At 34.1% G+C, this 57,671-nt stretch carries 57 protein-coding genes and 3 pseudogenes (1 of these 60 running past the window's edge); 52 read left to right on the top strand and 8 right to left on the bottom strand.

Features of this window, described 5'->3' with window-relative positions; translation table 11 throughout:
- The 6 genes and pseudogenes from CP370_RS03860 to CP370_RS03835 all read left to right on the top strand — a co-directional run.
- Positions 1-92 carry the 3' end of a histidine phosphatase family protein gene (locus CP370_RS03860; RefSeq protein WP_012846726.1) on the top strand. 508 nt of this gene lie to the left of the window's left edge, so 92 of the gene's 600 nt are visible here — the last part of the coding sequence; its start codon lies beyond the left edge, outside the window; its stop codon occupies positions 90-92.
- 131 nt (positions 93-223) lie between these two features.
- A complete protein-coding gene (locus tag CP370_RS03855; protein WP_087712602.1) occupies positions 224-745 on the top strand; it encodes a TetR/AcrR family transcriptional regulator in 522 nt (173 codons plus the stop codon).
- 6 nt (positions 746-751) lie between these two features.
- Entirely contained in the window at positions 752-1,804 is a 1,053-nt protein-coding gene (locus tag CP370_RS03850) for an ABC transporter permease (RefSeq protein WP_012846724.1), read from the top strand.
- 14 nt (positions 1,805-1,818) lie between these two features.
- Positions 1,819-2,499, top strand: a complete 681-nt coding sequence (locus tag CP370_RS03845) for an ABC transporter ATP-binding protein (protein ID WP_087712603.1) — start codon at positions 1,819-1,821, stop codon at positions 2,497-2,499.
- Between the two features lie 139 nt (positions 2,500-2,638).
- A pseudogene (locus tag CP370_RS03840) lies at positions 2,639-2,890 on the top strand (CAT RNA binding domain-containing protein); the annotation flags it as partial.
- Positions 2,891-2,944: 54 nt separating this feature from the next.
- Positions 2,945-3,420 (top strand): annotated as a pseudogene (locus CP370_RS03835) (family 1 glycosylhydrolase); the annotation flags it as partial.
- Between the two features lie 61 nt (positions 3,421-3,481).
- Here the strand turns inward: CP370_RS03835 and CP370_RS03830 are convergent.
- Positions 3,482-4,894: a C69 family dipeptidase gene (locus CP370_RS03830; protein ID WP_087712604.1), complete on the bottom strand. Its 1,413-nt coding sequence runs from the start codon at positions 4,892-4,894 to the stop codon at positions 3,482-3,484.
- Positions 4,895-4,971: 77 nt separating this feature from the next.
- Here CP370_RS03830 and CP370_RS03825 point away from each other — a divergent pair, with 77 nt between their 5' ends.
- The 7 genes from CP370_RS03825 (at position 4,972) to CP370_RS03795 (ending at position 10,124) form a co-directional block, all read left to right on the top strand.
- The gene (locus CP370_RS03825; protein WP_012846717.1) at positions 4,972-5,214 is read left to right on the top strand and encodes a hypothetical protein; all 243 of its coding nucleotides are present in this window, start codon (positions 4,972-4,974) and stop codon (positions 5,212-5,214) included.
- A 144-nt stretch (positions 5,215-5,358) separates the two neighbouring features.
- On the top strand, positions 5,359-5,982 hold the full coding sequence (locus CP370_RS03820) for a TetR/AcrR family transcriptional regulator (protein WP_012846716.1): 624 nt from the start codon (positions 5,359-5,361) through the stop codon (positions 5,980-5,982).
- Positions 5,983-6,115: 133 nt separating this feature from the next.
- Positions 6,116-6,652 carry an NADH-dependent flavin reductase subunit 1 gene (nfr1, locus tag CP370_RS03815; RefSeq protein WP_087712605.1) on the top strand — a complete coding sequence of 179 codons (537 nt, stop codon included), beginning with the start codon at positions 6,116-6,118 and terminating at the stop codon, positions 6,650-6,652.
- A gap of 12 nt (positions 6,653-6,664) precedes the next feature.
- Positions 6,665-7,219: an NADH-dependent flavin reductase subunit 2 gene (nfr2, locus tag CP370_RS03810; RefSeq protein ID WP_004896517.1), complete on the top strand. Its 555-nt coding sequence runs from the start codon at positions 6,665-6,667 to the stop codon at positions 7,217-7,219.
- Positions 7,220-7,349: 130 nt separating this feature from the next.
- A complete protein-coding gene (locus CP370_RS03805; RefSeq protein ID WP_087284157.1) occupies positions 7,350-8,387 on the top strand; it encodes a MupG family TIM beta-alpha barrel fold protein in 1,038 nt (345 codons plus the stop codon).
- Positions 8,388-8,397: 10 nt separating this feature from the next.
- Positions 8,398-9,201: a tyrosine-protein phosphatase gene (locus CP370_RS03800; protein ID WP_087284161.1), complete on the top strand. Its 804-nt coding sequence runs from the start codon at positions 8,398-8,400 to the stop codon at positions 9,199-9,201.
- Entirely contained in the window at positions 9,198-10,124 is a 927-nt protein-coding gene (locus tag CP370_RS03795; protein ID WP_012846711.1) for an FAD:protein FMN transferase, read from the top strand. The genes CP370_RS03800 and CP370_RS03795 overlap by 4 nt, the downstream gene beginning before the upstream one ends.
- Positions 10,125-10,168: 44 nt before the next feature.
- Here the strand turns inward: CP370_RS03795 and CP370_RS03790 are convergent, their stop codons facing one another.
- On the bottom strand, positions 10,169-10,705 hold the full coding sequence (locus CP370_RS03790; protein ID WP_087284164.1) for a CvpA family protein: 537 nt from the start codon (positions 10,703-10,705) through the stop codon (positions 10,169-10,171).
- A 198-nt stretch (positions 10,706-10,903) separates the two neighbouring features.
- Here CP370_RS03790 and rsmG point away from each other — a divergent pair, with 198 nt between their 5' ends.
- The 27 genes and pseudogenes from rsmG to CP370_RS03660 all read left to right on the top strand — a co-directional run bounded on the left by rsmG (position 10,904) and on the right by CP370_RS03660 (position 41,818).
- Complete coding sequence (gene rsmG, locus CP370_RS03785; protein ID WP_011162527.1) at positions 10,904-11,623, top strand: 16S rRNA (guanine(527)-N(7))-methyltransferase RsmG; 720 nt, start codon at positions 10,904-10,906, stop codon at positions 11,621-11,623.
- A gap of 21 nt (positions 11,624-11,644) precedes the next feature.
- Positions 11,645-12,526, top strand: coding sequence for a nucleoid occlusion protein (gene noc, locus CP370_RS03780; protein ID WP_012846710.1), 882 nt, complete (start codon positions 11,645-11,647; stop codon positions 12,524-12,526).
- A gap of 15 nt (positions 12,527-12,541) precedes the next feature.
- On the top strand, positions 12,542-13,315 hold the full coding sequence (locus CP370_RS03775; RefSeq protein ID WP_004896524.1) for a ParA family protein: 774 nt from the start codon (positions 12,542-12,544) through the stop codon (positions 13,313-13,315).
- Positions 13,299-14,180 carry a ParB/RepB/Spo0J family partition protein gene (locus tag CP370_RS03770; RefSeq protein WP_012846708.1) on the top strand — a complete coding sequence of 294 codons (882 nt, stop codon included), beginning with the start codon at positions 13,299-13,301 and terminating at the stop codon, positions 14,178-14,180. The genes CP370_RS03775 and CP370_RS03770 overlap by 17 nt, the downstream gene beginning before the upstream one ends.
- A 19-nt stretch (positions 14,181-14,199) precedes the next feature.
- On the top strand, positions 14,200-14,448 hold the full coding sequence (locus CP370_RS03765; RefSeq protein WP_012846707.1) for a DUF951 domain-containing protein: 249 nt from the start codon (positions 14,200-14,202) through the stop codon (positions 14,446-14,448).
- 22 nt (positions 14,449-14,470) lie between these two features.
- The gene (ychF, locus tag CP370_RS03760) at positions 14,471-15,571 is read left to right on the top strand and encodes a redox-regulated ATPase YchF (RefSeq protein ID WP_004898030.1); all 1,101 of its coding nucleotides are present in this window, start codon (positions 14,471-14,473) and stop codon (positions 15,569-15,571) included.
- 11 nt (positions 15,572-15,582) lie between these two features.
- The gene (locus CP370_RS03755; RefSeq protein WP_087712606.1) at positions 15,583-16,416 is read left to right on the top strand and encodes a DUF1129 domain-containing protein; all 834 of its coding nucleotides are present in this window, start codon (positions 15,583-15,585) and stop codon (positions 16,414-16,416) included.
- 136 nt (positions 16,417-16,552) lie between these two features.
- Positions 16,553-18,283 carry an ABC transporter ATP-binding protein gene (locus CP370_RS03750; RefSeq protein WP_087284174.1) on the top strand — a complete coding sequence of 577 codons (1,731 nt, stop codon included), beginning with the start codon at positions 16,553-16,555 and terminating at the stop codon, positions 18,281-18,283.
- A 13-nt stretch (positions 18,284-18,296) separates the two neighbouring features.
- Complete coding sequence (locus CP370_RS03745) at positions 18,297-20,153, top strand: ABC transporter ATP-binding protein (protein WP_087712607.1); 1,857 nt, start codon at positions 18,297-18,299, stop codon at positions 20,151-20,153.
- 150 nt (positions 20,154-20,303) lie between these two features.
- The gene (locus CP370_RS03740) at positions 20,304-20,990 is read left to right on the top strand and encodes a response regulator transcription factor (protein ID WP_087712608.1); all 687 of its coding nucleotides are present in this window, start codon (positions 20,304-20,306) and stop codon (positions 20,988-20,990) included.
- A gap of 5 nt (positions 20,991-20,995) precedes the next feature.
- On the top strand, positions 20,996-22,153 hold the full coding sequence (locus tag CP370_RS03735; protein WP_012846704.1) for a cell wall metabolism sensor histidine kinase WalK: 1,158 nt from the start codon (positions 20,996-20,998) through the stop codon (positions 22,151-22,153).
- A 36-nt stretch (positions 22,154-22,189) separates the two neighbouring features.
- Positions 22,190-23,761: a UDP-N-acetylmuramoyl-L-alanyl-D-glutamate--2,6-diaminopimelate ligase gene (locus tag CP370_RS03730; protein WP_012846703.1), complete on the top strand. Its 1,572-nt coding sequence runs from the start codon at positions 22,190-22,192 to the stop codon at positions 23,759-23,761.
- 2 nt (positions 23,762-23,763) lie between these two features.
- Positions 23,764-24,513 (top strand): aspartate/glutamate racemase family protein, encoded by a 750-nt coding sequence (locus CP370_RS03725; protein ID WP_087712609.1) that lies wholly within the window; start codon positions 23,764-23,766, stop codon positions 24,511-24,513.
- Between the two features lie 122 nt (positions 24,514-24,635).
- Positions 24,636-25,532 (top strand): ABC transporter ATP-binding protein, encoded by an 897-nt coding sequence (locus CP370_RS03720; RefSeq protein ID WP_087712610.1) that lies wholly within the window; start codon positions 24,636-24,638, stop codon positions 25,530-25,532.
- The gene (locus CP370_RS03715) at positions 25,525-26,751 is read left to right on the top strand and encodes an ABC transporter permease (RefSeq protein WP_087712611.1); all 1,227 of its coding nucleotides are present in this window, start codon (positions 25,525-25,527) and stop codon (positions 26,749-26,751) included. Before CP370_RS03720 ends, CP370_RS03715 begins: the two co-directional genes overlap by 8 nt.
- A gap of 86 nt (positions 26,752-26,837) precedes the next feature.
- Positions 26,838-29,144 carry a glycoside hydrolase family 31 protein gene (locus CP370_RS03710; protein WP_087712612.1) on the top strand — a complete coding sequence of 769 codons (2,307 nt, stop codon included), beginning with the start codon at positions 26,838-26,840 and terminating at the stop codon, positions 29,142-29,144.
- Positions 29,145-29,319: 175 nt separating this feature from the next.
- Entirely contained in the window at positions 29,320-30,078 is a 759-nt protein-coding gene (locus CP370_RS03705) for a DeoR/GlpR family DNA-binding transcription regulator (RefSeq protein WP_087712613.1), read from the top strand.
- Positions 30,075-30,989 carry a 1-phosphofructokinase gene (gene pfkB / locus CP370_RS03700; protein WP_087712614.1) on the top strand — a complete coding sequence of 305 codons (915 nt, stop codon included), beginning with the start codon at positions 30,075-30,077 and terminating at the stop codon, positions 30,987-30,989. The genes CP370_RS03705 and pfkB overlap by 4 nt, the downstream gene beginning before the upstream one ends.
- Positions 30,990-31,029: 40 nt before the next feature.
- Positions 31,030-33,015 (top strand): fructose-specific PTS transporter subunit EIIC, encoded by a 1,986-nt coding sequence (locus tag CP370_RS03695; RefSeq protein ID WP_087712615.1) that lies wholly within the window; start codon positions 31,030-31,032, stop codon positions 33,013-33,015.
- Positions 33,016-33,355: 340 nt separating this feature from the next.
- A pseudogene (locus tag CP370_RS10275) lies at positions 33,356-35,783 on the top strand (YSIRK-type signal peptide-containing protein); the annotation flags it as partial.
- Positions 35,784-35,836: 53 nt separating this feature from the next.
- Positions 35,837-36,304 carry an LPXTG cell wall anchor domain-containing protein gene (locus CP370_RS10270; protein ID WP_335621996.1) on the top strand — a complete coding sequence of 156 codons (468 nt, stop codon included), beginning with the start codon at positions 35,837-35,839 and terminating at the stop codon, positions 36,302-36,304.
- A gap of 99 nt (positions 36,305-36,403) precedes the next feature.
- Complete coding sequence (locus tag CP370_RS03685) at positions 36,404-37,189, top strand: Cof-type HAD-IIB family hydrolase (RefSeq protein ID WP_087712616.1); 786 nt, start codon at positions 36,404-36,406, stop codon at positions 37,187-37,189.
- A gap of 29 nt (positions 37,190-37,218) precedes the next feature.
- Positions 37,219-37,497, top strand: coding sequence for a helix-turn-helix transcriptional regulator (locus CP370_RS03680; protein ID WP_011162513.1), 279 nt, complete (start codon positions 37,219-37,221; stop codon positions 37,495-37,497).
- A 301-nt stretch (positions 37,498-37,798) separates the two neighbouring features.
- The gene (locus tag CP370_RS03675) at positions 37,799-38,698 is read left to right on the top strand and encodes a metal ABC transporter solute-binding protein, Zn/Mn family (RefSeq protein WP_087712617.1); all 900 of its coding nucleotides are present in this window, start codon (positions 37,799-37,801) and stop codon (positions 38,696-38,698) included.
- 36 nt (positions 38,699-38,734) lie between these two features.
- Positions 38,735-39,394, top strand: coding sequence for a metal ABC transporter ATP-binding protein (locus CP370_RS03670; protein WP_087712618.1), 660 nt, complete (start codon positions 38,735-38,737; stop codon positions 39,392-39,394).
- Positions 39,394-40,185 carry a metal ABC transporter permease gene (locus CP370_RS03665; RefSeq protein WP_012846690.1) on the top strand — a complete coding sequence of 264 codons (792 nt, stop codon included), beginning with the start codon at positions 39,394-39,396 and terminating at the stop codon, positions 40,183-40,185. Before CP370_RS03670 ends, CP370_RS03665 begins: the two co-directional genes overlap by 1 nt.
- Before the next feature lie 121 nt (positions 40,186-40,306).
- The gene (locus CP370_RS03660; RefSeq protein ID WP_180707151.1) at positions 40,307-41,818 is read left to right on the top strand and encodes an L-lactate permease; all 1,512 of its coding nucleotides are present in this window, start codon (positions 40,307-40,309) and stop codon (positions 41,816-41,818) included.
- A gap of 68 nt (positions 41,819-41,886) precedes the next feature.
- On the opposite strand, the gene pepF is transcribed toward CP370_RS03660, so the two are convergent.
- A complete protein-coding gene (gene pepF, locus CP370_RS03655) occupies positions 41,887-43,695 on the bottom strand; it encodes an oligoendopeptidase F (protein WP_087712620.1) in 1,809 nt (602 codons plus the stop codon).
- Between the two features lie 163 nt (positions 43,696-43,858).
- Between pepF and CP370_RS03650 the strand changes: the two genes are divergently transcribed.
- Positions 43,859-44,983 carry an LCP family protein gene (locus CP370_RS03650; RefSeq protein WP_087712621.1) on the top strand — a complete coding sequence of 375 codons (1,125 nt, stop codon included), beginning with the start codon at positions 43,859-43,861 and terminating at the stop codon, positions 44,981-44,983.
- A gap of 104 nt (positions 44,984-45,087) precedes the next feature.
- On the opposite strand, the gene CP370_RS03645 is transcribed toward CP370_RS03650, so the two are convergent.
- A complete protein-coding gene (locus CP370_RS03645; protein ID WP_087712622.1) occupies positions 45,088-45,360 on the bottom strand; it encodes a hypothetical protein in 273 nt (90 codons plus the stop codon).
- A 224-nt stretch (positions 45,361-45,584) separates the two neighbouring features.
- Between CP370_RS03645 and CP370_RS03640 the strand changes: the two genes are divergently transcribed.
- The 7 genes from CP370_RS03640 (at position 45,585) to CP370_RS03610 (ending at position 50,165) form a co-directional block, all read left to right on the top strand.
- Positions 45,585-45,968, top strand: coding sequence for a hypothetical protein (locus tag CP370_RS03640; RefSeq protein WP_012846685.1), 384 nt, complete (start codon positions 45,585-45,587; stop codon positions 45,966-45,968).
- Positions 45,968-47,515: an ABC-F family ATP-binding cassette domain-containing protein gene (locus CP370_RS03635; RefSeq protein WP_012846684.1), complete on the top strand. Its 1,548-nt coding sequence runs from the start codon at positions 45,968-45,970 to the stop codon at positions 47,513-47,515. The genes CP370_RS03640 and CP370_RS03635 overlap by 1 nt, the downstream gene beginning before the upstream one ends.
- 16 nt (positions 47,516-47,531) lie before the next feature.
- Complete coding sequence (locus CP370_RS03630; RefSeq protein WP_087712623.1) at positions 47,532-48,314, top strand: threonine/serine exporter family protein; 783 nt, start codon at positions 47,532-47,534, stop codon at positions 48,312-48,314.
- Complete coding sequence (locus CP370_RS03625) at positions 48,314-48,784, top strand: threonine/serine exporter family protein (protein ID WP_087712624.1); 471 nt, start codon at positions 48,314-48,316, stop codon at positions 48,782-48,784. Before CP370_RS03630 ends, CP370_RS03625 begins: the two co-directional genes overlap by 1 nt.
- A 230-nt stretch (positions 48,785-49,014) precedes the next feature.
- Entirely contained in the window at positions 49,015-49,266 is a 252-nt protein-coding gene (gene mazE, locus CP370_RS03620; RefSeq protein WP_012846681.1) for a type II toxin-antitoxin system PemI/MazE family antitoxin, read from the top strand.
- On the top strand, positions 49,259-49,594 hold the full coding sequence (locus CP370_RS03615) for a type II toxin-antitoxin system PemK/MazF family toxin (RefSeq protein WP_223658502.1): 336 nt from the start codon (positions 49,259-49,261) through the stop codon (positions 49,592-49,594). Before mazE ends, CP370_RS03615 begins: the two co-directional genes overlap by 8 nt.
- An 85-nt stretch (positions 49,595-49,679) precedes the next feature.
- Positions 49,680-50,165, top strand: coding sequence for a hypothetical protein (locus tag CP370_RS03610; RefSeq protein WP_004896558.1), 486 nt, complete (start codon positions 49,680-49,682; stop codon positions 50,163-50,165).
- 24 nt (positions 50,166-50,189) lie between these two features.
- Here the strand turns inward: CP370_RS03610 and CP370_RS03605 are convergent, their stop codons facing one another.
- The gene (locus tag CP370_RS03605) at positions 50,190-51,131 is read right to left on the bottom strand and encodes a ribonucleotide-diphosphate reductase subunit beta (protein ID WP_087712626.1); all 942 of its coding nucleotides are present in this window, start codon (positions 51,129-51,131) and stop codon (positions 50,190-50,192) included.
- Positions 51,124-51,585 (bottom strand): class Ib ribonucleoside-diphosphate reductase assembly flavoprotein NrdI, encoded by a 462-nt coding sequence (gene nrdI, locus CP370_RS03600; RefSeq protein ID WP_087712627.1) that lies wholly within the window; start codon positions 51,583-51,585, stop codon positions 51,124-51,126. Before nrdI ends, CP370_RS03605 begins: the two co-directional genes overlap by 8 nt.
- A gap of 142 nt (positions 51,586-51,727) precedes the next feature.
- Between nrdI and CP370_RS03595 the strand changes: the two genes are divergently transcribed.
- A complete protein-coding gene (locus tag CP370_RS03595) occupies positions 51,728-52,354 on the top strand; it encodes an LVIS_2131 family protein (protein WP_087285318.1) in 627 nt (208 codons plus the stop codon).
- Positions 52,355-52,423: 69 nt separating this feature from the next.
- On the opposite strand, the gene CP370_RS03590 is transcribed toward CP370_RS03595, so the two are convergent.
- Positions 52,424-53,953, bottom strand: coding sequence for an O-antigen ligase family protein (locus CP370_RS03590; protein ID WP_087712628.1), 1,530 nt, complete (start codon positions 53,951-53,953; stop codon positions 52,424-52,426).
- Between the two features lie 43 nt (positions 53,954-53,996).
- On the bottom strand, positions 53,997-54,290 hold the full coding sequence (locus CP370_RS03585; RefSeq protein WP_004896564.1) for a hypothetical protein: 294 nt from the start codon (positions 54,288-54,290) through the stop codon (positions 53,997-53,999).
- A 90-nt stretch (positions 54,291-54,380) separates the two neighbouring features.
- Between CP370_RS03585 and CP370_RS03580 the strand changes: the two genes are divergently transcribed.
- The 3 genes from CP370_RS03580 to CP370_RS03570 all read left to right on the top strand — a co-directional run bounded on the left by CP370_RS03580 (position 54,381) and on the right by CP370_RS03570 (position 57,607).
- Complete coding sequence (locus tag CP370_RS03580) at positions 54,381-54,938, top strand: guanylate kinase (RefSeq protein ID WP_087712629.1); 558 nt, start codon at positions 54,381-54,383, stop codon at positions 54,936-54,938.
- A 193-nt stretch (positions 54,939-55,131) separates the two neighbouring features.
- On the top strand, positions 55,132-56,295 hold the full coding sequence (locus tag CP370_RS03575; protein WP_087712630.1) for a C40 family peptidase: 1,164 nt from the start codon (positions 55,132-55,134) through the stop codon (positions 56,293-56,295).
- A gap of 103 nt (positions 56,296-56,398) precedes the next feature.
- Positions 56,399-57,607, top strand: coding sequence for a L,D-transpeptidase/peptidoglycan binding protein (locus CP370_RS03570; RefSeq protein WP_087712631.1), 1,209 nt, complete (start codon positions 56,399-56,401; stop codon positions 57,605-57,607).
- The last annotated feature ends 64 nt before the right edge of the window (positions 57,608-57,671 follow it).

Genomic DNA, 57,671 nt, shown 5'->3' with positions numbered 1-57,671 from the left:
ATTTTGACCAAATGCAGAATTGCGGTCTAGCTGAATTAGACATTAATAAAGAATATGGAACTTTGGTTTACTATAACCGCGTCTTAGCATAATAATTTTAAGGCTTGTTTTTGATATCTTATCGAAATTAAGCTTTTTTTATTTCTAAGTATTGACACGATGTCACTTTGAGGATAGACTTAAGGCGTATCGAAAGTGACATGGTGTCACAGGAGGGGAAGATATGGTTAGTGAAACTTTTATAAATCTTTCAGATGAAAAGAAGCAAAAGATTGTAGGAGCGCTTTTAAAAGAATTTAGTACTTATCCCTTAGCTAAAGCGCAAGTAGCACGCATTGTAAAGGATGCAGGGATTGCTAGAGGAGCATTTTATAAGTATTTTGGTGACTTGAAAGATTCATATACTTATCTCTATGATCTTGCAATGAAAGATGTCCATATGGGACTTCCAACAAGGTTGAGAGATTTTGACCCTGAAGCTTTTTATAAGATGACAGTTGATTTTATTAATCAGACTGAGAATAGTATCTATTTTGATCTAATCAAACTACATCTTAGTCAGAATCAAGCTTTTATTGGAGATGATAAAAGGCAGAAGGAAGCTTTTCTTAATCTCGGCTCTCAAGTTTGGGCTGCTATGGTTTTAACTCATGAAGCAATAGATTTAGCCCTATTTGATAAAAAGAATAAAGAAAAAATTCTAAAAAGATACCATGAAAGTTTATGTTTATTACAAAGGAAGTAGACAAAAATGTTTTTAGCTCTAAAAGAAATAAAATACGAGAAGCTGCGTTACGGATTAATTACATTGATGATTTTTTTAATTGCATATTTAATTTTTATGCTGTCATCATTGGCAGTAGGTCTAGCTTCAGAAAATACACAAGCAGTTAATAGCTGGCAAACTCAATCGGTTGTTTTGAATGATAATTCGAATGTAAGTTTGAGTCAATCTCTGTTAACGAAGGAAAATCTAAAAGATTTTAAAAAGACAAAGAATGATAGCTACATCGGGATAGTTCCGATTGTAATGAAAGAAAAGAAAAATCAAACAGTTTCAGCTCAATTTATTGGGTTAAATAAAGATGAATATATCTATAAAGATCTGGAGGTAGTTTCTGGTCGTAAAGCAAAGCATAATGATGAAATAGCTGTTGATCAAATTCTTTGGAATAGAGGTTACCGCTTAGGAGATAAAGTAACCCTAAATGGTAGCGATCAAAAGTATAAAATTGTTGGTTTCTTAAAAAATGCCAAGATTAATATTGCGCCAATTGCTTATGGTACGATGGAAACGTGGAAGAAGTTAAGACTAATGGCTCCGAATGTTGAAGCTTCTGGAATTATCTCTAAGAATAACTTAGATTTTAAAGCTAAGAATGTTAAATCTTATGATAAGCAGACTTTCATTAATAAATTACCAGGTTATACAGCTCAAAATTCAACTTTTGAATTAATGATTGGTTTTCTATTTGTAATTTCGTTAATTGTGATTGCAGTATTTTTATACATTTTAACTATCCAAAAAATGCCAAATTATGCTGTTTTAAGAGCACAAGGTATCCCAAGCAAGACTTTAATTGGTGCTACTATTAGTCAATCATTAATTTTAGTAATTTTAGGTACGGTCTTAGCATATCTTTTGATGTTGCTTACTGTTAGCATAATGCCAGCTACTGTACCGATTGATTTTGCCCCATGGATCATGATTTCAACATTTGTAGGGATGATTTTAATGGGAGCAATCGGTGGATTAATTCCAATTCGTTCAATTCTTAAAGTTGACCCTTCAAAGGCTGTGTAAGGGAGGAAATTTATATGTCAGTAATTGAATTAAAAAATGTAAGCAAATCATATGGCCAAGGAAGTGCCAAAGTTGATGCCCTTAAAGATGTTGACTTTGAAGCTCAAAAAGGAGAGGTAGTTCTAATAGAAGGTCCTTCTGGTGCTGGTAAGAGTACATTTTTAACTATCGCCGGTGCTTTGCAAAAGCCTACTTCTGGTGAAGTATTTATTGGAGGAGATAACGTAACTAACTATTCTCCTAAACAAGCTGATGCACTACGTCTAGATAAAATCGGCTTTGTCTTACAGGCTTATAATTTAGTTCCTTATTTGACTGTTAGGGAACAATTTATCTTAGTAGATAAGGTTAAAAAGAGCGGCAATCTAAGTAAAGAAGCGCTTGATGGATTGCTAGATGAATTAGGAATTTCTCAACTGGTAAATAAATATCCTAAGGAATTGTCAGGTGGTCAGCAGCAAAGAGTTGCCATTGCAAGAGCTTTATATGCGGATCCAGCAATTATTTTGGCAGATGAGCCCACTGCTTCCTTAGACAGTGAAAAAGTTGAAGAAGTAGGGAAACTATTTAAGTCTTTAGCTAAGCAAAAAGAAAAAGCAATTATTTTAGTTACTCATGACTTAAGGCTTAATAAGTATTCGGATAAGATTTATGAAATGTTAGATGGACATTTGAGCTTGAAAAAAGATAATTAAGTATTGAATAATAAAGAAAGCGATATCATATATTTGAAAAGTGAATAAAGTGAGATTGTAACAATATTTTGCACAAACCCCACTTGTCTCTAGTTTAAGAAGGGATAAGTGGGCTTTTTTGTATGTTTAAGGAGGCACGATGAAAATAATAAGAGTTTTAAATAATAGTGCTGTTATTAGTGAAAACCAAGATCATGAGGAGATAATTGCACTTGGTAAAGGAATTGCTTATGGAAAAAAAGTGGGGGATGAGTTTGATAAACAAAAAATATATAAAATTTTCACACCCTTGTCTGACAATCAAAGAAAACTGCTATTAGAAACAATTCATGAAACAGATCCTATTTTCTTTCAAATTGCACAAAAAATTGTTGATAGATTGAAATTTGAATAAAATATCGAATTAGCTGATAGTGTATATATTACTTTGACAGATCACTTAGCTACAAAGGAAGACTTAGACTTAATTAGTGAAAATACAGCAGATTTTATTGCATTTTCATATTACTCTTCTGTTTGCACTGCTTTTGATACAAAAGGATTAAAAGTAACAAAAGCAAATCGTATGGAAGGGGTTTATAACAAATATTTACCTACCAGCGATTGGGGATGGCAAATTGATCCTATTGGTCTAAGAACTATATTAATTAATTTATACGATAGATATCAAAAGCCACTATTTATTGTTGAAAATGGATTAGGTGCTAAGGATAGTCTGACTACAAGTGGAAAAATTCACGATGATTATAGAATTGATTATTTACGACAACACAAATTTCTAAGCAATACGGTTTAATGTATGTTGATTTAGATGATTTTGGAGATGGAACTTATAAACGATACTTGAAAGATTCATATTTTTGGTATCAGAAACTTTTATCTTTTAAAAATAAAATTCCCAAAGATTTTTTAGACAAATAAAAAAGAATTCAGGTGCCTGTAGCAGGTACTTGAATTCTTTTCATTTAGTAATGCTTCAATTCTACAAATTAGGATCAATCTTAAACCGAAGTGGTGAATCTGCGGTCTGAGCAGTAATCAATTTGGCATTCAATTTTTGATAATTCTTAATAGCAACATTAGCTAATTTCTTATTAGCTTCGTTTACGAGCTCTACTTTTTTATCCTTATCTTTTTCTTGAGCCAATTTCTTATCATATTCAACTCGTAGTTTATTCAAAGATAGATTCGTTGCTTTCTGTGTATTAACTAAATTAGTTGCATATTTATTCCAATTTCGGTCTACTAAAACGCTAGCCATTTTAAATACCCAGTAAGCAGAATTAGTTGAAAATTCTTCTTTACCATATTTGAACATAGTTGGTACTTTAGTTCCTTGCGGGTAAAAAGGAATGTAAACACTTTGTGCGGCAATTCCCATTGCTAGCCAATGAGTCATATCTTCTTCTCTAAGTTGCAGGAGGTGAGATTCTTGAGTAGTAGCTACAGCAATTGGACGATAGGCAGGTTGACCTTCGTTTTTAGAATTAGTTAGATCATACTGTGTCCCATTAAAGTGATCGCTTAAAACGCGTTGAGCGTCTTGAATAGATACAGGATGATCAGGCTTTCTAATAAATGGTAAATCAAAACTTTCTGGATCTTGATTTACGGAAGGCGTTAGAAGCTTTTGGCCACTCCAAACACGTGGAGTATTATAAGTTAAATCCGAATCATCATGTGTACCAAAAATTAATCTGAAATTAAATGGTTTATTTTTTGGCCAAAGATTATTTTGGTAAACAAATTCTTGAATTCCAGGAGAAGTTATAAAATTGTCTTTATCATTAAAATCAATGATTTGAATAGCTAGTTGATTAGCAACTACTGCGTATGAATCGTCAGGGATGCGTTGAGCAACATAATGGTGGCCCGAACCAATTTCCATATACCAAGCTTCATCTCTATCTGCGAATAAAATCCCATCCGCTTCTGCTGCACCGTGCTTTTGAACGATCTTACCTAAACGTTCTACACCTTCTCGAGCAGATTTAATATATGGTAAAACAACTGTTACCATTGCTTCTTCTAAGATACCTTTTTCTTCGTCAAAAGGATCCATAGCCATTACACGATCATTAGCATAGGCACTTTCAGTAGCGCTCATTGCAACGTGATATTCATTGATTCCATCTTCTTCAAATACTCCATATTTATCTGTCCATTCAGGAGTAGAAGAGTAAGAAAAACGTTTGTTAGGTAATTCCATCTGAAACTTATTGTCTTTTGACTTAAAAATGCTATTTTTAATTGTTTGATGTGAATTAAAAGCAAGATGCTTAGGCCAAGCAGTCTTAGCATCTTCATTTCGGCCGATAATAACACTACCATCTACAGTAGCGTTTTTACCGATTAAAATAGATGTACAAGATGAACGTCCAACGGGAGAAGTCATAGGTTTCACACTTTCTATTGATATAATATAATCTATATTGTAACGTATAAAACTTAAAAATAAGTGAGGGCATTGAAATGGCAGACTTACCAGAAGATAAAAAAATTATTCTTACAACTGATTACAAAAATAATACCATTAATATGGAATTTTCTGATAATTTAGTTGATAATCGTGAAAAAGGATACATTCTTTCAGCTGCATTTTTAGCATTTGCTGCAAATGAAGGACTAGATAAACAACAAGTTATTGAAATGATTAATTCCCATTATGATCAATTTACTGGAGATGATGATTCAAGTTTGTTTAAAAGATTATAGAATTTGATGTAAAATTCTCCACATTTTCATATTTTTGTTATACTATAATCACGGAGAAAATAACAGATGTTAGGCAATTCTGCTATTTTTAGATAATCTCGATGTGTTGATGTTGATGAATATGAATTAAGTGAGGTAATTAAAGTGGCTAGAAAAAAGGAAATAGATAAGCAAAGAATCCTGGATGCTGCTTATAAATTAGCAGTTCGTGGTGGAATTGAAAGTTTAACTGCAAGAAATGTTGCTAAAGCAGTTAACTGCTCAACTCAACCAATTTATCTTGAATTTGAAAACATGCAAGATTTACGTAATCAAGTTTTAGCAAAAATTTCTGATGAATTGAAGTCTAACACTCTTCAACAGAACTTTACAGGTGAACCTTTGATCGATTTAGATCTTTCATACTTGTACTTTGCTAAAGAACATGTTGATTTGTTTAGAGCAATGTTTGTAGACGGTAAATTTGGAAATCAAATGATTGTTGATACTTTAATGGGACTTGGACTTGAAAAATTCAAGCAACAATTTGACGCAGAACAATTTTCTGAAGAAAGACTCAATCATATTGTGATTTCTAACTGGATTGCTGCTACAGGTTTAGCAACTCTTCTCATTAATAAGATGGCAAACTTTACACAAGCTCAAATGATTAGTGTTTTAAAGGCACAAATTCATGAAGCAATGTTAAATGACCGTCTTACTAATGTTGAAGAAAATCCACTATTTGCTGCCGACAGTGACGCTTCTCTTGAAGAACGTCTAGGTTAGTTTTAAAAATAATCAAGCACCACATTCACTGAAAGTGGTGCTTTTTTATTAAAATTAAAATATGCCTTTTAAAATAGTGAGATTAAAAAGTATAATTTAATAGAAAGATAATTAAAAGAAAGGTGACGTAGAAATGAAACTCTTTGCCATTGTAGGTAGCAACGCCAATCATTCTTATAATCGCGATCTACTAAATTTTATTAAAAAGCATTTTACTGATAGATATGATATTGAATTGGGAGAGGTTAAAGATCTTCCAATGTTTAAAGAAGGAGTTGAAGAACCTGCTGCAGTAGCTAGCTTTGCTAAAAAGGTAGCTGATGCAGATGCAGTGTTAATCTCTACGCCAGAACAACAACACTCAGTTCCTTCATCCTTAAAGAGTGCACTAGAATGGCTTTCATCAGCTGAACACCCTTTTAAAGATAAGCCGGTAGTTATTGTGGGTACTTCAGTTTTACCACAAGGATCAGCTCGTGGCCAAAGTCATTTAAAGCTGGTGCTTTCCTCTCCTGGTTTTGGTGCCAAAGTCTTTAATGGTGATGAATTTATGATGGGAACAGCTCCAGAACAATTTGACGAAAACGGAAACTTACCAGCTGGAACTGTTAAGTTTTTAGATCATTTCTTTGATGAATTTGATAGTTTTTATGCTGAAGTAAGTAAGTAGGAGGAACGACCCATGAAATTACTAGCAATTGTTGGTACGAATGCAGATTTTTCATATAATCGTTTTTTAGATCAATTTATGGCTAAGCGGTATAAAGATCAGGCTGAAATTGAAGTATATGAAATTGCTGATTTACCTCGTTTTAAAAAAGAAGCACAACCAGATAGTAAAGTTGAAGAATTTAAAAATAAGATCCGTGAAGCAGATGGTGTGATTTTTGCTACTCCAGAATATGACCATGGTATTCCTTCTGCATTGAAGAGTGCAATGGAGTGGACGGGAAGCCATGCTCAAGGAAATGCAGATGTAATGAAGATGAAACCAGTAATGGTTTTAGGTACATCTTACGGAATTCAGGGAGCTTCAAGAGCGCAAGAAGAAATGCGTGAGATTTTGCTTTCTCCTGATCAAAGTGCAAATGTTTTGCCAGGAAATGAAGTTTTAATTGGTCATGCTGCAGATAAGTTTGACAAGAATACTGGAGACTTATTAGACCAAGAGACTATTCATGCTATTGATTTAGCATTTAATAATTTTGTTAAATTTGTTGAACAAGCTCAAAAATAAGTTAAAACCTTATTTTCCTATAGTACAAAAGAAACTAGGTAGAATTTTCTATCTAGCTTTTTTTGTCATTAAAGTTTATTATTTTAATGAAAGAAAGCATTTTCACAAAGCTTAGAAAAGAGAGATTTATATGCTCGGTTTTTCAGTTTACTTAGATAAAGATTTGACTGCAGATGATCATAATTATTTGCTTGGAATGAGGAATGCAGGTTTTAAGGAAGTCTTTACTTCATTAACCGGCTTAAAAGATGAAGCAGACATAGTACTAAAAAGATTAGATCAGTTAACTAGCTGGTGTAAGGATTTAGAATTAAAGGTCATGGCAGATGTTTCACAAGATGATTTACATTATTTAGGCTATGATTTAGCGGATGCAGAAGAAATAAAGAAGCTTAATGTTACTGGGTTAAGAATTAACGATCAAGTATTAATGCGCTTTGTATCAAAATTGTCTAAAACTATGTGGGTATCTTTAAATGCAATTTACTTACAACCAGAAGATATTACTCATTTAAAAGAAGAGGCGGCTAACTTTGATCATATTAGAGCTCTATTTGATTTTTATTCCCAGCCAGAAACAGGAATGGATGAAAAGTGGTTTGAAGAAAAAAATCAATGGCTTCACAATTGTAATTTAGAAACAGCAGCTTTTATATCTGGAGATGGAGTTAAAAGAGGACCATTTTTTGCTGGAGAAACTACTCTTGAGTCACAAAGAGGCGTATATCCATTAGCAGCAGCTCTCAACTTAAAAGATTTGGCATGCAATAACGTCATTGTTGGCGATCGTCTAACTAGTGAAACGATTAAGTCTTTTGCGCGCTATACGAAGGATCATGCAATCACGCTTCATGTAGATGAAAAAAATACTTTTCTCAATGAAAATCAATGGCATAATTATTTGTATCTTGCTCAAGATATCGTTAGACTTCGTAGTGAAGGCGAACTTCCAAAATTTGAAGCGCAGGATTTACCTTTGGATCGACCTGTGGGAACAATTAGTATCAATAGCAATGGCTTAAATAGTAACGAAATTCATATTGCTAAGAGAAATTTACCTGTTAATAAAGATGGAAGGATTCTTGGAAGAGTCTGCGATGAAGAGTGTAGCTTGCTTCCTCATATCGAGCCAGGACAAAAAGTTATTTTTAAAAATTTAGAAAAGTAGGGATTACAAAATGATTAGGCCAAACATTTTACCACTGCAACATGTGCCAAATGCACGTGATTTGGGCGGTTATGTAGGTTTTGATGGTCGAAAAATTAAGATGCATCGACTTTTAAGAACAGGAAAGTTATGCCAAATGACTAAAGAAGATGAAACTTTTTTACTTAATTATGGCTTAACTAAAATTGTTGATTTACGCTCACCTAAAGAAATTGAATTAGCTCCTGATGTTGTGCCAGCAGGAGTTGAACATATTGATAATCCAATTCATGGAAATCAAAGTGCAGAAACAGATCAAAAGATATTGCAATTAAAAAAGACCTATACTAAAGATCAATATGCTGGTTTTAAGACGATGTGTCACCAATACCATTCTTCTGTTAGTAAGGAATATTCTCAAAAAGCCTTTAATAGTTTACTTAACATCTTTGCTAATACTAAAGATGGAGCTATTATTTTTCATTGCTCTGAAGGAAAAGATCGTACAGGATTGGCTACAGTTCTGATCCTATATATTTTGGGCGTTGATATGGAAACTATCAGACAAGATTATCTATTTTCTAACTTAATGCTAGGAAATTATCAGGTTAAGATGAACCAAAAGATAATCGATGAAGGGGGAAGTGTAATTTTGCGTGCTAACGTTAGAAGTTTAGCAAGTGTCGCAAACGAATATTTGGATACAGCTCTCTTATTAATTGATGAAAAGTATGATGGAATAGATAGTTACATTAAAAATGTTCTTAAAGTTGATGATGAGATGATTCAAAGTTTGAGAGAATTATACTTAGAGCCAAAGAAGGCATCAAAATGATAGAAAATTATGCTTCAACTCCAATTTCAAAAGTTGGTCGCGGATTAGGAACTGTTATTACGCTACAGGTTTATGGTGACCAGAATAAAAAGATTTTGGATCAGAGTTTTGATTTGATTGCCGGATATGAAGATCGATTAACGGTAAATCGAGACCATTCTGAGGTAATGGACGTTAATCATGCAGCTGGTATTCATCCCGTACAAGTTTCTGCAAGTACATATAATCTAATTAAGCTGGCTGTTTATGAAAGTAAACAAAATTTTGGCTTTAATGCTCTGATTGGACCAGTTGTAAAATTATGGCATATTGGTTTTAAAGGAGCCCATGTTCCAACTGATGAACAGATTAAAGAAAAGATGGGTCTAACGAATCCAGGAGATGTTAGATTAGATGATGATAATCAGACTGTTTTTTTAACTAAAAAAGGGATGGAGCTGGATCTAGGCGGAATTGCTAAAGGATATATAGCAGATAGAATTAGAGATTTATGGCGTGCTTATGATGTTCGTGCTGGAATTATTAATCTAGGTGGGAATGTCTTATTTGTAAACAGTTCTCCTAAAAGAGCAAGTGGGGAATGGATTCTGGGCGTGCAAGATCCGAAAAAGAAACGTGGTAATAATTTAACAACCGCTACTGTTCATGAATGTTCTGCTGTAACGAGTGGGACGTATGAGCGCTTTTTAGAAATTAATGGGAAAAAATATCACCATATTATTGATCCTAAGACTGGATATCCCGTTAAGACTCATGTGGCTGGTGTAACCTTATTTACTCGTGATTCTGTTCAAGCTGAAATTGAGTGTAAGCGACTATTTTTTGCTGGTGGTCCTATTCCGGGCTGGAAAAATGATAAAGCAGGTCGCTATGGTGCAATCTTTGTATATGACGATGATTCAATGGAAAGAATTGGTGTATAAAAAATAGGATTCGGTAATTCCGAATCCTATTTTTGCTGAGTATTTTAACCAACTGTTCGACTAATACCAAATATTGTCTTAAATACTCCATTTGACAAACCTGGTGTGTTATAAATAATTACTCGTAAAATTGGTGAATCAACTGTTTGTTGAATAAACCAAGTATTTTGAAAAGCCTGGCACATTGATAAGGCTACATAAACTAAGAAGTAAGCAGCAATAAAAGATACTATTGCTCCTAAAACATTGTCTAATAGATTACCGATTCCCTTTTTAGTACGATCACGTTTAGGAAGCCAACCCTTACAAATCTTTAAAATCATTTTACCGATAAACCAAATTACAAAGAAGGCTAAGAAGCGGTAACCGATTATTTCAAGACTAATATTGCCTGTTGTGGGAACAACCTTACCAGAAAATTGTTGATAGAACCAATTTCCCAAGCTATTTTGGCCTAGAATAGCTGCTGCAAATACAATTGCACCAAAAATCATATTAATAACACGTTGAGCAAATCCCAGTTGATATCCTTTATAAGTTTGATAACCGAGATAAAGAATCACAATAAGCGTAACAATCATACATTTAACCCCTTTTGCTAATCATTATAGCTTATCGATTTTAATTTAAATACATATTTTTAAATACTTATTTGTTTTTTGACGATTCTTAAAAAATACTACATAATTAAATACGTTAGTTTATGATGATAATAGTGTTGTTAACCGCCTTTAATTGCGGTAAATTAGGAGTGTGAAACTAGGTTTCACAGGTGAAAAATGAATCCAGAAATTTTTGCAAAAGAGCTCGCAAAATATGGCTTTGAACTTAATGAGAAGCAAAAAAAACAATTTGCGACATATTATGATAAATTAGTTGAATTTAATAAAAAGGTTAATCTTACCAGAATTACTGATAAAAATGAGGTTTACTTAAAGCACTTCTTTGATAGCATTACTCCACTTTTAGAATTTCCAGACCTATTTAAAGGTGAGAAAACTTTATGTGATGTTGGAGCAGGAGCAGGTTTTCCTTCTTTACCGATTAAGATTTTGTGTCCTAACTTAAGTATCACTATTGTTGACTCTTTGGGTAAAAGATTAAAGTTTTTAGATGAACTTGTAAACGACTTAGGTTTAGATAAAGTTACTTTAGTTCATAGCCGTGCGGAAGATGCCGGTCAAAATAAAGATTTACGCGAAAAATTTGATTTGGTAACTGGACGTGCAGTAGCAAGAATGAGTGTTTTAAGTGAATATTGTTTACCACTAGCAAAGGTTGGTGGTTACTTAGTTGCTCTAAAAGGACCAAAGGCACAAGATGAATTAGCGGAAGCTAAGCATGCGATTGATGTATTGGGAGGAAAAGTAGAAGATGTGAAAGAATTAACCCTTCCTGATACAGATGATGACCGCACTTTAATTGTTGTTGAAAAAATAAAAGCAACCCCTAAGAAATATCCGCGTCAAGCTGGTACACCGAATAAAAAACCACTTTAAATTTAATTGGAGGAATAATTTATGGCATTTTCATTATTTGGCAATCGTCAAAAAAAGATCCTTGAAAGTAAGCAAGTTCAAGAAATTGAGCTCGATAAAATTATGCCTAATCGCTATCAGCCCCGTCATACTTTTAGTGATGAATCAATTGAAGAATTAGCTACTACACTAAAAGAACAAGGTTTACTTCAACCAATTATTTTGCGTAAGCCAGCTGATGGTCCTGAAGGTGAATATGAAATTATTGCGGGTGAACGTCGTTTTCGTGCTGCTCAATCACTTAAATGGGCAAAAATTCCGGCAATTGTTGAAGATATGGATGATGAAAAAGCAGCCTCTTTAGCCTTAGTTGAAAATTTGCAACGTGAAAATCTTAACCCTATTGATGAAGCACAAGCTTACGTTCAATTGATGAAGGTTAATAATTTAACTCAAACTGAATTGGCAGAACAAATGGGGAAGACTCAATCTTATATTGCTAATAAGATTAGACTACTCAAGTTAACGCCAAAAGTGCAAGGGTTCTTAATTGATAAAAAGATTTCTCAACGTCATGGACGTGCACTTTTAGCTTTGAATGAAGAAGATCAAGATACTGCTGTTAGCGAGATTATTAAAAGTGGCTTAACTGTAAAAGAAACTGAAGAGATGATAAAAGATCTTGATGGTTATTTTGCTGCTCAAGAAAAGGAAAAAGAAGAAGAGCTCGAAGAGAATAAGCCGGAACAAACTAAAAAGCCTAAGAAGAAAGTTCAGGTTCGGACAGCTAATGATTTTAAAGTACAAATAAATACAATTAAAAAAGCAATTAAGATGGCAAAAGATTCAGGAATGACTGTGAAATACAAGGAAGATAAAAAGGGTGATTCCTACAAAATTACTATTGAATTGCTTAAAAAGTAGGCAAAGGGAGTAAATATGGTTCAAATTATTTCGGTTGCTAACCAAAAAGGTGGCGTTGGTAAAACAACGACGACGATTAATTTAGGTGCCAGCATTGCAAATCATGGTTATAAAGTTCTAATAGTTGATATTGATCCCCAGGGGAATGCAACTTCTGGTTTAGGTATTGAAAAGTCAACTGTAGATAAAGATATCTATAATGTTTTAATTGATGAAATTCCTTTATCTGAAACCATTCATCATACAGAAACTAAAAATTTAGATGCAGTTCCTGCTACTATTCAATTAGCTGGTGCTGAGATGGAATTAACATCAATGATGGCACGTGAAACAAGATTGAAGCAGGGAATCGATGAGGTTAGCCATGAATATGACTTTATTTTTATCGATTGTCCTCCCTCTTTAGGTCAGCTTTCAATTAATGCTTTTACTGCTTCAGATTCGATTTTGATCCCAGTTCAAAGTGAATATTATGCAATGGAAGGCTTAAGCCAGTTATTGAATACAATTCGCTTAGTCCAAAAGCACTTTAATAAGAATTTGGGTGTGGAAGGTGTATTGCTAACCATGCTGGATGCTAGAACTAATCTAGGAGCAGAAGTTGTTAAAGAAGTTCAATCTTACTTTAATAAAAAGGTTTATAAAACAATTATTCCGCGAATTACCAAGTTAGCTGAGGCTCCAAGTTATGGTAAACCAATTACAGAATACGCTCCAAAATCTCGCGGTTCCCAAGTATATGATTCTCTAGCAAAAGAGGTGTTGAAAGCTCATGGTAAAAAACTCTAAAGAACCTAAAAAACGTGGTCTTGGACGAGGCTTAGAAGCTTTATTTGATGAGAGCCCACAAGTTCAAGAAACTGAGGAGATTACTGAAATCTCTTTAGATGAAATTAGACCTAATCCATATCAACCAAGAAAAACGTTTGATAACAAAAGCTTAAAGGAACTTTCCGAATCCATTAAAGAAAATGGTGTTTTTCAACCAATTATTATTCGTAAATCAGTTAATGGCTACGAAATTATTGCCGGTGAACGTCGTTTTCGTGCTTCTAAGTTAGCTAAGAAGAAAACAATTCCAGCCATCATTCGAGACTTTGATGAGGCGCAAATGATGGAAGTTGCAGTTTTAGAAAACTTGCAACGTGAAGACTTAACGCCATTAGAAGAAGCGCAAGCTTATGAGATGCTGCAAAAGAATTTAGGGTTAACTCAAGCAGAAGTTTCTAAAAGATTAGGTAAATCTCGCCCATACATTGCTAATTATCTTCGTCTACTTACTTTGCCTCAAAAAACTAAACGTCTCCTTCAAAGAGGAGAGCTGTCAATGGGACAAGCAAGAACATTGCTTGGTCTGAAAGATAAGGACAGAATTGATGACTTGGCAAGAAAAGTAGTTAAGAACGGAATTACAGTTCGTCAACTAGAATCACTGGTAGCTAAATTAAACGAAAAAGAAAAGAAACCTAAGAAAAAGGCTATTAAAAAATCAGCTTTCATTAGGGCTAGTGAATCACAATTAACTGATAAATTTGGTACTAGTGTAAATATTACCGAGAGTAAAAGAGGAAATGGTCATTTGGCCATTGATTTTGCATCAACTGATGAATTAAATCGAATTTTAGATTTACTAGGAATTAATTTAGATAAATAATTAATAGGAGTGATTTTTCATGTATCATTTGGGCGATGTAGTACAGATGAAAAAACCACATGCATGTGGTGAAAATAAGTGGGAAATCTTGCGAATGGGTGCAGACATTCGCATTAAGTGCTTAGGGTGTGGTCATTTAATTATGATTCCCCGAGCAGAATTCAATAAAAAATTAAAAAAAGTGCTGCACTCAGCAAATGATCCTGTTAACTTAAAAGAGGAACATTACGTTCCTAAGGAAAATATTGCTGTGCCACACTTTGAATAAAACCAATTAAGAGGAGAATAATATGTCATTAACTGCAGGTATTGTTGGATTACCAAATGTTGGTAAGTCTACTTTGTTTAACGCGATTACTAAAGCTGGTGCCGAAATGGCAAACTATCCATTTGCCACAATCGAGCCAAATGTGGGGATGGTTGAGGTTCCAGATAGTCGTCTAGCTCGTATTCAAGAATTAATTCCAGCTAAGAAGATTGTTCATACTACATTTGAATTTACTGATATTGCTGGTTTGGTAAAAGGCGCATCAAAAGGTGAAGGACTTGGAAATAAGTTCCTTGAAAATATCCGTCAAACTGATGCAATTGTTCACGTAGTAAGAGCTTTTGATGATGACAACATTACTTCAGTTACTGGTAAGGTTGATCCAGAAGAAGATATCAACACCATTAATCTTGAATTAGCAATTGCGGACTTAGATGCAGTTAACCGTAGAATTGGAAAAGTGCAAAAGGTTGCTCAACAAGGCGATAAAGAAGCTAAAGCTGAATTAGCTGTTTTAAATAAATTAAAGCCAGTTCTTGAAGAAGGTAAAGCTGCTCGCTCAATTGACTTTAATGAAGATGAACAAAAGATCGTTAAGGGACTATTCTTACTTACTTCTAAACCAGTTATTTATGTTGCTAATATTGCTGAAAGTTCAATGGCTGATCCAGAAAGCGATAAGTACTACCAAATTGTCAAAAAGCATGCTGAAAGTGAAAATGCAGAGGCTTTAGGAATTAGTGCTGCTACTGAGGAAGAAATTGCTTCAATGGATGAAGATGAAAGAAAAGAATTTCTTGAAATGGAAGGCGTTGAAGAATCTGGGCTTGATCGTTTGATTAAGGCTGCTTACCACATTTTAGGTCTACGTACTTTCTTTACTGCTGGTGGTCCTGAAACTCGTGCATGGACTTTCCATGAAGGCATGAAAGCACCACAAGTTGCCGGTGTTATTCACTCAGACTTTGAACGTGGATTTATTCGAGCAGAAGTTGTTTCATTTGATGATTTAAATGAACTTGAAACCATGCAAAAAGTTAAAGAGGCTGGAAAGCTTCGTCTTGAAGGAAAAGACTATGTAGTTCAAGACGGTGATATTATTGAATTTAGATTTAATGTTTAGGAGTTTTTTGAATGGATCCAAAAGATCAAAATAAAAGTGAACATACTGAAGCTGCCAAGAACTCAATAGTAGGTAATGCGCAACAAGAAAAATTAAAAAAGGCGCATGAACAAAATTCTCGTGATGAAGAGATTAAAAAGATGTCTCCAAAAGAATTGCGTAATAAGTTAAGTAATAAAAACCAAGATTACATTTTTCGTTTGGAGAAGTTTTTGACAGAAGATCAAAACTATACTATGGATCAAGTTGAGCCAGCAATTGATCAAATTTTGCCAGAAATTATTGTTGCGCAACGTAAAGGAATTCCAGCATCTAACTTATATCAAAAAGCTCCAAGAGAAAAAGCAATCGAAATTGCTAATCCTAAAAAAGAAGCACCTAAGACTAAGTTTTGGATGCATGCCGTAGATAATGGCTTATTGTACTTTGTTATCTTTGCTGGATTCTTTGGTGTAGTTCAACTATTTAGTAACAGTTCTAAGCAACAAGATGGTATGCAACAAATGGGTATTTTAACTGTTGCATCAGTTACAATTTTATTTGGTATTTTAATGGCATACTATAATGATTTAATTACTAGGGATAAAAGTAAACGTCCACCAATGTGGCAAATTATTTTAATAGGTGTATTTTTAGTCGGAATCATAATGGTTTGGATTACATTTACATCAATGCCATTTATGCGGGTGATTAACCCTGTATTAAACCCATGGGTTTACATTGTATTAGCGGTAATTGCTTTCTTTGTTCGCAGATGGTTCCGTCAAAAGTACCATGTTGTTGATCCATTGCAAATTAAGCGTCAAAATGAAATTGCTGCTAGAAGACAAAATCGTCGAAATTAAAAACGTGACTATTTATTTAAATTAGTCTACAGTATAAATAAAGATAACAAATAATTTTATTTGTTAGGGGAGTAAATAGACGGCACGAGGCGTCTATTTATTTTTATCTTTTTTAAGTAAAGAACGGGGGTTTTATATGGTTAATGTGTTGCGTAAGTCAATTAGACAATACAAAAAATTGTCGTTGACTTCCCCAGTCCTAGTTGCAGGTGAAGCTTTAATTGAAATGTTGATCCCGTACTTGGTTGGTATTCTAATTGATAGGGGAATTATGAAAGGAAATATGGGCTATATCAATAAGTGGGGCCTAATTCTTTTCGTGCTAACCTTAATTTCTTTAGCTTTGGGTGCGAGTGCCAGTTATGTTTCTGCACACGCGGCAGCAGGTTTTGCGGCTAATTTGAGAAAAGATATGTTTTACCATATCCAAGATTTTTCTTTTAGCAATATTGATAAGTTTTCTAGTGCCAGCTTGGTAACACGACTTACTACAGATGTAACCAATGTTCAAAATGCCTATCAAATGTTAATTAGAATCGCTGTTCGTGCACCGTTAATGCTGATTTTTTCAATTATTATGTCGATTATCATTAGTCCAAGGCTATCTTTGGTTTTTGTGGTAATCGCTCCTATCTTTGTTTTAATTTTGGCATTAATTATTAAAAGTGCATATCCTTACTTTCCACGTATTTTTAGAGGATATGATGTAATGAACCAAGATGTTCGTGAAAATATTCGTGGAATTCGTGAAGTAAAGACTTACGTACAAGAAGAATCTCAAATTGAAAAGTTTGAGAAGTCTTCTGGCTTTATTTATAAATTATTCTCAACAGCGCAGAAAATTATGTCACTTAATGCGCTGGTTGTAATGGCTGTTCTTAACATTTCTACTTTAGCGATTTGCTGGTTTGGTGCTAAGGAAATCGTTGGTGGAAGTTTGCAAACTGGACAATTAGTTTCTATGTTTTCATATTCAAACTCTGTTTTGTTTAGTTTGAATATTCTAGCTATGATCACTACCCAATTAGTTATTTCTGAGGCTAGTGGTAAACGTATTGCAGCTGTCTTAACCGAAAAGCCAGCAATCGAAAATCCACGAAAACCTCTTAAGGACGTAACTAATGGAGATATTGTTTTTGATCATGTTAACTTCAAATACTCACCAGATGATAAGCATTATGCTTTAGAGGATATTAACTTACATATTACCCCTGGTGAAACAATCGGTATTATCGGTGAAACTGGATCATCTAAATCAACTTTAGTTTCAATGATTCCACGTCTTTATGATGTAACATCTGGTGCGGTTAGAGTAGCTAGACATAATGTTAAATCATACGAATTGAAGGCCCTTCGTGATAAAGTTGCAATGGTTTTACAAAAGAATGTTTTGTTTAGTGGAACTGTTGAAGAAAACTTGAAATGGGGAAACGAAAATGCAACACATGAAGAAGTTGTAGCTGCAGCTAAGGTCGCTCATGCAGATGGTTTTATCCGTGAAATGCCAGATGGTTATAATACAATGATCGAACAAGGCGGAAATAATGTTTCTGGTGGACAAAAACAACGTTTGACTATTGCTCGTGCACTTTTGAAGAATCCGGAAATTTTAATTCTAGATGATTCAACCTCTGCTGTGGATACGACAACTGAGCGTGAAATTCGTGAATCCTTAGCAAAAGACATGCCGCACACTACTAAGATTATTATTTCTCAAAGAGTTGTTTCCATTAAGGATGCAGATCGAATTATTGTTATGGATCATGGTAAGATTCAATCAATTGGAACTCACGAAGAATTAATGAAAACCAATGAACTTTATCGTTCAATTGCTAAGTTCCAAGAAGAAAATAATGCGGGAAAGTAGGTGAGAGTAAGTTATGGATCAAGTAAAAGAAAAAACACAACCTAAGGGAAAGCGAATAAAAGTCCTTGGTCGTTTATTAAAATTAGTTTTAACAACGAGTCCTTGGATGTTAGTTGTTTCAATAATTACTATTATTTTAGCAGCTGCTTCTGCTGTAATTGGATCACTATTTATTGAGCGACTGATTGATACTTACGTAACACCACTCTTACATGAAAAAGTTCCGAATTATGGACCACTTTTAAACGCCATTTTAGTAATGTTTGGAATCTATGCAATTGGATTCCTTTCTAACTACTTATTTAGTATGTTGATGGGGGTATTAGCCCAAAAAGTCCAATTCCGGGTTCGTAATGAAACATTTACCCATATGGAATCTTTACCAATTGCTTATTTTGACCAAAATAACTATGGGGATATCATGAGTCGGTATACTAACGATATCGATACCTTGATGCAGATGATTTCCCAATCATTACCTCAATTCTTAAACTCGGCACTAAGCTTGATTTTTGTTATTGTAGCTATGTTTAGTTTAAGCTGGCAATTGACTTTGTTCTCATTTATTATTTTTGCGTTATCCTTTGGAATTGTTAGATTTTTAACAGTTAGATCTAGTCATTACTTTAAAGTTCAACAAAATAAACTGGGTCAAATTAATGGTTACGACGAAGAAATGCTAAATGGGTTAAAGGTCATTAAAGTTTTCTCTCACGAACCTGAAGCTGAAGAAGGCTTTGATAAGTTTAATGAAGAATTGCGTGGAGCATCTGGAAAAGCTAATACCTATGCCACAATTTTATTTCCAATTATGGGTAATATGGGTAACTTATTGTATGTCTTAATTGCCTTTATTGGAGGAGCTGCTGCAATTAATGGTTGGGCTCCTTTAACTTTAGGTGCAATTGCATCTTTCTTACAGTTATCACGTCAGTTTAGTATGCCGGTTGCACAAATTTCCCAACAATTGAATTCAATTGTTTTAGCTTTAGCCGGTGCTCAAAGAATTTTTGAACTAGAAGATGAGCCTTCTGAAGTTGATAATGGAGATGTTATCATGTCTCCTAATAAGGAAGTCAAGAATAGCTGGTATTGGGATGTTCCGGAAAAGAACGGTGACATTAAAAAGGTACCAATTAAGGGACATATTATTTTTGATCATGTTAACTTTTCATACGTTCCAGAGCATCAAATTTTGTATGATATCAATATTGATGCAAAACCAGGGATGAAGGTGGCTCTAGTTGGTGAAACTGGTGCAGGTAAGACAACTATTTCAAATATGCTTAATCGTTTTTATGAAATTCAATCTGGAAAGATAACCTATGATGGTGTTCCAATTTCTCAAATTAGAAAAAATGATTTAAGACATTCTTTGTCGATTGTTTTACAAGAAACTCACCTCTTTACTGGAACGATTATGGATAATATTCGTTTTGGTAAACCTGATGCTAGTGATGATGAAGTATATCAAGCGGCGCGTTTAGCGCATGCAGATGAGTTTATTCATGAACTTGATGATGGATATGAAACTGTAATCGATGGTGATGGGAGCGATTTGTCTCAAGGACAAATGCAGCTGCTAAGTATTGCTAGAGCGATGATTGCGGATGAGCCGGTGATGATTCTTGATGAAGCAACTTCAAGTATTGACACTAGAACTGAACGTATGGTACAAGCCGGTATGGATAACTTACTTGCTGGTAGAACTAGTTTTGTTATTGCTCACCGTTTATCAACAATTGTTAACTCAGATCTTATTTTAGTTCTAGACCATGGTCATATTATTGAACGTGGTACTCATGAAGAACTTTTGAAACAAAAAGGTTACTACTACGAGTTGTACACTGGTAAAAAAGAATTAGATTAATTAAAAATGGAGTCTAGATGCTTTTCTAGGGTCCATTTTTTATAATTCTTTAAAAACGTGGTTTAATTTAGGTAATTAAAAGGAAAACGGGTAAAATATTAATAATAGATTTTTAATGTGATAAATAATTATAGATAAGGAGCAATCCTCATGAAGATCTTAGTTGTTGATGATGATAAAGAAATCGTTGAATTATTAAGTATATATTTAAAAAATGAAGGTTATGAACCAATTGCTGCTTATAGCGGTAAAGAAGCTTTAACGAAACTTTCTACTAATCCGGAAATTGCCTTAATGATTCTTGATATTATGATGCCACAAATGTCGGGAATCGAAGTTATCAAGGAAGTTAGAAAAGATTCGGAGATTCCAATTTTAGTAGTTTCTGCTAAGACTAGTGATATGGATAAGATTCAGGGTTTGATTACTGGAGCAGATGACTATGTAGTTAAGCCATTTAATCCATTAGAAGTAATGGCACGGGTAAGATCTCTCCTTCGTCGTAGCCAGAAAGAAGTAAGAGATGATAAGCCAGATGTATTAGAAGTAGGACCTTTAGTGATCAATAAAGATTCACATGAAGTTAAAACTTTAACTGGTAAGGTTATCCAATTAACTGCCTTAGAGTTTGGAATTTTATATATGCTTGCTAGCCATCCTAATCGAGTTTTTAGTGCTGATGAAATCTTTGAAAGAGTGTGGCAACAAGAATCAGTGGTTTCTGCTAAAACTGTTATGGTACACGTTTCTCACTTACGCGATAAGATTCAGAAAGCAACTGATGGTGAAGAAGTTATTCAAACAGTCTGGGGAGTAGGCTATAAAGTAGAGGCTTAGTAGGGATGAAAAAGCAGAAAGTAATCCTAACCACAAAAGAAAAAAGCGAACTTTTCGGTGAAGGCGTAATAACCGTTATTTTGCTTTTACTATTAAATCTTTCGATCATTATCTTGATTAACCTAGCTGTCTTAAATGATCCAAGATTAGAAAATGGAATTTTCTTTTTGAAGAAAACCATTACTTTTGCTAATGGGATGCATTTGTGGTCTTGGCAACGGCTTTTTATTAGTTTTATGTTAGTCGGCGATGTCATTGTAGTATATTGGCGCTTAATCAGAAGATATCGACAAATGCAATTGCGTCACGTTATTGAAGAATTACACTATATTGCAGATGGACATTTTGACCATCGAATTCCTTTTGTAGTAAAGACAGATTTGCAAAAAGTGATTGATTCAATTAATGCGTTAGTTGATAGTACTGTTGCTTCAATGGAAGAGGAGCGGCAGATAGAGCAATCAAAGGATGACTTGATTACTAATGTTTCTCATGATATTAGAACACCACTAACTTCAATTATTGGCTATCTTGGCTTATTAAAGAGTAGTGAGCTGAATGAAGATCAAACTAAGTACATCCAGATAGCCTATGATAAAGCTCTTCAAATGAAAGCTTTAGCTGAAGATCTATTTGAATATACTACTTTACGCTCTTCAACAAATAATAAATTGGTTTTGGCACCTCTGCATGTTAATTCAATGCTTGAACAAGTAGCTGCTGGCTTTGAATTAGAAGCTGAAAAGAAAAATATCGCTTTTAATGTTGTAACTAGGCCAAGAGACCTCGTAATTGATGCAGATGCAAAGATGATTGTTCGCATGTTAAATAATTTGATTTCAAATGCTTTAAAGTATGGACGTGGAGCTACTGAAATTAACTTAATTGCAAATAAGGTAAATAACGAATTTGTAGAACTTAGAGTTGAAAACAATGGGGAACAAATCCCTAAGAAATCTTTGCAAAAGATCTTCGATCGTTTTTATCGTGTAGAAAGTTCAAGAAATTTAAAAACTGGTGGAACTGGTCTCGGTTTAGCCATAACTAAAAGTATTGTTGATTTGCATGGTGGTAATATTAAATGTCAATCAACATCAGAATTAACTAGTTTTATTATTCAACTACCACTCAATAGCCCAAAGAAAAATGATGGTGTGCTATAATTTAGGCTGAATTGATTTAAAAATTGGGGAGAAAAAATGAGCGATTCTAGCATTTCTTTAAACACTTGCATCTTAATATTGAAGGAACACCACTTGCTTAAATCAAGTGCTATTCAAGATGCGGTTCCAACTAAAATGGATTATATTTCCTATGATTCACGTGATATAAAAACAAATACCTTGTTCTTCTGTAAAGGTAAAGGCTTTAGACCTACTTATTTATCAATGGCTAAAGATAGTGGAGCTACTTGTTATGTAGCAGAACAACCATATCCAGAAGGTAAAGGAATGCATGCTTTAGTTGTTAGAGATGTAACTAAAGCCATGGCTCTTTTATCTGCTGCCTTTTACAGATTTCCGCAAGATGATTTGTATGTGGTAGCCTTTACCGGTACCAAGGGTAAGACAACATCTGCATACTTCTTGAAGGGGATGCTTGACCAAATTAATGGTGGTCGAACAGCACTATTTTCATCAGTAGACGATATTGTGGGACCAAAGCCTGAGGATAAATTTAAGGCGAGTTTAACTACCCCTGAGAGTTTAGACTTGTTCAGAGATATGAGAACAGCTGTTGATAACGGTATGACTCACTTAGTAATGGAAGTTTCTAGTCAGGCTTATAAGAAAAATCGTGTCTTTGGTTTGACTTACGATCTCGGCTTTTTCTTAAATATTACTCCAGACCATATTGGGCCAAATGAGCACCCTAACTTTGCAGATTATTTGCACTGTAAGTTGCAATTAATGGTTAACTCACGTAAGTGTATTATCAATGCAATGTCTGATCACTTCGATGAGATTTATGCGGCTGCAACTACTACTACGAATCCAGATAGTATCTATTTATTTGCCAGAAATGATTTTGAAAATCCTAACTTAAAGCAACCAATTGATTTCCGTTTCCAATCAGTTGAAACTGATATGAAAGAAACTGAATTCAAATTATTCTGTGCATCTGATAAAGCTAAGAAATTACCAATTGCTGGTGACTACACTCTTCAAATGATTGGTGATTTCAACGAAATGAATGGTACTGCTGCTATTATTGGTGCTGGACTTGCCGGCGAAAATTATGAAGAATGTGCTAAAGGTATTCGTCACGTTACTATTCCAGGAAGAATGGAAGCTTTGCCATCAAAGAATCATGGTACTGTAATTGTTGATTATGCACATAATAAGGCTTCAATGATGGCTTTAATGAGCTTTATGCAGCGTGAATTTAACAATCCAAAAATCATCGTAGTTGTTGGAGCTCCTGGTGATAAAGGAGTATCACGTCGTCCAGGATTTAGTGAAAGTTTAACTGCTTATGCAGATAAAGCCTTTTTAACAACTGATGATCCTGGCTTTGAAGATCCAATGGATATTGCACAGGAAATTGATGCAGGCATTGACCATAAAAAAGTTGATGTCACAATTGAGTTAGATCGTGAAAAGGCAATTCATGATGCAATTGCAATGTCTGATAAGGATGACATCGTTTTGATTTGTGGTAAGGGAGCCGACCCATACCAAAAGATTCGCGGAGTAGATACACCATATCCAACTGACATCAAAGTTGCGGAAAGTGTAATTAATGAACTAGAAAAAGATGATGAGGAATAGGAATGAAGCACTTTTTCTCAATTATCGGTGGAATGGGGACAATTGCGACTGAAAGTTATGTCCGTTTAATTAATCACCGAGTTAAGATTACTAAGGATCAGGACTATTTAAATTATATTTTAGTAAATGATGCTCAAATTCCTGATCGAACTGCATACATTATGGATCATAGTCAACCTAATTTTTTCTATGATTTAAAGGATGATGTTTTAAGTCAATCAAAACTTAATCCTGACTTTTTCGTAATGCCATGCAATACTGCTCATTACTTTTATGATGACTTGGCAGCATTAACAGACGTACCATTTTTACATATGATGCGTATTGCTGTTCATAAGTTTGTGGATGATTTTCCAAAAGAAGAGAAAATTGGTTTAATTGCAACTGAAGGTTCTATTTACGATCATTTATATGTAGATGAATTAGAACGAGTTGGTAAAAAAGCTGAACTAGGTGGTCCTGAAATTCAACCAATGGTGAACGAGCTAATTTATCGTGATATTAAAGAAAAAGGTATTGTTGATCATGATTTATACCATAAAATTTTAAAAACAATGCACGATGAATATGGTTGTAATGTGATTTTACTTGGATGTACTGAGTTATCTCTCGCCCAGGAAAAAGCGCCAGATCACCCATATAAAGTTATTGATCCGCAGTCAATTATCGCAGATGTTTCAATTGAACTTGCTTTAAAGATTCGAAATGGGATGGATCCTAAAGAAGCTACTGCAAAATATATGTATAAATAAAGATAAAAGCCTCTCAGATTTGGACAACTGAGAGGCTTTTTTGATCCAATAAAGTATATTTAAGAAAAAATATTGATATAATTAAGGCTAACTTTAATAAATTTACTTAGAAAGAAAAAACTATGTTACAAGTAGAGAACTTAAATAAAAGCTTTGGAAGCAAACAAGTTTTGTTTGATATTAACTTCAAAGCAGATAATGGAAAGATATTAGGCTTAATTGGTAAAAACGGTTCAGGAAAAACAACTCTTTTTCATAGCATTTTAAAGTTTGTTAAATATCAGGGAAAAATCACTATTGATGGACATTCTTTTTCAAGTCGGGATTATAACTCTGTAGGCTATTTACCTGAAGAGCGTAGCTTAATGCCTAAATTAACTGTTTTAGAGCAAGTAAGTTTTTTGGCTAGTTTAAAGGGAATGAAAAAAGATGAAGTAAAACATGATTTGCAAGATTGGATGCAAAAGTTAGAAGTTAAAGGCCAAATTACCGATAAAATAAAAAGTTTATCTAAAGGTAATCAACAAAAAATTCAATTAATTGCGACTCTTATTCATCAGCCAAACTTAATTATTTTGGATGAGCCTTTTAGTGGGCTCGATCCGGTAAACGTCGAAATAATTAAAGAGGTAATCTTACAAGAAAAGAAACGCGGAGCTACTATTCTATTTTCTGATCATGATATGTCTAATGTTGAAGAATTGTGTGACGATGTAGTAATGATTAATAATGGACATACTGTGTTAAACGGTGCCGTAAATGATGTTCGCAATAATTTTGGTTTAACTCGATTGTTTATTAGAACTGACCTGAATCTTGCTAATGTTAAAAATTTACCTGGGGTTGAAAATGCTATTTTACAGAATAATGGTATCTACAAACTTTGGTTAACAAACGCTAGTTACGGAAAAGAAATTTTTAATACGCTCTCCCATGGAAAATACTTGCAAACTTTTGATCAAGAGCCACCAACTTTAGATGAAATTTTCAAAATGAAAGCCGGTGAAGAGAATGAATAAAACTTGGTTAGTTGCTAAAGAAACATATCGTAGAGAAGTAAAAAATTGGTCATTTTTATTGATGATTTTCGCACCATTTCTTGTATTATTGATTTCTTTTTTCTTTGGGATGAGTTCATCTTCAGCTTTCGACAGTGATACAAAAGTAGGAATAGTAAGTCAAAATCAGAGTATTGTTCAGCCATTAAAGAAAACAGAAGATTTTGATGGATATAAAAACAGGGCAAAAGCTGAAAAGGCCTATAAAGATGGTGATATTAGTGGTTATATTGTGGTTAAAGAGACTTCTACTCAATTAGTCGCAAATTATTATGGTACAGAAAGTCTTGATAATAATGTTAAGACTGAGTTGTTCAGAGTTTTAAACACTCAGCAGCAAGCACTTAATCTAAAAAAAGCTAAGCTCAGTGAGCAACAGATGCAGTCCCTTTCTCAAAAAGTTAAATTTACCGAGAAAACTAATGATAAAAAATTGAATGCAAGTGATGAAAAGAATTTAAAGACAGCTACTTTTTGGATTCTAATTTTTGTTTTGTACTTTTTGGTTCAGACTTATAGCACCATCATGGCACAGGATATTGCCAGTGAAAAGGGAACTAAAATTATGGAAATTATCTTTTCAAGCATGCCTGGTGGAAATTATTTTGATGGTAAAGTGTTGGGCATTTTCCTTGAAATTCTAACTCAGTTATTAATTTATGCTGTGATGTTTTCTGGCTTTTATTATATGGCTCCTCATATTGATGGAGTAAAAGATACATTTGCTCAAATAAAGCCTGCTATCGATCAAGCTTTAGGACAAATAATTTCTTGGGGACTATTATTCGTCGTGCTTGGCTTGATCCTATATATCGTTTATGCGGCTGTTTGTGGTGCAATTGTCACTAAAGCTGAAGATGCTAACAAGGCAGTACAACCCTTAGTTTATTTAACTCTACTCGGATTATTTAGTAGTATGAGCTTATCTAATAATCCTGATGGCATTTTTGCCATGATTATGTCTTACGTACCATTTTTATCATCTTTCTTAATGCCTCTTCGACTAATTAAAGGAAACGCGACTGGCTTAGAGGCAGCAATCTCTCTAATAATTCTATTCGTATTTTTGCTAGGATCGATTTGGTGGATTAAAAAAATTTATCCAAGCCTTATTTTGCAAACTGATGATAACGGTATGTGGAAGAATATGAAGCGTGCATTACAAGGCATTAAGGAATAAAAATTTAACTACTCAGCTTTCAAAAGTTGAGTAGTTTTTTTGTGATAAAATTGAAAGCGAATACAAAAAGATGTAGAGGCTTAATTATGAATACAAATAGTTTGGAAACATATGCAATTAATAAAAACAAAATAAAGATAAATTTTGTTAATTCTAGTATTGAATTAACAATCTTAACACCTGAAATAATCCGTGTATTTCAAAATCGCGGTGAGCATACTAATTCATATGCAATTGAAGGAAATAAGATAAAAGAAACTAAATTTAAAGTTGAGAAAAAGAATGACTATCTTGAAATAAAAACTTCAAAATTAATCATTAAAATTTATCACGACGAAAAAATAGATGTTTATGATGCAGAAGAAAATCCCTTAATTATTGACTATCGGGGCTCTCGAATTCCAATTGACCGACAAATAGATTCTAGCCAACAAAAGTTGGCCGAGTCGGAAGGGCATAATGTGGTTACTAGTAGAAGAAAAGACGGCCACTACTATGACTTAGTCAAAGAATTAGCAGACGATGAGCAATTTTATGGCTTAGGTGATAAGACCGGTTTTTTAAATAAACGACACTATGCCTATGAAAACTGGAATACAGATAATCCCGAGCCGCAGGTGGAAAGTTTTACTCGCTTATATAAGTCTGTTCCATTTCTAATTGGATTGAAGAACAATCATCCATATGGAATTTTTTTTGATAATACTTATCATAGTTATTTTGATTTAGGTAAAGAAAGTAATAAATACTACTACATTGCTGCTGATAATGGAAATATTGATTATTACATTATTGGCGGCAGAGACTTAAAAGAAATTGTTGAAAATTATACTTACTTAACAGGAAAAACACCGCTGCCACAAAAGTGGACATTAGGTTATCAACAATCTCGTTGGGGATATAGTATAAGCGCTGAAAAGGTAGAGGAAATTATTACTAAAATGCGAAAATATAATCTGCCATGCGATGCTATCCATTTAGATATTGATTATATGGATGGGTATCGAGTTTTTACGTGGAGGACAGATACCTATGATGATCCCAGAAAATTTATTGATAAACTTCACAAATTAGGTTTCCATGTGATTACAATTATTGACCCTGGTGTCAAAAAAGACGATAGTTATCAGATCTACCAAGAAGGACTAAAAAAGGGATATTTTGTAAAAGCACCAAATGGGCAAGTTTATGTTAATAAGGTTTGGCCCGGGGATGCTGCCTATCCGGATTTTGGGCGTGAAGCGGTCAGAAAATGGTGGTCAGAAAATTGTAAGTTTTTAGTTGATTTAGATGTTGATGGAATATGGGACGATATGAATGAGCCGGCCTCATTTAATGGAGAAATTCCGAAAGATATTATTTTTAATGATGAAGAAAAAGAATCAACACATGCTAAAATGCATAATGTTTATGGTCACAATATGGCTAAAGCAACCTATTATGGCTTAAAGAATTTAACTGGTAAACGCCCATTTGTGATTACCCGTGCTGCTTATGCTGGAACACAAAAATACTCTACAGTTTGGACTGGTGATAATCAAAGTTTATGGGTCCATTTACAAATAATGATTCCGCAACTATGTAATTTAGGAATGAGCGGTTTTGCTTTTGCTGGGACAGATATCGGAGGATTTGGTGCAGATACTACACCAGAACTATTAACAAGATGGATTGAAGCAGCACTTTTTAGTCCTCTTCTTCGAAATCATGCGGCTATGGGTACACGCTCGCAAGAGCCATGGATCTTTGGAGAACCAACGCTATCGATATATCGCAAGTACTTACATTTGCGCTATCATTTTATTCCATATCTTTATGATTTATTTGCTCAAGAAAATAAGTCGGGGTTACCGATTATGCGACCTTTGGTTTTAAACTATCCAACTGATCCAGCAGTTAAAAATATGAATGACGAATACATGGTTGGTACAAATATTGTGGTAGCGCCAATTGTTGAAGAAGGTAAAAAGTGGCGAGCTGTTTACTTACCAGAAGGGGAATGGATTGATTTTTGGAATAATGTTACTTGTAGCGGTAATAATACGATCTTAGTTAGTGCCCCGATTGATAGGTTACCCTTATTTATTAAGAAAAATACTATTTTGCCGTGGGGAGAAGTTAAGGAACATGTTTCCTCTAGACCAGATGAAAAAATGACATTTAGAGTGTTTGGTGAACGTGGTAAATATACTCATTATCAGGATAATGGAACCGATTTTGCTTATCAAAAGGGTGAGTACAATCTTTATGAGATAAATGTCGATGGTCATAAAATTACTATCAATTTGAAAAAGCATGGATATGAGCCAAATTATCAAAGAATTGAAATTAGGACTACTAATGAAAAAATGAATTTTATTTATAAAGATAAAAAATATATTCAGGTTAATTAATTTAATGAAAAAGGACTAGTGCGATGATGTGCTAGCTCATTTTTTATATGGAAAACTTTTCACTTTAATAGCTTTAGTTTTGACTAATATTGAATGAATGTGAATGATTTTGACGAAAAATGATTGAATTTATATCTGAAAGCGTTTATCATATTAAATGAGGTGATGATGAACGATGCTGACCGAGGAACGTCAACAAGCTATAGCAACCTATATTAATAAACACAGTATCTGTCGTGTTAATGAATTATGTAAGTTGACTAAGTCATCAGAGTCAACAATTCGCCGTGACCTCATTGAATTAGAAAAGCGTGGCGTGATTGTTCGGGTACACGGAGGAGCACGCTCACTGCAAGATTATTCACGTGATGTTGAACAACAAGTGAGATTTAATCTTAATGTTGACAATAAACGTGAGATTGCACGTTTTACTGTGATAAATCATGTTACTAATGGAGATCATATTTTTCTTGATGCTGGAACGACAACTTATGAAATGGTGCCGTTCTTGCGGGAAGTTAATGATTTACATGTAGTTACTAATGGTGTTGATGTTGCACTAGCATGTTTAGACAATGGAATTCATACTCGCTTGTTAGGGGGCGAGGCTAAGCTTGAAACGCATGCAGTCATAGGCAACACAGCCATGAAGCAGCTACAAGAAATGAACTTTACGGTTTCATTTATTGGAGCCAATGGTTTAACAGCAGATGGTCAATTTACTACGCCAGATCTAGCAGAAGCTGGTATAAAAAAAGCTGCTATTAAGCAGGCTAAAGAATCTTTTATTTTAATGGATAGTAGTAAGATTGGTGCAGCAAATTTTGCAAGTTTTGCACATATCAATGAGGCAATACTCATCACTAACAATTTAAGTACAGGTAAAGAAAATATCTTACCTGAACAAATCAGAGTTGAGGAGGCTCGGTCATGATTTATACTGTTACAGTTAATCCAGCACTAGACTATGTTATGCAATTGGAAAAGGTAGATGCTGGTAGTGTTAACCGTTCAAATGATTGTCAATTTTTAGCTGGTGGTAAAGGAATTAATGTTTCTCAAATTTTGAACCAACTTGATGTTGATAACACTGCTTGGGGATTTGTTGGTGGTTTTACTGGCAAAGAATTAGTTCGCCAATTAAACGTTAAAAAAATTGAAAGTGATTTTGTAACTATTTCTGACGATACCCGTGTTAATGTGAAAATTCATGCTCAAAAAGAAACTGAAATTAATGCGGCTGGTCCAAAGATTGATGCACAAGAAATTACTGCATTTAAGGCGCGTTTGGATGATCTTAATGAAGGCGATATTGTTGTATTAAGTGGTAGTTTAGCACCAAGTTTACCAACTGACTTCTATGAACAATTATTACCAACTATCAGAGAAGCTGGTGCTGAATTTGCAATTGATACTACTGGGGAAGCTTTACTTGCAACTTTGAAGTACCACCCATTAGTTATTAAGCCTAACCACCATGAATTAGCAGCTTTATTTGATACAAGCTTTGCTAATGATCAAGAAATGCTTGAAGCAGCTAAGAAACTTTTAGACATGGGTGCACAAAACGTCATGATTTCTATGGCTGGCGACGGTGCATACTTAGTAACTAAGGATCATGTTTACCATGCAAGTGCTGCTGTTGGTACTGCTGTTAACTCAGTTGGCGCTGGAGATTCAATGATTGCCGGCTTTGTAGGCACTTACTACAAGACTCATAATGTTGTTGAAGCATTGAAAGTCGGATCTGCTTGTGGTGGTGCTACTGCATTTACTGAAGATATTGCAGTTAAGAGTCAAATTGATGCTGTTTTACCACAAATTACAGTTGAAGAAGTAAAGTAGTTAAAACTAAATAATACAGTTAGGATAGGGAGTTATTTTCATGAAAATTGAAGATCTTTTAAGTCCTGATTTAATGATTATGGATCTGAAGGCTACTACTCAAGAAGAAGCTATTAAAGAAATGGCTAATCTTGAAGTAAAGCAAGGTGTTGTAAATAACGAAGAAGAATTCATTAAATCAATCTGGGCTCGTGAAAAAGAATCAACAACTGGTATTGGTGAAGGAATCGCCATGCCACACGCAAGAAACAAGTACATTAATCGTGCCGCTGTTTTATTTGCAAAAAGTCCTAAAGGAATTGATTATAAAGCTCTTGATGGACAACCAGTTCATTTATTCTTTATGATTACTGCACCAGCCGGTGCTGATAACACACACTTACAAGCTTTAGCTAAGTTATCAAGTTTATTAATTAATCCAGATGTTGTTAATGCTTTAAAGGCAGCAACTACACCAGAAGAAGTTATTGATATCTTTAAAAAAGCAGAAGCTGAAAAGGATGCTCAGGACAAGGCCGATGCCGAAAAAAGAAAGGCCGAAGCTGCAAAAGAAGCATCTAAGCCTGCTAGCGAGCAAAAGCCTTTAATTGTTGGTGTTACTGCATGTATCAATGGTATTGCACACACTTACATGGCTCAAGAAGCTTTAATTAAGGCTGGTAAAAAATTAGGCGTTGATGTTCGTATTGAAACTAACGGTTCTGAAGGTGTAAAGGATAAGCTTACTCCAGAAGAAATTAAGCGAGCAAAAGGTGTCATCATTGCCTCTGATAAAAAAGTTGATATGCCACGTTTCAATGGTAAAGAACTTATTATGAAGCCTGTTGTAGATGGTATTAACCATCCAAAAGAGTTAATCGAGGATATCTTAGAAAATAAGGCTCCAATTTACCATGCTGATAGTAGCGCAAGTTCTAGCGACGATGATGCAAAAGAAAAACAAGGTTTGTGGGCATCTATATACAAGAACTTGATGAGTGGTATTAGCCACATGCTTCCATTCGTTATCGGTGGTGGTATCTTAATGGCCATCTCCTTCATAGTGGAAAACTATATGGCTGGTGGTGCTAAGAACCCTGCATTTATTTTCTTAAATAGTGCTGGTAACTTAGCCTTTGCATTTATGGTTCCTGTATTAGCCGCTTATATTGCTGAATCAATCGGGGACTTACCTGCCTTGATGCCAGGGTTTGTTGGTGGATACATGGCAGCCATTGTTAATGGTACTAACGGCTTACAAGTTAACGCGCAAGCACATGCTGTCTCTCCAGCTGGATTCTTAGGTGGTATCGCTGCAGGTTTCATTGCTGGATATATGATGATTGGATTGAAGAAGTTATTTGCTAAACTTCCAAAGTCAGTAGAAGGTATGAAGCCAATGTTGCTTTACCCAATTTTGGGCTTGCTTTTCATTGCTTTGATTATGTTCTACATCATCAACCCAATCTTTAGTTCAGTTAACTTTGCTATTACCCACTTCTTGAACAGTATGGGTACTGGTAACCTTGTAATTTTAACAATGATCTTAGCTGGTATGATGGCTATCGATATGGGTGGTCCTTTCAACAAGGCTGCTTATGTCTTTGCTTCAGGTGCATTTGCTAACGATCCACATTCTGCAACTGCTGCAGTTATGATGGCTGCTGTTATGGTTGGTGGTATGGTTCCTCCATTTGCTACTGCAATTGGTACTACTTTCTTTAAGAACCGTTACACTAAGGAAGAGCGTCGTGCTGGTGTATCAAACTGGATTTTAGGTTTCTCATTCATTACTGAAGGTGCTATTCCATTTGCTGCAGCTGACCCAGGTCGTGTAATTCCTTCCTGCGTAATTGGTTCAGCAGTTGGTGGTTTACTTGTTGGATTATGGCACATCCAAGTACCAGCTCCTCACGGAGGACTATGGGTATCACCATTATCTAACCATATTTTACTTTACTTCGTAGCTACAATTGTTGGTTCTATTGTAGCCGGTCTAATTATGAGTTTCTGGAAGAAACCTGTTTCTGAAGACCCAGATGAATAAAAATAACTAATTAAAAAGTAAGATTCTAAAAAATTAGAATCTTACTTTTTTTGTTTAATAAATAACATATATATACTATAGTAATGTATAGTATTTAAAACGTGAGTTTTTTTGAAATCGCATTCTTATTTATATATAAAGAAAAATTATATATAAATAAATTACAAGTTCACACAAATATCATAAATTGTACACAATTAAATCATAGATTATCCGTATACTTACTTAATGTAAAAAACAAATATAACAAGGTAAAATAAATGATTATTATATTAATAATCATTAGCAAGAAAGCTATAACTTAATGCTCACCTAATACTAGAAGTATGAGGATAAAATTATGGTTTCCAAGAACAATTATAGTGAAAAATGCGAAAAATTAGACCGCAAAAGCAACGCTTCTCTATTCGTAAGTTTACTGTAGGGACTGCTTCTGTACTAATTGGTTTAACCTTTATAGGTGTTAATAATCAAGAAGTTCAAGCTGACACTACAGTTGCTCCAGAGGAAAGCGTAAAAGTAGAAAGTAGTACAACTAGCGACATAACAGAGACGATAGATAATGTAGTAAATACTGAAGACCAAAGCGTATCTACTGCAAATCAAGCAGAAGCTATGTCAGTAGAAGAAAATAATGAAGTAGAAAATGATGTAACTGCTTCTGTTGAGATTGGTAATGAAGAAGTAAAAAATAATCGGTCTATTTCTGCTGTAGAAACAAATAATGTAGAAGAACAAGCAACTAACGAAGTAGTAGCTTATAACTCTGTGTCAACTAACAAAGATACAGCAGTAAATAATCAAAATACTAATACAACTGAAACTAATTTAGTTGAAAATACTACTCCAGTAGAAGAAGTTCAAGTAGTTGAAAATGTAGAAGAAAACACTGCTCCTGTAGATGTACAAACAGTTGAAACTACAGAAAGTAATACTGCTTTTGTAGAAGAAACACAACCAGTTGAGAATGTAGAAAACAATGTTCAAGAAGCACAATCAACTGAGAATGTAGAAACTAATACTGTACCAGTAGAAGCAGATCAACCGATTGAAAATACAGAAGATAGTACTGATTCTGTGGAAGAAGTAGCTCCTATTGAAGCTGAAAATAAAGTTGAAAATGAAGCTTCTCCGATTGAAGAATCAGTAATTAAGGAAAATACAACTATTCAATCGGATGTAAAAGAAGTTCAAAGCAAGGCTTCTGTGACTATTCAGGGAACAGATGCAGAAAAGTATCCGAAAGAAGCTGGAAAACTAATTGGTAAAGATAAATACATTTATCAAATTTTAAACTTAAATTATACAAGTTTTAGACCTAGTCAAAACAAAAAATTAGTTCTCTCTGTAAATAGAAATAGCCTGTCGGATGAAAATCTCTATGCATATGTAACTGACAATGGTTTTACTAAAATTTTATCTACCCACACTATTCAAGCAGGTCACTTTAAGAACATTGAAGTAGACAATGGAATGTACAATGTGGAATTTTTAATAGTTAATAGTGGTAAATCTGATGTTACTGTTAACGAAAACAAAACTCCTGTTGGAAATGCAAGTACAGTTGTGGGAAGTACACGAATTGAATATTGTTTAGGAAATAGTACTAATATAGATGCCAGTTCAATTGGTGAAATTATTCCTATTTATACAGAACAGTCTGTGATTAAGTACTACTACCGGAATAAAGATGGAAAATTGGTTGAAATCCTAAATACCCTAATGTTAACGTATCAGGCTGGACTGGCCAAGAATTTGTTGTTGATAACGTTGATCAATATAAACAGCTAATTGATGGCTTTTACTTAGATGATTCAAATATTCCTACTGGCTCATTTACTGGAACTCTTTCTCAATTCGGAGATGGTAGTTACTATAAGAAAGTTTACTATAGTGCTGGATATAAAGATGAAGGCACTATTGATCAATTAAACGTAGATTTTACGGTAGTTTACCGTCAAATTGATGCTACCGGTAAGATGGAAGTTCTGATGTATGATGGCAGCAATATGACTAAGGTTATTGAGAGTCATACTGTAGAAGCTGGTAAATCAGTTAAGTTTTTTTATAACAACTACACAGCTAGAAACCCATTTGTAACTGACTCTGCTCATGAAGTACAGTTTGTGTATAAAGAATTAGGTTCCTTAATTTTAGTTGATGAAAACGGGAAAGAACTTCGTGCACCTATAAAATTTAACAATGATCCAACTAAGGCTGGACTAACCTCTGCACCGATTATTGAGGGATATATTGCTTATATTGAATACGTAGTTCCAGAAGATACAGGTAAAGATATCACAGTTATCTACACTGCAAATGCAGCTAAGGCTGAATTTATCTATGTTGATGAGACTACAGGCAAGCAATTGGAAACTGCAGTAGTTGACGGTAAGTATAACGAAACAATTAACTACAGCACAGCCGATAAGATTAAATACTATGAAAGCTTAGGCTATGAATTAGTCAAAGATGGTTATGTTGGCGGAGAATTAGGTGAAGACACAAAGACTTTCTATGTAACGTTCAAACATGGAGCAGTTATAGTTACTCCTGATGATAAATTTACCGAAGAGGATCCGATTAATCCAGACAACCCAGATGGACCAAAATACCCAGCTGATTCTGCTAACTTGAACAAGGATGTAACTAATACTATCCACTATGTCTATGCAGATGGAACAACAGCTAAGCCAAGTCACACACAAACTTTAACTTTCATTGGTTCAGGTATGATTGACAAGGTAACTGGTCAATATGTAGAAGTCGATGAAAATGGTAATGTTAAGCTTGATGAGAAGGGTAACCCAATTCCAGGCAAATTAAATGGACAGCACTTGATGGAACTACGTTTATACAAGTCATTTCTCCAGATATTGCCGGCTACACTCCAGATAGGAAAGAAATTGGTAGCCTTGAAAATGTAGATAGTAATATTGACGATATCATTGAAACTGTAGTTTACAATAAGGATATCGTAGATCCAAAAGAACCGAAGGACCCAGTAGATCCAGAAGGACCAAAGGTTCCGGCTCAAGTTGAAACTCCAATAGAATCAACGAATGATGCTCCTATTCTTCCAGAACAACTTTCTACTGATACTACTATTAATAAAGTAGAAACTGTAGAAAACAAAGAATCTGGTAAAGTAGAAGCAGCTACAACTGAGGATGTCGCATTACATCAAACAGGTCATAAACATTCTAATGCAGGACTTATTGGACTAGGTTTAGCAACCATTGCGTCAATTTTAGGCTTAGCAGGTACTAGAAAACGCAAGAAGGATTAAGCTAGTTGAATAAAATAGTTTTATGAAAAACGCTACCCCCGGGTGGCGTTTTTTAGTATAGTGGAGGGTAGATAATAAAAGTGGAAAGTGAGACTGAAAATGATTAAGCTTATTGCAACTGATATGGATGGTACTTGGCTAAGAGAAGATAAGACTTATGATAAGGAACTCTTTGAAAAAGAATTTCAAATTATGCAGGATCGTGATATAAAATTTGTTATTGCAAGTGGCAATCAGTATGAAAATATCCTCGATCGTTTTCCAAAAGCTAATAAGCATATGTATTTTGTGGCTGAAAATGGTGCTTTAGTAGCTCATGGAAATGAAATTCTTCAAATATCTGATTTAGCTGATGAAGATTATCAAACCATGCTTGAAATTGTGGAAAAATTACCATATAACGCTATTGTCGCTGGTGTAACTAGTGCATATGTTGAAAAAAGCAGTGGAAAAGAATTTGCAGAAGATCTAAAAAAGTACGTTAAGAAAATTCAAGTTGTTGATAGTTTTAACGATATAGATGATCGTATTTTTAAAGTAAGTCTTCGCGTTCCAGAAGATGAGATGCCTAAGATCTTGGAACAACTTAGAGAAGACTATCCACAGATTGGTTTTGTCTCAGGCGCAAGTACTGCTATTGATATGCAGACTAAAGGAATGAATAAAGCCGTAGGTTTAGAATATTTGGGTAAAAAACTTAAGATTAAATCTAGTGAAATGGTGACATTTGGTGATAGTGGTAATGATGTTGGTATGCTTAAGTTTGCAGGTACCAGCTTTGCTACTGCTACTGCTCTTCCAGATGCAAAGAAAGCTGCTAATCAAATCATTGGATCTAGTGAAGAATCAAGTGTGCAAAAGAAAATTCTTGAGTTACTCTCATAATTAAATGTAAGTTGAGATAGGTGAACAAGTTGAACGATCAAATTATTCGAGTTACTAGAGCTTTAAATCATCCCATTCGAATTCAAATTCTTTATTACTTAAATGACAATCAAAAAAGTAGTGTAAATAACTTGGTAAAACAGTTTGATGTTAGTCAGCCAGCTATTTCTAGACACTTGAGAATCTTAGAAGAGGCTAAGCTAGTTAAGAGTGAGCAAGTTAAGCAAGAGCGCTACTATAGTTTAGAAGATAAGCATGTTATTAAGATTCTAGATGTCTTGAGACGGCACGTTAATGAAGATTTTTAGTTCAAGGACTTGAATAATCACAGCAATTTTGACTGTCTTTTTTCTGAACATCTTTGACAAACATATAAAAATATGTTTATATAAGGATGTAATTTTAGAGAAAAAGCATTAAATTAAAAATTCAGCAAATTTTTTATTATTTATACTTATTGATAGCATCAAGTCTGAGACGTCTTGGTGCTATTTGTCTATCTAGAAAAATGTTGACATAATAAAAAAATTAGCTTAGTCTAACTTTAAGTTAGAACTTATGCTGAATTTTCTAACTTAATGCTTTTTTGTTTTGCACAGGAGGATATTTATGCAAAATTTTAAATCTAAAATTACAAAATTTATTTCTATTATGGGTTTAGTGACGCTTTTATCATTGATAACGGTAGGATGTTCGAATAAGCAAAACTCTACTAGTCAATCAGATAAAATTTCGATAGTTACAACAACTAATGTCTATTCAGATATTGCTAAAAATATTGTTGGAAAATATGGAACAGCGACTGCAATTATTGATAAAAGTAGCGTTGATCCACACGATTTTGATCCGACAACAGCAGATGCTAAAAAGGTAGCTCAGGCAAATATTATTGTTGCAAATGGGCTAGGTTATGATTCATGGATGAATAAGTTGGCGAAATCTGTTGATAAAAAGCCTGTCTTAGTCGGTGAAGACTTGATGGGATTAAAGAGCGGAGATAATCCACATATTTGGTACAATTTAGCTATGCCAACTAAGTACGTTGATTATTTGGTTAAGCGTTTATCTAAGTTAGATAAGAAGCATGTCGCTTATTTTAAGGAAAATGGCGAAAAATACTTAGCCAAGATCGACAAAATCAAACAGCTAGCTAAGGCTAATAAGGGTGATCAAAAACCAGTTTTTGTCAGTGAACCAGTCTTTGACTACGCTTTACAAGAAGCTGGTTATAAAATAGGCGACAAGAAATTTGAAGAAGCCATTGAAAATGGTACAGATCCTAGTCCTAAGACAATTAACGAAATGAATAATGCTATTAAACAAAAGAAGATTGCCTTTTTTGTTAATAATACTCAGGCAAGTAGCTCAACAGTTAAGTCTTTTGTTAAACTTGCAAAAAAGAACAATATTCCAGTTTTAAATGTTCGGGAAACTATTCCTAATAACACTACTTACTTAGCTTGGATGAAAGAAAATTATCAAAAACTAGCTGATATTCAAAATAATTAAATAGGATTGGTTTATTAGAAGAAGAGGAGTAGTGAGATGACTGATATATTAACAGTTAAAGACCTGGGGATGAAATTTGAGGATAAGGTAGTTTTTAAAGACCTAAATTTTACTCTATCTAAGGGGTCAATGACAGCTCTACTTGGTGCAAATGGTACAGGGAAAACAACCTTGATTAGAATTTTGATGGGAATGCTGCAACCGACTACAGGATCGTTTAAGTTTGCGCCAGATACAAAAGTTGGTTATGTACCTCAATTTAGAAATCTAGATGCTGATTATCCCCTTTCAATTCGGGCCTTTGTAGAACTTAATACTCCTTTATTTAAGAACGCGCGGGTAAAGGCAAGAGTAAATCAAATTTTAAAAGAGACCCATTTACTAGATATTCAAAATACTAGGATGGGCGAAGCTTCCGGAGGTCAAAAGCAGCGTGCATATTTAGCTCAAGCTTTGTTAGATAAGCCAGACTTTATTATTTTGGACGAGGCAACAGCTAGCTTAGATCCAGTTGCTAAAGAAGAGTTAATGTCATTAATTAAGTACTTAAATGAAAAACACGCAATGACTGTTTTGTTTACAACTCATGACATTCCTCTAGCTAAGAAATACATGAAAGATTATCTTTTATTTAAAGATAAAGGCTTAGTTGCTGGTAAAATTAAGGATCTAAATGAGGAGGTGGGTGAAGAATAATGTTTGCATATGATTTTATGCGGTATGCATTTTTAGCCAGTACTTTTATTGCGATTACCTGTGGAATAGTGGGGGTATATGTTGTAGCTAGAAGTTTTTCATTCTTAGCTCACACTCTATCAGAAATTGGTTTTGCTGGAGCTGCTTTTGCAGTTTGGATTGGTTGGGTTCCACTATGGGGCATGGTTCTTTTTACTTTGCTTGGTTCAATCAGTGTTGGTGAATTGTCCATGAGAAGTGATCAGAAAGAATCCGCAATTAGTGCGATTTCAGCCTTGTTTATTGGCTTGGGTGTACTATTTTTAGCTATTGCTGGCGGTAATAGTCGATATGCAACTAACATCTTGTTTGGTTCAATTATTGGAGTTGATAGAGATGGAGTTATTCAACTAGTTGTTCTTTCTCTCTTTGTTTTAGCAATAATTTTCCTAATTTTAAGACAATTAAACTATGATTCATTTGACCATGTAGGGGCAGTTAGCCATCATATTAATACAAGCTTAGTTTCAGTAGTATTTTTAATTTCTTTGGCTTTAGCTGTTTCAATTGGTGCACAAGTTGTCGGATCATTATTAGTCTTTATTTTATTAACTTTGCCATCTTCAAGTGCTCGCTACTTAGGTAAGACAATTCCTGCTATGTTATGTTGGTCAGTTGGGATTGCCTTGTTTGGAGTTTGGGCAGGTTTAGTTTTAGGATACGTAACTAATTTACCAGTCACTTTCTTTATTTCGATTATTGAAGTTGGAATTTATTTATTTGTTTATGGCGTTCATGCTTTTAAGAAATAAAACTGTTATTTAGAACCTACAAGGGCCTTCTTGCTCTTGTAGGTTTTTTGTTTTTAAATTTCCTTAATATGTGGAAAAAGGATAAAATTAAATAGTATTACTTTTTTAGATGAGGAAAATTATGTGGATAAATTTTTTATGGGCATTAGTGCCAATCATCTGGTTGATAATTTCTCTTGGAATTATTGGTATGCCGGCTTCAAGGGCATGTACGATTGGTTTAATTATTACAATTGCTGATGCTGTTTTAATGTTTAAACAACCCATAATTAATACTCTTTCTGGAGCCTTAGAAGGTATTATAATGGGAATTTGGCCAATCATGTATGTAATTCTGGCTGCGCTTTTTGTATATCAGATTACAACTGATTCAGGTAGTATGGGGACGATAGAAAAATTATTATCATCAATCACAACCGATAAAAGAATTTTAGTATTAATAATTGCTTGGGGTTTTGGTGGCTTTCTAGAATCTATTGCTGGTTTTGGGACTGCTGTAGCAATCTGTGCAGGAATCTTAATTTCCTTAGGTTTAGAACCGATCCAAGCTTCAGTAATTTGTTTGGTTGCCAATAGTACGGCAACTGCATTTGGTGCAATTGGCTTGCCAGTTTTGACATTAGCTGAAGTAACTAATCTTAATGATGTGCAATTAGGATTTATTGTAACCTTGCAATTGGTCATTTTAGTTATTTTAGTACCTTTTATTTTAGTTATTCTTACTGGCAAAAGTATTAAGGCCCTGAAAGGTATTGTTTTTATTACTTTAATGTCAGGGGTTGGAATGGCCATTCCTCAAGTTATTATTGCTAAGTTTACTGGGGCCGAGCTTCCAGCCTTAGTCGGATCATTGTTTTCAATTTTAGTTACTGTCTGGCTGACTAAAAGAAAAACTGGTTCAGTAGAGGAAGTAGAAAATGAAGGTGTCAGCGAAATTATCAAGGCTTGTTCGCCATTTATTTTGGTTTTTATTTTCGTTCTACTGGCTTCCTCTCTTTGTCCACCTGTGAATAACTTTTTAACTAGTGTAACTACCCATTTACATGTTTACTTAGGAAAGAATCCTAATGATTTACCAATTAATTGGCTTTCCTCTCCAGGAACATTAATTTTATTAGCGGGAATAATTGGAGGAAAGATTCAAGGCTTAAGCTTAAGCCAAATGTTCAAAATCTTGCTCAATGTTTTGAAAACAATTGGTATGACAACAATTACAGTTTGTGCAATTGTGGGTTTAGCTAAAGTTATGGTATATGCAGGAATGACTAAAGCATTAGCGGTAGCCTTAGTAAGTTTACTTGGACCAGCTTATCCTTTATTTGCACCATTAATTGGGGCTCTAGGAACATTCTTAACTGGGTCTGCAACGTCAGCCAATGTTCTATTTGGTAATTTACAGTATTCTGCTGCTCAATCATTAGGAGTAAGCAAATATTGGATTGTTGCTTCAAATATGACTGGCGCAACTGCAGGGATGTTATCACCACAGAATATTGCAGTAGCTACTGGTGCAATTAATAAAGAAGGTTTAGAAGGAAAAATTCTAAAAGAAACGACAAAGTGGGGCAGTATTTACTTGTTAATTACCTGTGTATTTCTATACTTAGTTGGTTTGATTACTAAATTAGTATAAAGTAAAAAGTTCTTGATCTTAGAAATTAGATCAAGAACTTTTTGTTTACAAATATATTTGTGTTTTTACTAGATTGTTTTCAATTCATTAACGATTTTTTCAAACTCATTAAGTCGTTTTTCAAAAGTATTAAATGCGTCTTTTAAGTAATTGGCCTTTGTCATATCGACACCGGCACGTTTCATTATCTCTGTTGGATAATCTGAAGAGCCAGCCTTTAAGAAATTAATATAAGCGGTACGTTCTTTGTCAGTACCATGAACAACATTATTTGCGAGAGCTGTAGCAGCAGCAAAGCCTGTTGCATATTGGTAAACATAAAAGTTGTAATAGAAATGAGGAATACGGGCCCATTCTTTAGCAATCTCTCCGCCCGGTTCTACACTATCACCGTAATATTTTTGGTTTAAATTGCCGTAAAATTCATCAAGAACATCGGCAGTTAATGGTTGACCATTTGCGTCGGCTTCATGAATAAACTGCTCAAATTCTGCAAATTGTGTTTGACGGAAGAGTGTACCCTTAAATGAATCAAGATAGTGATTCAAAACAAATGCGCGTGTTTTAGGATCGGTAATTTTATCTAAGAAGTATTCAGTTAAAATATTTTCATTAGTTGTTGATGCAATTTCAGCAACAAAAATTGGGTAGTCTCCATATACATATGGTTGAGTATTTCTTGTATACCAGGAATGTACTGAGTGTCCAGTTTCATGAACTAGAGTATATAGAGAATCAAGATTATCCTCCCAATTTAATAATTCATATGGATCAGTATCATAGGAACCACCGGAATAAGCGCCTGTTACCTTATTTTGGCTTTCAACCACATCAATCACACGATTATTAAAGATGTAATCAACATGTTCGAGGTAATCTTTTCCTAATGGCGCTAAGGCTCGTCTAGCCTCATTTTTTGCTTCTTCAAAGTTATAAGAAAGACTAGGCTTACCGGTTAATGGAACATACATATCATACATTTGTAGATCAGAAAGACCTAAAATCTTTTTTCTTAAACCAACGTAGCGATGAAGTAAGTTGAGGTGACTATTTACCTCTTTAACCAATGTATCGTAAACAGCTGTTGGTACGCCATTTTCACTTAAAGCAGCCTCTCGAGCTGAATTGTATTTATGTACTTGAGCATTAAAATTGTGGGCTTTTACTTCACCTGATAAAGTTGAAGCGAGACTATTTTCAAACTGGCCATAGCTTGCATACATAACATCAAATGCATTTTTGCGAACGTTTCTATCTTGTGACTGAATTAGAAGTGAATATAAGCCATCAGATAATTGGACCATCTCTCCGTCTTCATCTTGAACATACCCGTATTCCATATCAGAATTAGTTAAAACATTGAAAGTATTAGCGGAAGTTCCCATTGCATCTCCAGCAGCGGCAATAATTTTTTCTTCGCTTGCTGGTAAAGTATGAGGACGTTTCTTAGTAATTTGTTCAAGTCGATGTTGATACTCTTTTAAACGAGGTTCATCTTGCATAAATTTAGCAAGTGTCTCTCCTGGGATAGATAAAATTTCAGGATCGACAAAGGAGATAGCGGCGCTCATTTGGTTAGCTAAGCTTTGAGCTTTAGCAACAAGGCCTAGATAATGAGTATTACTAGTATCAACGTCGCTTGACATAGTAGCATAAACGTACACTTTTTCTAAACGACGATTTACAGATAAAATTTCTGTAATTCCTTCATATAAATCTTGACCAGATTTAACAAGATTTCCCTTAAATCTATCTAAATTTTTAATTTCGGTTGCGACCTGATTATATTCTTGTTCCCATTCCTGATCGTCTTTAAAAATACGACTAAGATCCCATTTGAGATCATCAGATACTTCATTTCTTGTTGGAAGAGCCATACCTTTTCCCTCTTTCTACCATATAATTTTTATTAATCATCATTATAGAACATTATTTCGCTTGCTAAAAAATAAAATTTTTTTAATAATGAATTTAATGCGCTTAACTAAGTAATTTTGTATTATGAAAAGGCAAGCTGATTTTCAGAGGAGTTAAAAATTAATGAGACCTGAGGAACCCAAAAGACCACGCCAAAAACTAAGAAGAAATAATGTGTTTGCGGCGAGTAAAAAAGATTATAAAAATGGAAATAGTTTTGCTCGTTTGGTAGGTCTCTTATCAATTTTACTTGTTTGTGGAAGCGTAGCTTACTTTGCTCATGCATATTTCTCAGCTATGAGTTCAGTTCAACAAGCTTATCGAGGAACAGGAAAAACATCGCAATTGATTTCTCAGAAAAAGCCAATTTCAATTCTAATTCTTGGCGTCGATCAAGGAATTGAAGGCAGGCATGACCGGGGAAATTCCGATACGATGATCTTAGCCACTATGAATCCAGGGAAAAAAGAAGCAACAATGACCTCAATTCCCAGAGACTTGTTAGCCGATATCAAAGGTGATGGAAGCGGGGAAGGGAAGTACTACATGTTCCGGGTCAATTCGGCTTATCAAGTTGGTGGCAGTAAAGGAGCAACTCGCACAGTAAAAGCACTTTTAAATACACCAGTTAACTACTACATGGAAGTTAATATGAAGGCTCTAGAAAGTATGGTAGAAGCTTTAGGTGGAGTAGATGTTAATGTTCCATTTACTTTTACTTATCACACGCATTTTAAGAAGGGGAAGCAGCACTTAAATGGTAAAGAGGCCTTAGACTATGTGCGGATGCGTAAAGAAGATCCAAAAGGTGACTATGGTCGACAAATGAGACAAAGACAAGTGATTAACGACATTGTACGTAAAGGGATGTCAGTTAATTCAATCACTAACTATCGTAAGATTCTTAAGGTCTTTGCCAAGTATGTTAAAACTAATCTGACCTTTGATGATATGCTTTCAATTGCAATGAATTATCGCGGATGTACTCAGAATATTAAGAGTGGCTATATTCAAGGACATAATGTTTGGATTGGAGCGGCAGCAATGCAAGTAGCCTCTACAAAGGAACTACAACGTGTATCAGATTTAGTTCGTTCTAGTTTAGGATTAAAACAAGAAAAACTCCATAATCAAGAAACAAGACAAAATAGTCTGCAGCAAGGTTTAAATTGGAATGATCCAGAAGACTTTAGAAATTATGTAATTTATGATAAAGATTCTGACACTATTCCATGGGATGGTAATTAAGAAAAAAGCAGCTAGCGAAATGCTAACTGCTTTTTTTAGTATATCTGTTGATGATTCTATCTTAGTGATTTTAGTCCGTAACTGCAACTGTTGTTTGTAAAGTTTTAGTTACCTAATTTAGAATTTGGGTTTTCTTGATTAATTCTTTTTTCTTCAAACTTGATATCGGCTAACTTATTTTCCTTTTCTTCTTTTATTTGATCTTCTTTGAACTTTTTACTTAGGAGAGTTGGTTTAATGGTATTTTCAACTAAGCCTTTAGACACATTAAAATTGGTATCTTGATCAGCTGCTTGAGAAGTAGTAACTGAATTAGTTAGAAAGCCAAAGCCTAATAATACAATAAGTGCTGTTGAAATTCCTTTTTTGTGTGTCAAAGTATTTTACTCCTTTTAAGTTTAAATTTAATAATAATTAAATGGTAATCATGTTACACTAGTGATATTTAAAAAGTCGTTTTTAATTTACTTAACAAACTGTATTATAGAAGAGGATTATTGCAGTAAAATAAAGCGAAATTTACATTTTTTTACAAAAACTTCAATTACGTAAATTTAATGTAATATTTGAAAGATCAGTGTAATAAAAAGGATGATGAAAAATGAAGCAAACTAAGTATTTTCCAGTTATTTATGGGGTAATATCTGCCCTTATTGCATTTATTGCAGTGTTTTTTATTGCACAGAGAACCTTCCATCTTTCTGTATCGATGGCTATTTTAAGTGCTGGAATTTTTGCGGCTTTCTTTTATGTTCTATCATATTTTAGAGGACATGCTTCTTATGAAATTAAGGCAATTGTAGCTAAATATCATTTAACAGATGAAGAACTTGCAAAAATAACCGGGATGAAGGCTAGTGATTTTCCGATCTATCACAATAAGCTTCAATTAATTATCCCTAAAAGACAATGGCCAAAAGTCTTAAATGCGCTTCAAGAGTATGATCGGCAGTGCCAATTATCAAATGAAAAAGAGAGAAAATAATGAGTTTACTAACAGTTAAAAATTTAAGTCAGACATTTATTGATAAAACTTTATACGAAGACGCAAACTTTGTTTTAAATAAAGAAGACCATATGGGCGTAACCGGGCAAAACGGAGTTGGTAAATCAACTTTAATTAAAATTTTGACCGGTGAAATCACGCAAGATGATGGGGAAGTTAAGTGGCAAAATAAAATTCATGTTGGGTACTTAGATCAGTATGCCAAACTTGAAGAAGGTTTAGAGCTAAAACAATTTTTGCAGACTGCCTTTAGTGATCTTTTTGAAAAAGAAAAAGAATTAAATGAACTCTATGTGAGATATGGTGAAAATGGGGATGAAGCTCTCTTAGAAAAGGCAGGTAAGATTCAGACTTTACTTGAAGAAAAAGAATTTTACGATATTGATACCAAAATTGATCGTGTAGCGACAGGGTTAGGATTAGCGGATTTGGGTTATAGCCGGGATGTATCAAAACTTTCTGGTGGACAAAGATCTAAATTGATCTTAGCTAAGCTGCTTTTACAAAATCCAGACGTACTGGTTTTAGATGAGCCGACAAACTACTTAGATGTTAATCATATTGACTGGCTTGCTGATTATTTGAATAATTTTGAGGGAGCTTTTATCGTCGTTTCGCACGATTATGACTTTTTAGGTCGAATTACTAATTGTATTATTGACATTGATTTTGGAACTATTACACGCTATACAGGTGATTTAAAGCATGCGCTTCGTCAAAAAGAAGCTGACCGAGAAAGCTATTTAAAGGCCTATGCTAACCAGCAGAGAAAAATTCAAAAGACTGAAGCATATATTAGAAAAAATAAGGCTGGCTCTAGATCTAAAAGTGCTAAATCGCGGGAAAAACAGCTAGCGAAGATGGAAATTTTAACGCCACCGCAAAATAATAAAAAGGCCCATGTCCTTTTTCCTTATGTTGATACCGCATCAAACTTACTCTTGCAAACTCAAGATTTAGTAATTGGATATGATCAGGCCTTAGTAAAATCAGCATTTAACTTTTCTGTTGGAAATGGAGAAAAGGTAGCTGTAACAGGTTTTAATGGAATCGGAAAAACTACCCTGCTAAAGACCTTACTAGGAAAATTAAAACCAATTTATGGCAGTTTTGAATTATCTTCAACAGCTAAGCTTGCTTATTTTCAACAAGATTTAGCTTGGCCTAATAAAAATATGACGCCATTGCAATATTTGCAGGAAGAATTTCCACGTTTGCGTCCTAGAGAATTACGACAAGCCTTAGCGAGAATGGGATTAACTGCGCAGCAGGCCATGAGCCCTTTAAAAGAACTTTCTGGTGGAGAACAAGAGAAGGTTAAACTAGCTAAGATGCAGTTTGAACCATCTAATTTACTATTCCTGGATGAGCCAACAAATCACTTAGATATTGCTACAAAAGATTCTTTAAGAAAGGCAATTGTTGAATTTAATGGTGGAGTAATTATTGTTAGCCACGAAAGAGATTTCTTTAGAGGAAATTGGGTGGATAAGACGATTGATATTGAAAAAATGAATAATGAATAACATTTAGAGGAATGAAATGGATAAAGAGCGTGTAAGCCAAGATTATGCTGCTGAGGTTTTAGATACCTGCTTAAAAGCTGGGAGACTAATGATTGAAGGCGGCAGTGAAACTTATCGAGTTGAAGATACGATGATGAGAATAGCGCGTAATGCCGGAATTACTGGTGCAAGATGTTTTACGACTCCAACTGGAATTTTTATGAGTTTGGGTGAATACTCTTATACTCAGGTTACACAAGTTAAAAAAAGAAATATTAACTTAGAATTAGTAGATCGAGTTAATGAATTATCACGCGAATTTGCGGCTAAAGAAATAACATTAAAAGAATTACAAGAGCGTTTAAAGCAAGTTTCCATTTCGATTCCAGATTTTCCTATATGGCTTCAAATTATTGGAGCGGCTATTTTAAGCCCTACTTTAATGGTCTTGTTTATGGATGATTATGACTGGATTGATTTTCCGGCAGCTGCTGTAATCGGCGGAGTATCTTATGCTCTTTATTTAGCTATTAAGCGCTATACTAGTATTCGCTTCTTAGCTGAGATGGTAACTGCAATATTTATGGGAGTTATTACTATTTTGACGTGTAAAATCTTCCCTAAGCTTGTAGTTGATAATATTTTGATTGGTTCCTTGATGACCTTAGTACCGGGAGTTGCAATAACTAACGCATTGCGTGATTTATTTGGTGGCGATTTATTGTCCGGAATGGCTCGAACAACTGAGGCAGTTCTAACAGCAATTGCTTTAGGTGGCGGAATTGGTATTGCAATTAAGTTACTGTGGGGTGTGATGTAATGCCTTTTTGGTTAGAAATAATTATTAATATAGTATTTGCGTGGCTTGCAGCTGTTGGATTTGGGTTAATTATTAACGTCCCGCACCGCGCTTTAGTTTTATGCGGCATTAGCGGAAGTGCAGGTTGGATTCTATACTGGTTGGCAAATCGAATTGGTGTTGGTCGATTGGGGTCTAATCTTTTAGGGGCACTCTGTGTTGGAATTCTAGGTCTGGTATTTGCTCGTATTAAAAAGTGTCCGGTAACCGTTTTTAATATTCCAGGTGTAGTTCCCCTAGTTCCTGGTGTGCCCGCTTATCAGGCAGTGCGTGCTATGGTAGAAGGTCAATTATCTGATTCAGAAAATCTGATCCTACGGGTAGCAATTGTCACGATAGCAATAGCGATGGGCTTTATGCTTGCACAGTTAATTGGAGAAATCTTTTTCAAGAAGCGTCAAAATAGAAAAAATAATAAGAATTTGGTATAATATTAAATGCGACGAGTCGAGGAAAACGCGAGATGCGTTCTTTGACAGAGATCATCTAGACTTGCGAAGTCAAAGCACGGGAAGTGCTGATGATGGGCTACTTTGGCTGTGAAACAAAGACCCTGACATACTTTTGTATGTTTCTCGCAAAAAAGACTAGCTTTCTTTTGAAAGTTAGTCTTTTTTAGTACTACAATGTCCTTGAAAGTAACTTAATGAGGTAAAAACTTATGAAAATATCTATTCATCATATTGTAACTCAAAAGGTCGGTAATTCAGCTGGCTTTTCACTACCTGCTTCTTTTAAAGTAAAGGTAGGAACTGAGTATGCAATTCATCAGAAAGCTGATGGAAGTTTGATCTTAATACCGAAAATTTCTAATCCTTATACCTCCGATGCTAAATTTGAAGATGTACCAGGACCAGAAAGGGAAGCTTGGGAAAATATGGCTATGGAGGAATTACGTCGTGACGATGAATAAATTTAAACAGGGAGATATTGTGTGGGCGAATTTTTCACCGTCAGTTGGACAAGAAATGAAGGGAAAACATCCTGCGGTAGTAGTATCGTCTAATTCATATAATGAAAAGACTAATTACCTAATGGTTTGTCCAATTACATCCCACGGCAACCATTTCCCTACCTACTTGGACTTATTCGGATATCATATTCATGGTCGTGTAAATGCAGCTCAAATTCAAACTTTTTCTAGAATGAGATTGCTAGATGAAAAACCAGCAGATCATCTTAGGCCAGAAGATATGCTTAAAGTAATGGAATTACTTATTTTTGCTCTGCAACTTGATTAGACGAGTAGTTGATTTTTGTAGTTGCATGAAAAAGATTTATTGAGTATCTTAGTAATGAAAAAGGATACACAAAGGAATTTTTATCGTGAAAATTAAACAAGAAGAAATAACTAAAAAAATTGAAGAACAAGATTATCTTCAAGATCTTGAGACAATTAAATATAGCGAAATAACCAAGACAAAATTAAAAAATATTGCAACTAAAATGATTAATGAAGCTGTGCAGGCTTTTAAACATGACTCCCTCATTCAAACGCAGCTGGCCATTAGTGGAAGAAGACCAATGACTTTTGCCCTTGAAAGTAATATCATTAATCTTCCATTTGCTAACTACAAAAAAATTAGTAATTTTTGTAATAATGAAGATGAATATGAAGTAAATATTTATTTTGAAACTATTTCAGAGTATGTAAATGTTTCTCACTTCCGAATCGATATTCTGGGGTCAAGTGATGAAATTGTAGCTGATCCAGAAAAGTATAGTGCATTACTAGTAAAAGCAATTGAAGAAAAAATTGAAGTAATTCGCAACTATCAAAAACCCGAAACAAAAACTAAGAAAACAAAATAAGGAGCTAGCCTTTATGCTAACTCCTTATTTTGTTATTTCACGCATTTTTAGGATGGGATGGGCATTAGTGTAAAAGAAAAAATCCTCAATCATTGCACTTTCCATCAGACCAGTGGTCAAAATTGGATCTAGAGTCTCAACATTTTCTGGATATTTTGGCTCTTGTCCTAAATTCATAAGAGCTTTATTTAATGTGTAATGAATATAATGCTCTACCTTATCTTCAAGATCAGTATTCTGATACAAGAGTTTAATATGGCTAAGCTCATTGTCATATAAATTATCACATAGATCATATACCCAATCATGCACTTTGTTCTGTTCTTTCTTAGAAAGTTTGAAAAAATCTCTCCGAAACTTAATTCCGGTATAAATGCCATTTAAAGTTGTAATTCTAAGGGCATATTTAATCAATTCTGCCGTCCTTGGTAATTTATGTTGTCCGAATAAATATAACGGGCCAAAAAATGATGAATGATAAAGGCCAGTTGATAGAAAAACGTGAGCAGCTTTTTTCTGAATAGCATTTCCTGATTGATATACTGTATTTAGAAGTTTCATCTTTTTTTGTAGATAAGGATTTTGGTTTGCCCATTCATATGCATCTTCTTGTTTTTTAGAATCAGAAAATTCAGCTAATACATAGCTATAGGCCTTATTATTAATTGATTCTAGATATTGAAGTGCATTATATACAGCAACTTCTTCAGAATTTTCAGCATCTTTTTTTATTTCGGATAGAGCTACTTTCATTTGGAGGGTAGAAGAGAGCGTTAAAGAGCCAAAACCGTGCAAAATCACAGTTTGTTCATTTTTAGGGAGATGAAGAAACTCTTTCTGATCTTTATAAATTGGAACACGACGAGGTTCGTAAATAATATCATTTAATCTCGCCCAAGCAGAATGATCTACTTGCTCTTCTACAGTGTTCCAGTTGTTTGCTTTATAATAAGGTTTTTTATTCATTTTTCTGCCTGAAGTCACTTAAGAAACTAATATTGCTAAGAGCTGGATTTTGAATTGGTAAATCTTTTTGTGCACCTTTTTCGTTTTTTCGAGCTTCCATAACAATTTGACGAACATTTTTGACGTCAGTCGAATTGCCACTAAGTTCTAGTAAGTAAAGAATAGGAACATGTAATGTAACCGAGATCTTTTTTGCTGTTTGACCAAAAAGATCGTTAAAGTTACGATTACCACATCCAATTAATCCTAAAAGATTTTTTTTATTATCTTTATATGTTAAAAAATCAACAACGGAATCAAACATAAAGTCTTGATATGAAGGTAAAATCAAAATGTATTTATCATTCATTTGATATTGAGGATTAGCATCCTCAATTCGATGTGCATCAAGCCCCGTTTTATCTATGAACCGTTGCGTTTGTCCTGTAATTGTATAAAAAGCTATTTTTACCATAGTTTTGCCTATCGTTATATACCAAAACTACCTTCTACATATTCAATTGTCACGATTTTTAAAGTTAAAGTCAAATCAAAAAAAGTTTTAAAAACGCCACTAAGTACCGTATACTTAACTTAGAGAAAATGGAGGGTCCCTTATGACACTTGGATGGAATATTTTAGGTATTTTGGTCTGGTTAATTCTGGTTTTATATTTAATTTTTATTGTACAAAATATTCGAAAACGTCACTTAATAATGATTGTTAAAGATCGCAAACGCTTTGAATGGAAAACTACCTTGTTAGATATTTTAGAAGTGTTAGTTCTTTTATGCGGTGCGATTTATATGTTTAGCATTACTTTATTTTACAATCCTGATTTAGAAAATAAACAGGTTTTATCTAGTAAAATTGAATATCAACCATTAATTTTAACAGCGGGCAATAAACGCTCATACTATGTCACCGCTAAATCTGACAATAAAAAAACTCCAATTCAGACATATACTTTTTATAGTAACGGAAACAGAGTAACTGTTACGAGTAATTATGCTACAATTTCTGACGGAAAAAATCCAATGTCTGTTCAAGCGGGAGCTATTCCTTATTCATCTAAGCAATTAGTTCAAGCAGATGCACGCTACCAAAATGCATATGTAGCAACTTATACAGCTACGTATAAGAAAAACTGGCAGAATGGCTTAAGAATGCATGCTGGTAAGATAGCAGCTAGGTACTATTTAATTAGAGTACCTGACCGTACTTTTGTAAGAGAATTAAAATAATAAAGATAATTTAGCAATAAAAAGACCTTATTTCGATGAATACAATTCGAAATAAGGTCTTTTGTTTAGTTATTTGGAAGATATTTCTGAATAACGACTATAGTGAATATTTTGCAATAAAAATCCTAAGATAAATGCCATTACTAAAGTTGCTGATAAGTATTCAAGTACATTACCTGCATAAAAAGCAGCAAACAAGATAAATCCTCCTGATAGTAATAGCGAAGAGTTTAAAAAGGATCTTACTTTTTTATTGAACAGCCAATAAAAGATTCCATAGCCTAGAACAAATAAGTAAATAACGTCTAAGAGGATGACTCCTAATATTCCCATTGAATAACATTGTGCTAAAAAGTCTCGCTCTAGTGGGGCAATATTATTTTCACGGCTAAAAGAAATACCAAACAATTTATTTGATTTGTTTTTATCAGTTTTCATGACGCGGCTTAAGATATCTTTTTCTAGATGTCGATAATTTAGGCGTTCATTTGCTGGTCTTTTCATCACTTCAAGCCAGTAGTATGGATCATTTTGATAAGTGTAATGCTCCAATACTAGATCATGTTTTAAAGAATAGACCCAGTAATTTTTTTTGATAAATTCTTTTAGATATTCTTCTTGTTTTTTGCCCTTATATCTTTTCAGTCCAGCATTAAGTTCTTGGTCAAGCTTCTTCTTGTCACCAATATGACTTCTCTTTTGAGCTACACTACTTTCAAGTGAAGATCGTCTGAGAGTTGGACTATAAGAGAAAATAGCAGCCGAGGCAGTTAGTATACAAATTAATGTAATTAAGAATTTGGCTGAAAATTTAGTATTCTTCAAAATTAAGCTGTGGATTAAGAAGACTAATAAAAATACCACTAAGCTAATAATCAGTCCGAAATTTCCAACTTTTGTTCCAAGCATTAACATTGCTAATGCTTGAGCACTAACTAAAACTATATTCAAAATATTAAATTCTTTATAAAGAATATAGAGCATAATAGGCATGATCATGAACAAAATAGCCGATAAAGTATTAGCTTGAAAGAAAATTCCTTTAGAAGCTAAGGCATTAAAAGGATAATCTGTTTGAGTAAACCAAGAAAAAATATTAGCACTAATTCTTTTAGCTTCAGTAGTATGGTATGAAGTTAATGAGAAAAGAAATAGATTCGAGATAACAATTGTTAATGAATATATGCCTGAAATACCTTGAATTACCCGGAAAAAGTATTTAGCCTTAAAGTCGCTATATGAAGTAATATAAATAACAATCGGTGGTAGACAAGCTCTCACTAGATAAAAAATTTCAACTTTTGGTGAATAATGGAAGCCTGTTGCATCCACACCAGTAAAATTTCTTACCGAAATTAGATGAAAGATTGAGTATAAGATTAAAACGCCAATATAAGCTATAATCCACCATTGTTTTCTGAATCTTTGCCAATTATTTTTGATACTAAAGAATAAAATAATAGCAATAAAAACTCCTAAAACTCTCAAAATAGTAGGTATTGAAAATTTTAGAAGTGGTGGTCTAGATAACCAATAAATATCTAAAAATGGCTGAATTAAAATAAACCAAAATAAGAATGTTTGAAGCCGTTTTTTCATATGATTTTAGGTTCCTTTAATAAAACAAAAAATTATTTAGGCTTTATTTTGATTCTTTATCCTTTTTATCAGGTTCAACTTTAGAAATCTTTACATCATTTGTTGCAGCAGTCTTTCCACGTGCAGGTGATTTTACCTTCTTCAAGCTCTTGAAGTTAATGACCATTTTATTGTTTAATTCATTAACTGAAGATTCATCTTCTGGATCATATGAAGTAATAGCTAGCAAAGCAGAATTTTCATAAATTTTTTCTACTTTTCCTTGAAAAGGATGCTTAAGTTCTTCCTCAGAAGTAGCGGCTAAAATTTGACCAATTTTTACATCAGCTTTTTTCATTTAAAAAACTCCCTTTTCTGTACAGAAATGTTTTACAATAGTGAAATACTATTATATATAATAGTCGATTTCAAGCGGGAGAGTAATATTTTGCAAAGAATTATCATAATTGCGGGACCAAGTGGAGTAGGAAAGACAACAGTCTCAAAATACTTAACGGAAAAATATAATATTCCGCGTGTAGTAACACATACTACTAGGCCAATTAGACAAGGAGAAATTCCGGGGAAGTCATATTATTTTGAAACTGATGAGAGTTTTAAAAAATTTCATTTTTTTGAACATGTAAAATATGGGGAATATCAATATGGATCCAGTAAAGAAGCTTTAGAAAAAGCCTGGGCAAAGAATGACTTGGTTTCTTTAATTGTTGAGACTGACGGAGTTAAGTCCTATTTAGAAAAATTAGGAAAGCAAGCATATTTTATTTATTTAACTGTTTCAGATTTTTCAGTTCTAAAAAAGCGATTATTAGGACGCGGAGATAAAGCTAGTGAAATTGATAAGAGATTAAATAGTTTTGAATTTAAGCGTGATTTACATTTGTCAGATGAACTTGCTAAAAAAGCACATGTATTAAATAATGACAACTGGGAAAAGACAGCTAAAGAACTAGATAAGATCGTAAAAAAGCTGGAAAATAAATAGATTTTGAATATGGAAAAGGCTGATAATAAGCTAAATGTAACGACAATGATTTAGCTTTGTAACAGGGCTGTAATATTTATGCCCTACAATAGCCCTTGTCAATTAAAAAAAGAGACACATAGTATAACTTTTTAGTTAATTAATGACGGCTATGTTGATAATTAAGAAAATGAATTTTATGGAGGAATAACCCTTGACTATCAAATCTAAAGTAATCAAATTTACAACTGCTGCTTCATTCGCTGTTGCAGGTATCGCAACTTTAAGTGCAGCTAAATTAAACTCATTATCTTTTAACGGTACTGCTCAAGCTTCTACTCTTCAAGCACCTGCAAAAGAAATTGGTGTCGTAAAGGTAAACTCTAAGACTGGTGAAAGTGTTGCTGTTTGGAACAGCTACGAAGATGGTAAGCAACAAACTGGTAAGTACTTACCACACCAATCAAGCTGGAAGACATACAAGAAAGTTAAGACTGTTAAGGGTGAAACTTGGTACAACTTAGGTGGAAACCAATGGATTTCATCTGACAATGTTGAAGAAGAAGCTCCAATCGCATTTACTGCTGATTTATCTGCAGTTGCTACTGCTGTAAGTCAAGTCCCAGCAGCAAACGTTAACAACGCACAACAAGTAACTTCTCCAGTAGCACAACCTGCACAACAAGCAGCTACTACAACTGCTAACACTGCATCTGTTGCAACTACTACACCTGTACAAACTAATACTGCAGCACCTGTACAACAAGCAACTGCTTCAGTAGCACAACCTGCACAACAAACTGCAACTACTACTGTTTCAGCTAAAACTAACTACGTACAAACTAATACTGCAGCAACTACTAAGCAAGTATCTACTGCTTCGACTCAATCAAACACTACTTACACTGCACCTGCACAAAACAACACTGCTGCTAAGCCTGCACAACAACAAGCTCAACCAACTCAACAAGCTTCAAGTCAAGCAGCAACTACTCAAACTGCTAAGCCACAAGTTTCAACTCAATCAAACAGCAGTACTGCACAAACTGTAGTTAGCGCAGCACAATCACAAATTGGTAAGCCTTACGTATGGGGTGCAACTGGTCCTAACGCATACGACTGCTCTGGTTTAGTTCAATACGCATACAGCCAAGCTGGTAAGAACGTTGGACGTACTACTTACCAACAAGCTGGTGCAGGTCAACACATTTCTGTTAGCCAAGCACAAGCTGGTGACATCTTAATGTGGGGTGACTACCACGATGCTATTTACGTAGGTAACAACCAATACGTACACGCACCACAACCAGGTCAAAACGTAACTCAAGCTTCTATTTCAAGTTACTTCATGCCAGATTACGCAATTCGTGTAAACTAATTAATTGAAATAAAGATAGTTATTTTAGAAGGTTAATCAGAAGATTAACCTTCTTTTTTATGATATAATTAAAAGAACTTTTTTAAGGAAATAGGTATTTTTAATGAATAATAAAAACGAAGAAAAAAATACCCTTCCCACAAATAACTATCGTAAGTGGCTAATAGGTATTTTAATTGGCTTAATAATAATTTTAATAGGTTGGTTAATTTTTGGTCATATTCAGTCTAAAAGAAATGCTGAAGCAGAAAAATTTAATTCTACCCACTTTAATCCGAATGTTGTAATTTATGATATTCCTGTCGGAAAGCTAACGGTCAAAAAGGCTACTGCAAAAATAAATGAAAAAGCAAAAAATGATGCGATTTTAGAGGGAGATAAAGTCGTATTGAAGAAGACCGGTAATAAAGTAATTACGAGTAAAGAAGTTCAATCATATTTTGAAACTCAACATACTCGCTACCCTAGCCGAAAGAAATGGAATTTTCAAAATGATGCCTTATTAAAAGCAAAGGATAAATTAAATCAGATTAAAGATCGTCAAGTAAAATATACTGTAAATGGCAAATCTTTCGTATTTAAAAGGGCAGAAGTATTTCCAAATGTATCATATAGAAATAATAAGTATGTATTTTTAGATACAAAAATTCTAGAAGATAAAATTAACAGCATTAACAAAGAAGTATCTACTCTTCACAAATCTTATGACTTCAAGCTTCCAAACGGTCAAGTTACGAAGGTTAAAAATGAAAGCTATGGCTGGGCTATTAATGAAAAGAAATTATTAGCTGGTATTGAGAATGCATTAGCTAATGATGTTCAAACACTTAATGGAAAGAATTATATCTATGGGGAAGGTTTTAGTACCTATGGAACTGGTTATGGTTTAAGCAATAATGGAATTGGTAATAATTATGTTGTTGTTTCTTTAACTGATCAAAAGATGTGGGTCTATAAGAATGGCAAATGTGTATTAACATTAGATACAATTGTTACTGGTACAGTGGAGACTAAGCTTGCTCATAAGAACCTAGAAACACCTACCGGAGTTTGGTATATTCACTATAAAGAATCTCCAAGTGTTTTAAAGGGAACAAATGATGATGGTTCGAAATACTCGGTTGATGTTAAATACTGGATGCCGTTTACCTTAACAGGTTGCGGCTTCCATGATAATAGTTGGCGAAAGAATTGGTCAAAAACAGCGTATTTAAATGATGGTTCTTATGGATGTGTTAACTTAAGACCAAGTGATGCTCCCAAAGTTTGGGATAATGTAGAGAAAAACGAAGCTGTAATTATTTATAAATAATATGAAAAAGTGTCTGGGAAAAAACTAATTCCTAAGACATGAAAAAAGAACGATGATTTCCTTT

This window comes from Lactobacillus sp. UMNPBX19 (assembly GCF_002553805.1).
Taxonomy (GTDB): Bacteria; Bacillota; Bacilli; order Lactobacillales; family Lactobacillaceae; genus Lactobacillus.
The sequence above is the reverse complement of the archived record's forward strand: the minus strand, read 5'-3'. Positions and strand labels throughout refer to the sequence as shown.

What these genes read in the sequence shown, in the direction of transcription:
- rsmG (WP_011162527.1), top strand. Translation starts at nt 10,904, where the DNA reads ATGAATCCAGAAATTTTTGCAAAAGAGCTCGCAAAATATGGCTTTGAA.
- CP370_RS03585 (WP_004896564.1), bottom strand. Translation starts at nt 54,290, where the DNA reads ATGAAAAAAGCTGATGTAAAAATTGGTCAAATTTTAGCCGCTACTTCT.
- CP370_RS03590 (WP_087712628.1), bottom strand. Translation starts at nt 53,953, where the DNA reads ATGAAAAAACGGCTTCAAACATTCTTATTTTGGTTTATTTTAATTCAG.
- CP370_RS03845 (WP_087712603.1), top strand. Translation starts at nt 1,819, where the DNA reads ATGTCAGTAATTGAATTAAAAAATGTAAGCAAATCATATGGCCAAGGA.
- CP370_RS03595 (WP_087285318.1), top strand. Translation starts at nt 51,728, where the DNA reads ATGACACTTGGATGGAATATTTTAGGTATTTTGGTCTGGTTAATTCTG.
- pfkB (WP_087712614.1), top strand. Translation starts at nt 30,075, where the DNA reads ATGATTTATACTGTTACAGTTAATCCAGCACTAGACTATGTTATGCAA.
- CP370_RS03735 (WP_012846704.1), top strand. Translation starts at nt 20,996, where the DNA reads ATGAAAAAGCAGAAAGTAATCCTAACCACAAAAGAAAAAAGCGAACTT.
- CP370_RS03630 (WP_087712623.1), top strand. Translation starts at nt 47,532, where the DNA reads ATGGATAAAGAGCGTGTAAGCCAAGATTATGCTGCTGAGGTTTTAGAT.
- CP370_RS03635 (WP_012846684.1), top strand. Translation starts at nt 45,968, where the DNA reads ATGAGTTTACTAACAGTTAAAAATTTAAGTCAGACATTTATTGATAAA.
- CP370_RS03745 (WP_087712607.1), top strand. Translation starts at nt 18,297, where the DNA reads ATGGATCAAGTAAAAGAAAAAACACAACCTAAGGGAAAGCGAATAAAA.
- CP370_RS03790 (WP_087284164.1), bottom strand. Translation starts at nt 10,705, where the DNA reads ATGATTGTTACGCTTATTGTGATTCTTTATCTCGGTTATCAAACTTAT.
- CP370_RS03685 (WP_087712616.1), top strand. Translation starts at nt 36,404, where the DNA reads ATGATTAAGCTTATTGCAACTGATATGGATGGTACTTGGCTAAGAGAA.
- CP370_RS03670 (WP_087712618.1), top strand. Translation starts at nt 38,735, where the DNA reads ATGACTGATATATTAACAGTTAAAGACCTGGGGATGAAATTTGAGGAT.
- CP370_RS03650 (WP_087712621.1), top strand. Translation starts at nt 43,859, where the DNA reads ATGAGACCTGAGGAACCCAAAAGACCACGCCAAAAACTAAGAAGAAAT.
- CP370_RS03605 (WP_087712626.1), bottom strand. Translation starts at nt 51,131, where the DNA reads ATGAATAAAAAACCTTATTATAAAGCAAACAACTGGAACACTGTAGAA.
- CP370_RS03805 (WP_087284157.1), top strand. Translation starts at nt 7,350, where the DNA reads ATGCTCGGTTTTTCAGTTTACTTAGATAAAGATTTGACTGCAGATGAT.
- noc (WP_012846710.1), top strand. Translation starts at nt 11,645, where the DNA reads ATGGCATTTTCATTATTTGGCAATCGTCAAAAAAAGATCCTTGAAAGT.
- CP370_RS03625 (WP_087712624.1), top strand. Translation starts at nt 48,314, where the DNA reads ATGCCTTTTTGGTTAGAAATAATTATTAATATAGTATTTGCGTGGCTT.
- CP370_RS03755 (WP_087712606.1), top strand. Translation starts at nt 15,583, where the DNA reads ATGGATCCAAAAGATCAAAATAAAAGTGAACATACTGAAGCTGCCAAG.
- pepF (WP_087712620.1), bottom strand. Translation starts at nt 43,695, where the DNA reads ATGGCTCTTCCAACAAGAAATGAAGTATCTGATGATCTCAAATGGGAT.
- nrdI (WP_087712627.1), bottom strand. Translation starts at nt 51,585, where the DNA reads ATGGTAAAAATAGCTTTTTATACAATTACAGGACAAACGCAACGGTTC.
- CP370_RS03825 (WP_012846717.1), top strand. Translation starts at nt 4,972, where the DNA reads ATGGCAGACTTACCAGAAGATAAAAAAATTATTCTTACAACTGATTAC.
- CP370_RS03730 (WP_012846703.1), top strand. Translation starts at nt 22,190, where the DNA reads ATGAGCGATTCTAGCATTTCTTTAAACACTTGCATCTTAATATTGAAG.
- CP370_RS03850 (WP_012846724.1), top strand. Translation starts at nt 752, where the DNA reads ATGTTTTTAGCTCTAAAAGAAATAAAATACGAGAAGCTGCGTTACGGA.
- CP370_RS03695 (WP_087712615.1), top strand. Translation starts at nt 31,030, where the DNA reads ATGAAAATTGAAGATCTTTTAAGTCCTGATTTAATGATTATGGATCTG.
- CP370_RS03855 (WP_087712602.1), top strand. Translation starts at nt 224, where the DNA reads ATGGTTAGTGAAACTTTTATAAATCTTTCAGATGAAAAGAAGCAAAAG.
- nfr1 (WP_087712605.1), top strand. Translation starts at nt 6,116, where the DNA reads ATGAAACTCTTTGCCATTGTAGGTAGCAACGCCAATCATTCTTATAAT.
- CP370_RS03615 (WP_223658502.1), top strand. Translation starts at nt 49,259, where the DNA reads ATGAATAAATTTAAACAGGGAGATATTGTGTGGGCGAATTTTTCACCG.
- CP370_RS03765 (WP_012846707.1), top strand. Translation starts at nt 14,200, where the DNA reads ATGTATCATTTGGGCGATGTAGTACAGATGAAAAAACCACATGCATGT.
- CP370_RS03725 (WP_087712609.1), top strand. Translation starts at nt 23,764, where the DNA reads ATGAAGCACTTTTTCTCAATTATCGGTGGAATGGGGACAATTGCGACT.
- CP370_RS03770 (WP_012846708.1), top strand. Translation starts at nt 13,299, where the DNA reads ATGGTAAAAAACTCTAAAGAACCTAAAAAACGTGGTCTTGGACGAGGC.
- CP370_RS03715 (WP_087712611.1), top strand. Translation starts at nt 25,525, where the DNA reads ATGAATAAAACTTGGTTAGTTGCTAAAGAAACATATCGTAGAGAAGTA.
- CP370_RS03775 (WP_004896524.1), top strand. Translation starts at nt 12,542, where the DNA reads ATGGTTCAAATTATTTCGGTTGCTAACCAAAAAGGTGGCGTTGGTAAA.
- CP370_RS03665 (WP_012846690.1), top strand. Translation starts at nt 39,394, where the DNA reads ATGTTTGCATATGATTTTATGCGGTATGCATTTTTAGCCAGTACTTTT.
- ychF (WP_004898030.1), top strand. Translation starts at nt 14,471, where the DNA reads ATGTCATTAACTGCAGGTATTGTTGGATTACCAAATGTTGGTAAGTCT.
- CP370_RS03720 (WP_087712610.1), top strand. Translation starts at nt 24,636, where the DNA reads ATGTTACAAGTAGAGAACTTAAATAAAAGCTTTGGAAGCAAACAAGTT.
- mazE (WP_012846681.1), top strand. Translation starts at nt 49,015, where the DNA reads ATGAAAATATCTATTCATCATATTGTAACTCAAAAGGTCGGTAATTCA.
- CP370_RS03660 (WP_180707151.1), top strand. Translation starts at nt 40,307, where the DNA reads ATGTGGATAAATTTTTTATGGGCATTAGTGCCAATCATCTGGTTGATA.
- CP370_RS03740 (WP_087712608.1), top strand. Translation starts at nt 20,304, where the DNA reads ATGAAGATCTTAGTTGTTGATGATGATAAAGAAATCGTTGAATTATTA.
- CP370_RS03705 (WP_087712613.1), top strand. Translation starts at nt 29,320, where the DNA reads ATGCTGACCGAGGAACGTCAACAAGCTATAGCAACCTATATTAATAAA.
- nfr2 (WP_004896517.1), top strand. Translation starts at nt 6,665, where the DNA reads ATGAAATTACTAGCAATTGTTGGTACGAATGCAGATTTTTCATATAAT.
- CP370_RS03710 (WP_087712612.1), top strand. Translation starts at nt 26,838, where the DNA reads ATGAATACAAATAGTTTGGAAACATATGCAATTAATAAAAACAAAATA.
- CP370_RS03795 (WP_012846711.1), top strand. Translation starts at nt 9,198, where the DNA reads ATGATAGAAAATTATGCTTCAACTCCAATTTCAAAAGTTGGTCGCGGA.
- CP370_RS03675 (WP_087712617.1), top strand. Translation starts at nt 37,799, where the DNA reads ATGCAAAATTTTAAATCTAAAATTACAAAATTTATTTCTATTATGGGT.
- CP370_RS03640 (WP_012846685.1), top strand. Translation starts at nt 45,585, where the DNA reads ATGAAGCAAACTAAGTATTTTCCAGTTATTTATGGGGTAATATCTGCC.
- CP370_RS03830 (WP_087712604.1), bottom strand. Translation starts at nt 4,894, where the DNA reads ATGACTTCTCCCGTTGGACGTTCATCTTGTACATCTATTTTAATCGGT.
- CP370_RS03570 (WP_087712631.1), top strand. Translation starts at nt 56,399, where the DNA reads ATGAATAATAAAAACGAAGAAAAAAATACCCTTCCCACAAATAACTAT.
- CP370_RS03800 (WP_087284161.1), top strand. Translation starts at nt 8,398, where the DNA reads ATGATTAGGCCAAACATTTTACCACTGCAACATGTGCCAAATGCACGT.
- CP370_RS03750 (WP_087284174.1), top strand. Translation starts at nt 16,553, where the DNA reads ATGGTTAATGTGTTGCGTAAGTCAATTAGACAATACAAAAAATTGTCG.